Genomic DNA, 56,399 nt, shown 5'->3' on the forward strand with positions numbered 1-56,399 from the left:
CGGCCGGGAACGCCCATGCCTTTGGCCAGCGCCACGAAGTCCAAGGTCGGGCGGTCGAGGCGGAGCATGTCGTTGGCGCGCTGGCCGGGCTCGCCGGCGCCGACATTGTCGAACTCACCGCGCAGGATCTGGTAGATGCGGTTGGCGAACACGATGGTGACGATGTCGAGGTTCTCGCGTGCCTGGGTCCACAGCGACTGGATCGTGTACATCGCGCTGCCGTCGCCCACCATGGTGATCACCTTGCGGTCCGGGCAGGCGATCGCGGCACCGATCGACAGCGGCGTCGAGAAGCCGATCGAGCCGCCCATGTTCTGCAGCCAGTCGTGCGGGGCGGCCGCCGCCGTCGGCGGGAAGAAGCCGCGGCCGGTGGTGAGGGATTCGTCGACCATGATCGCGTTCTCGGGGATCGCACAGGCAATGGCCTGCGCGATGGAGGCGAAGGTGAGCGCGCCCGTCGGCTTGACCAGCTCCTGCAGCGCCTGCGGCTTGACGTCCCTGGTGCTGGCCTTCACGGCGCCAGCGAGCGCCTCGAGCGCGGCGACCGAATTCTCGCCCCAGGAGGTCATGCGATGCACCTCGCAGCCCTGCGGCTTGAGCATGCTCGGCTTGTTCGGATAGGCGAAGAACGCCACGGGGTCGTCGGACTCGACCAGCACGATGTGACGGAATTTCGCCAGCATCGGCAGGGCCTGATCGATGACGTAGTGGATGCGGTCGATCGAGAAACGGCCACGGCCGCGCGCCATCTTCGGACGGAAGGTCGGGCCCATCACCGTGCAGCCGGTCTTGCCGGCGATGCGCTCGGCCAGGGCCAGACCCTGCGCGCTCAGCGCGCTGCCGGTCATCAGGAGCAGCGTGCCTTCGCCGTCGCCATGCAGGATCTTTGCGGCCTGCTCGACCGCCTGCGGCGAATAGCTGGCGCGCTGCTGCTCGGCCGGAACCTCGGCGATGCCGTCGGCCTCGTTCCAGGCGGTATCGGCGGGCAGGATCAGGGTCGCGATCTGCGGCGGCGCGCTTTTGGCGGCGGCAATTGCCGCGGCGCCGTCGGCGGCGACCGATTTGGCATCCGGCGAGGTGCGGACCCAGGACGACATCGGCCGGGCCAGGCCTTCGATGTCCGAGGTCAGCGGGGCATTGTAGCCGATGTGGTAGACGGCGTGCTGGCCGACGATGTTGACGATGCCGGAATTGGCCTTCTTGGCATTGTGCAGATTGGCAAGGCCGTTGGCGAGGCCGGGGCCGAGATGCAGCAGGGTCGAGGCCGGCGTGCCCTTCATGCGGAAATAGCCGTCGGCCGCGCCCGTCACCACGCCTTCGAACAGGCCGAGCACGCAGCGCATGCCGGGGACACGGTCGAGCGCCGCGACGAAATGCATCTCGGAGGTGCCGGGGTTGGTGAAGCAGACGTCCACCCCGCCCTTGACCATCGTCCGCACCAGGCTTTCCGCACCGTTCATTCTGTCTGCTCCCGCAACCGGCATTTCCAGCAATCCGTTCGATCAATCATTGTTCGCGCCGCCCGTCAAAGCAATAGCGGGCATTGCGGCCCTGCCCCGCGTGGTGAGACGCGGATTTGGCTAACGCTTTCCAGCAAATTGGCGCAGTTGCGATTTGGTAACGTCAGTCGTTAACGATGCGACCCTCACGGGCCCGTGGCTTGCGAAACGCGCGCAAATATGGCCTCTGGGTCCGGTTGAATCGATTTTTTCTGGGGGAGATGATGATCCGGTTTTTTGCCGCTCCGATGGCCGCAATGGCGCTGCTGCTGGCTGGCGCAACCGACGCGTCCGCGACGGGGATGATAGACTTCACGGGCACCAGTTCCACCAGCTATATCGGCCGCGGCGGCGCGAGCCCGATCCCCCGCACCACCGTCATGTATAACGGCACCTACGCCCCGGGCACCGTCGTGGTGAACACCGCCGAGCGGCGGCTCTATTTGGTGCTCGGGAACGGGCAGGCGCTGCGCTACGGCATCGGCGTCGGCCGCGACGGCTTCCGCTGGGCCGGGGTGCACAGGATCACCGCCAAGAAGGAATGGCCGGACTGGACGCCGCCCTCGCAGATGCTGGCGCGCCGGCCGGACCTGCCGCGCCACATGAAGGGCGGCATCGACAACCCGCTCGGCGCCCGCGCCATGTATCTGGGCTCGACGCTGTATCGCATCCACGGCTCCAACGAGCCGGAGACGATCGGTCAGGCCGTCTCCTCGGGCTGCTTCCGCATGACCAACGACGACGTCACCGACCTCTATAGCCGCGTCTCGATCGGCACCCCGGTGGTGGTGCTGAACAACTGACCAGGAACCCGCGCGGCGCGTGAATTTGCGCTCTTGTGCACGCGGGGCGAATGCGGCAGCGTCACAGCACGATGAGCGCATTCGTCCCGCCCTCGCCCGGCTTTCGCTTCGCCCTGCTGGCCCTCGCGACGCTCGCCTGCGCGCCTGACATCGCACCCATGGCTGCCGCCGGCGAGCTGCCCGCGGTGTCCTCGCGCCAGCGCGCCGAGAAGAAGAGCTTCACCGACGGCGAGATCATCGAGGGCTTCCTGAAGACGGCATTCGGCGCCGAATACCATCTTGCCGGCCGCGTCGACCGCATCCGCAAGTTCGACGGGCCGGTGCGCGTCTACGCCGAGAGCGACCGCGAGGATCGCAAGACGCAGCTCGCCAAGGTCGTGGCCGACATCGGCAAGCGCGTGCAGCATCTCGACATCGCCATGATCGACACCAACGAAGCGGCGAATGTGCGCGTGAAGCTGGTGCGCGACCGCGATCTGTTCCGCACCATCTCGAGCTTCTACGGCGCCGAGAAGGCGCGCGAGATCCGCTCCTCGCTCGATCCGCAATGCCTGTCCGGCTTCCGCAAGAACGACAATTTCGAGATCGAGCATTCCGACGTCATCCTCACCGTCGACAACGGCGATTTCACCTTCCTCGATTGCGCCTATGAGGAGCTGCTGCAATCGCTCGGGCCGATCAACGACACCACGAGCGTGCCCTGGACCATGTTCAACGACAACGTCTCGATGGGCTATTTCGACGTCTACGACCAGTACATCCTCAACCTGCTGTACGATCCCCGCATCAAGGCGGGCATGACCGTGGCGGAGGTCAAGGCCGTGCTTCCCGCCGTCCTCAAGGACGTGCGCGCTTGGGTGAAGCGGGCGAATAATCTGAAGGAGTGAGGCGGTCCAAGGGAGCGATCTACTCGTCCCCGTCCTTCTTCCGCAGCAGATCCGTCGCCAGATCCGACAGCTTCGGCGGCGGCAGGGCCGCGAACGGCAGCGGCCGCGTCACATCGATCGCGGCCAATCCCAGCCGCGCCGTCAGCAGCCCGTTCAGCACGCCTTCACCCAAGCGCTGCGACAGCTTCGCCGCGATGCCGTGGCCGAGCATCTGCTGCACCAGGCTGTCGCTCGCGGCCATGCCGCCGGTGATGGCGAGATGGGCGATGACGTGGCGAAGCAGGCGGATCATGCCGAGCGCGCCGGCTCGGCCGCCATAGAGATAAGCGAGCTGGCGGATCAGGCGCAGCGCCGCCACGAACACGAACAGCACGTCGATGGCGGCGCGCGGGCTCACCGCCGTCACGATGGAGACTTTTTGCGCGGCCGAGGACACCAGCCGCCGCGCCTCGGCGTCCAGCGGCGACATCAGCTCGCGCTCGGCGAGGCGGATCATGTCGGCGCCGTCGATGATCTCGCCGGCGTGGCTCTCCAGCGTCGCGCGGGCGCGCGCCAGCTGCGGATTCTGGTGCGCGATCTTGAGCAGGTCCTGGACGATGACGCGGCTCTCCTTGCGATCGTCGCTGGCCAGCACGGAAGCTGCGCGCTGGTGCAGCTTCTCGATGGTCGCAAGGCGCGCGAGACCGAACGCCTCGCGTCCGATCACCACGGCAAGCGCCAGCGCGGTGACGGCGGCGAAGGCAAGCCCGACGAAGCCGAGTGTCTCGTTGCGCGCGAACAGATCCTCGATCAGGTGGACCACGCCGAGCCCGGTGCCGAGCAGCGTCAATCCGGCGAGCCCCGACCAGAACAGCGTGCCCCAGGGAAAGCCGCGCCGCGCCGGGACTGCGGCTTGCACCGGCACCGGCAGCATCGCCGGATCGGGCTCCGGCGTGATCTGGATGGTGACGCGACCGAGACGGCCGGTCTCATCGGCCTCGGCGACGACGACGCCGGGATCGTCGAGCCGGAACGTCGCCGGCCGCCGTGGCTTGGATCGCTCGGTCATGACAGCTTGTCTCCGATCAGGAACTGCAAGGCACGGTCGAGGCGGATGTGTGGCAGCGTCGGCTCTTCGGCACCCTCGCGTTCGAGCTTCGGCGGGCGGAAGCGCAGGAAGCGGAAATCGCTGTTCCCGGCCGCCGCCGTCGCGAGCCCGCGGAACGCATCCGTGCCGTTGAACAGCGGTTCGGGATCGAGCGGAAGATCGCCCGGAAAGGTCGCAACCTCGGTGTTGCCGTCGAAGAACTCGCCCCCGGCGCTTTCGCCCGCGGCGGGTGTTCCGAGGATCGACGGCAGCTTGTCGCGGCCGTGCGCCACCTGCGCTTCGCGCGTGGCGCGCACCGCGGCCAGCGCCACGACGTCGATCGCCGCGCCGGTGTTTTCCGCGCGCGCGACCGCGCGCGCGACCGCGCGGCGCAGCACGGCCTCGAGCCGGTCGTGGCTCGAATGATGCAGATGATCCGCCTTGGTCGCGGCGAACAGGATGCGGTCGATGCGCGGCCGGAACAGGCTGGAGAGAATCGTGCTGCGGCCGGTGTTGAAGCAGTCGAGAATGCCTGATAGCGCGGCTTCGAGATCGTGCAGCGCCTCGGGGCCTGAGTTGAAAGCGGAGAGCGCGTCGGCCAGCACGATCTGACGGTCGAGCCGCGCGAAATGATCTCGGAAGAACGGCCGCACGACGACGTCCTTGTAGGCTTCGAAGCGCCGCACCATCATCGCCCACAGCGATCCCTCGCCCGCCTGCCCGACAGCAGGCACGTCCAGCGGCGCAAAGGTCAGCGCCGGCGTATCGGCGAGATTGCCAGGCATCAGGAAGCGGCCGGGCGGCAACAGGCTCATCGCAAAGCGCTCGTCGCGGCAGGCGCGCAAATAATCGGTGAAGAGCTTTGCGGCCGTCAGCGTCGCCTGCTCGTCCTCGCGCGATTCGGGCTTGAGCGTTGCGAGATGACTGTGCCACTCGGCCGCGAGATGCGCGCGCGGCGCCTCGCGCGACAGCGCCAGGCTCTCCGCCGACCATTGCTCGTAGCTCTTGTGAAGCAGCGGCAGGTCCAGCAGCCATTCGCCGGGATAGTCGACGATGTCGAGCGTCAGCGTTCGGTCGGCGCCGTTCGGGCGCTGGTAGTCGATCACGAGCCTGAGCTCGCTGATGTCCACGGTCGAGCTCGGCCAGCGCCGTTCCTCGATCAGCGCGCGCAGATGGGTCTCATAGGCAAAGCGCGGCACGGCATCGTCCGGCTGCGGCGCCAGGTGCGCCCGCGCGATCCGGCCCGAGGCATAGGCCTCGAACACCGGAAACCTGCCGCCGCGCGTCAGTCCATGGATCAGCGCGGTGATGAATACGGTCTTACCGGCGCGCGACAGACCGGTGACACCAAGCCGCACCGTCGGGTTGAAGAAATGCTCGCCATAGTCGATCAGCGCCCGCGCCGACAGCCGCGCTTCCTCGACCATATCCTGGAAACTGAATGCCATATGAACGTGAGGGGATCTCGGGCGAGGGATACGCAAAACGGATTAGTCACAAAAGTGGCAATTGCCTGAAGAAATTCAAGCTTTCATACTTCCACCGCCTTTCTCGGCAAATCAGCCGTTTGAACGACCCGCCGGTCCCGAAACACCCATCGAGAGGGCATTGCCTCGAGCCTTTGCGGATTGCCATGACCGTCTTCCAGTTGAAGCAGCTTGCATCCTCTTCCGTCCACGCCGCAGCCGACGCGATCGGCTGGGACTACGATCGTGCCGAGCTGATCGCCGACGGCATCGTCCACGGGATCGGCGTGCTCGCGGGCATCATTGCCGCGACGGTGCTGGTGGTGCTGACGGCGGTCTATGCCGACGCCACCGACATCGTCGGCGTCTCCGTCTATGTCGCCGGCCTGCTCTCGATGCTGGTGCTGTCGGCGACCTATAATCTCTGGCCGGTCTCGCCGGCTAAATGGCTGCTGCGCCGCTTCGACCATTCCGCGATCTATCTTTTGATCGCCGCGACCTACACGCCGTTCATCCTGGAGCTGAAGGACAGCGTGTTCGCGTTGGTGCTGCTGGCCGGCGTCTGGTGCGTGGCAATCCTCGGCATCGTGCTGAAGCTGCTCTATCCCGGCCGGTTCGACCGCGTCTCGGTCGGCATCTATCTCGCGATGGGCTGGAGCGGCATGATGCTCTACGATGCCGTGGTCAGGGCGTTGCCCACGCTGGTGCTGGGCTTCATCCTTGCCGGCGGCCTGCTCTACAGCTTCGGCGTGATCTTCCACGCCTGGCGACGGCTGCGCTTTCAGAATGCGATCTGGCACGGCTTTGTCTTGGCCGGCGCGGCATGTCATTATACCGCGGTGCTCGACCTCGTGTTGAGCTGAGAAGTTTCCGCGAAGCGGTATAAGACGAGAGGAGACGTCGCATGCAGGTGACCGGCAAGGTCGTGGTCGTCACGGGCGGCGCAAACGGCATCGGCAAGGCGCTGTGCGAGGCCTTTCACAATGCGGGTGCGGCCAAGGTCGTGGTCGCGGACATGGACGCCGCCAATGCGCGAGCGGTCGCGGCCATGGTCGATGGCGCCGCGTTCAAATGCGACGTCGCGCAGGAAAAGGACATCGTCCACGTCATCGAGGAGACCGAGCGGCAGTTCGGCCCGATCGCGCTGTTCTGCTCCAACGCCGGCATCGGTGGCGGCTTCGATCCGATGTCGGAGAATGCCGGCGGCGCTTCGGACGAGCCGTGGCAGCGCAGCTGGGCGATCCACGTCATGGCGCATGTCTATGCGGCACGGCATCTCGTCCCCCGCATGAGGGCGCGCGGCGGCGGCTATTTCCTCAACACCATCTCGGCCGCGGGCCTGTTGTCGCAGGTCGGCAGCCCGGCCTATTCGACGACGAAGCACGCGGCGGTCGGTTTTGCCGAGAATCTCGCGATCTCGCACAAGGCCCACAACATCAAGGTCTCGATCCTCTGCCCGCAGGGTGTCGACACCAACATGCTGCGCTCGATTCCCAAGGGCCCGCAATCCGGCGACGGCGACCTGACGCCCGAGCAAGTGGCGAAAGACGTGCTCGCCGGCCTCGAGCAGGAGACGTTCCTGATCCTGCCGCACCCGCAAGTGCTCGGCTACATGCGCAAGAAGACCGAGAATTACGACCGCTGGATCGGCGGCATGGCCAAGATCCAGGCGCGGATGCGGGAAGAATTCGGGAAGTGACCGTTAGGTGCTCCCACGCTAGACGCTGTCATGCCCCGCGGAGGCGGGGCATCCAGTATGCCGCCCCCGTCGGCTCAACCACAACCGTCTCAGAGTACTGGATCGCCCGCCTTCGCGGGCGATGACACCGAGCGTGTAGGAGCAGCTTCAGCAACCTCGCGCATCACACCACCGCCACCGTCTCCCCCACCCGGCTCGCCCGCAGCGCGCGCGCATAGAGCATCATGCCCTCGCACACCGTGCGCTGCTCGGCCGGCGTCAGCGCCGCTAGCGCGCCGCGCACCTGCTGCCGGCCGAACGCATGGAGGGCCTCCAGCGTGCGCCGGCCCTTCGCCGTCAGCGATAGCAGCTTGCTGCGCGCATCCGCCTCGTCCGGCGTCTCCTTGAGCTCGCCGCAATCGATCAGCTTGCGCACCAGGCGGCTGACGCTGGATTTCTCCAGCCGCAGGAAATCGCCGAGCTCGCCCGAATTCATCGGGCCGCGGATGCCGATCTCCAGGATGGTGTGGACCGCCGAGGGCGGATAGCCCGAGGCCGCCACCGTGGCGTCCATGAAGCCGAGTTCGCGCACCATCAGACGCGAGGCGGCGCGGATGTCGTCAATCAGCGAAAGCTCGGCCATGGCTTGACTCAACCCATATAGTTGTATCATACAACTATATGGGCGCAACGGCGCGCGCAAGTGACTTGGAGTCCAAGTGTCTTGGAGTCCAAGTGTCTTGGAGTCCAAGTGTCTTGGAGTTCAAGTGTCTTGGAGCGGACCATGAGCGGAGCTTTGCCGGCAGGTCAGCGGATGAGCGGCAAGGTCTGCCTGGTCACGGGCGGCGGCAGCGGCATCGGGCGCGCGACGGCGCTGCGGATGGCTGCCGAAGGGGCGGAAGCGGTCGTCGTCGCCGGCCGGCGCGAGGCCGAGATCGAGGCCACCGCCGCCGCGTGCCGCGAGCTCGGCACGGAGGCGATCGCGCTCAAGACCGACATCACTGAGGATGACGAGGTCGCGCGCCTCGTAGCCACAGCCGTCGGGCGCTGCGGCCGGCTCGACGTCGCTTTCAATAATGCCGGCTTCCAGGAGCGCCGCGCGCCGCTGGAGGAGCAGGGCACGGAGATCTACGACAGCGTGTTCGACACCAATGTCCGCGCGCTGTTCCTCTGCCTGCGCCATCAGTTGCCGGCGATGCTGGCGCAGGGGCGCGGCAGCATCGTCGTCAACACCTCCGTCAGCGGGGTGCGCAATCCCGATCCAGGCTTTTCGCTCTACTCGGCCTCAAAGGCCGCCGCAATCTCGCTGACACGCTCGGCGGCGATGGAGAACGCGCCGCGTGGCATTCGCATCAATGCGATCGCGCCCGGCCGCGTCGTCACAGACATGATGCTGCGCGCCGGCGTCGGCGATGTGGCAACGGTCGGTGCGGGATTGCCGCTGCGGCGGATGGGCAGCCCGGAGGAGGTCGCCGAGGCGGTGGTGTGGTTGTCGTCGGATGCGTCGTCGTATGTCGTCGGGCATGTGCTCGCGGCGGACGGAGGTTTTTTGGCGTCGTGATGACGCCGTCAATGCTTCTGCCCGTACAGCACCGGCACTGCGGAATCCACGACGACCTCGACGAGACTAGTGCCCGCATACGCCATGCCGCGCTTCAGCGCTTCGCCCAGCTCCGCAGCCTTCGTCACCCGCACCGCATGGCACCCCATGCCCTCGGCAAGCCGGACGAAATCGATCCCCGGCAACTCCAGCCCCGGCACGTTGCGCACCTGCATCACCTGGCTGAACGAGCGCATCGCGCCGTAACCGGAATTGTTGATCACGACGACGGTAAGCGGCAGCTTGCGCTGCACGGCGGTCCAGAGCGCCTGGATCGAATACATCGCCGAGCCGTCGCCGATCAGGCACACCGTTCGCTGCTTCGGCTTGCCGAGCGCCATGCCGACAGCAGCCGGCAGCGAGTAGCCGAGACCGCCGCTCGACATGGTGTAGAAACTGTCCTGGCCGCGCATCGGCAGGAATTTTTGCATCGCCGGCCGGTGCGAGGGCACTTCCTCGACAAGTGATGCGTCATCCGGCATCGCCTGCGACAGCGAATGCAGCAGGAATTCGACCGGCAGCGGATCGGCAGGCTGCGGCGCCGGCGGCAGCGTGCGGCCCTTCGGCGCGGCGCGCTTGCTCTCCGGCAGCAGGTCGAGCAGCAGGCTCAGCGCCGGCTTCATCGTCGCGATGATGCTGGTGCCTGATGGCGTCACCGCGGCGGCATCCGCATCATCCGTGATCTGGAAGATGGTCGCGCCGCCGTCGAAGATCGCCGCATGGCCCTCGACATGGAAGGTGAACACCGGCGCGCCGATGACGACGACGACATCGTGCTCGCGCAGCGCGTCGGACAGTTGCGCCGGCGAGGCATGCAGAAAGCCCGCGAATTGCGGATGCCTCTCGGGGAACGAGCAGCGTGCAGAGAACGGACTAACCCAGACGCTCGCCCTGGTCTTCTCGGCGACGCGCACCATCAGATCAACCGCGCCGGCGCGATCGATTCCAGGGCCGACGACGAGCGCAGGGTGTTTGCTTGAGGCGAGCGCCGCAACCAGCGCCTTCATCGGCTCCAGCTCAGGGCCGATCTCGCGGCTCACTTTGCGCGCCTCGACCGGCGCGCAGGCATGGGCCCAATCGTCGATCGGGATCGACACGAAGGTCGGCCCGCACGGCGGCTGCATCGCGGTGTAATAGGCCCGCGCGATCGCGGCGGGCACGTCCTCCGGCCTTGCCGGCTCGACGCTGTATTTCACATAAGGCCGCGGAAACTCGGAGGCGCGCTCGGCATAGAGGAAGGCCTGCAAGGGCAGGATCGAGCGCGCCTGCTGGCCTGCGGTGATCACAAGCGGGGTCTGGTTGCGATGGGCTGTGTAGATGTTGCCGAGCGCGTTGCCGACGCCGGCGGCCGAATGCAGGTTGACGAAGCCGGCATTGCGCGTCGCCTGCGCATAGCCATCGGCCATGCCGACGGCGGAAGCTTCCTGCAGCGCCAGCACGTAGTCGATATCGTCGGGCCAGTCGCTGAGGAACGGCAGCTCGGTCGAACCAGGATTGCCGAACACCCTGTCGATGCCGAAGGCGCGCAGCAGGTCGAGCGTCGCCTGCTTCACGGTGACGGGCTTGGTGCCGGTCTTGCCGTTCTTGGCCATGGTTTCCGTCCCTGCGTTTATTGACGCCCTACCAGCCCCGCTCGTCATTGCGAGCGAAGCGAAGCAATCCAGAATCTCTCCGCGGAGGCAGTCTGGATTGCTTCGTCGCTTCGCTCCTCGCAATGACGAGGAGAGAGTATCACCACACCGCCGTGCCCTTCATCGTCGGCTGCCCCTCCGCGTTCGCGGTCCACAGCTCCATGCTCTCACCGCTGTCATTGGCGTTGACGGAGAACTCCGTGCCCTCGAACAGCGGCTGCACGCCGCGATACGAAAACCTCTTCGGCGCCTTGCCGCCACGAAGCTTGGCCGCCATCTCGACGATCAGCGCTGCCTGTAGTGGACCGTGGAAGATCAGGCCCGGATAGCCCTCGACCTCAGTGACGTAGTCGCGGTCGTAATGGATGCGGTGGCCGTTGAAGGTCAGCGCGGAGTAGCGGAACAGCAGCACGGGATCGGACACATGCGTTTCGCGATGCTGCGCCTGCGGCGGCGGAGGCGACGCCTTGCCGCCAGCCGGCGCGCCGCCGCTCATCTCGCGATAGACGATGTCCTGCCGCTCGCGGATCGCCGTGCCCCTTGGCGAGGAGATGCTGTGCTCGACCGAGACGAAGCACAGCGTGCCGGTCGATCCCGATTTCACCTGCACGTCGGCAATGCGCGAAGTCCGCGTCGATTCATCGCCGACGCGCAAGGGCTGCAAGAACTCGATCTCGCCGCCGGCCCACATCCGGCGCGGCAGCGGCACCGGCGGCAGGAAGCCGCCGCGAGTCGGATGGCCGTCGGGCCCCAACATCGACATCGGGAACACCGGCTGCGCCAGGCACCAGTGCACCGTGAACGGCGCAGCGTCGCCCGCCTTGGGCTCGCCGACCTCCTGGAACAGCGTCGCGCGCAGGCCCTTCACGAGCTGCGCGGTGACGATGTCGGTGGCCTCCTGGCTGCGCCCGATCCATTGCCTGAGATGATCGATGTCGAGCTTCTCGGTCATGACGCCTCGCTCTCGCTATTTGGACTGGGGACGCTCGCCGATGGCGGGCACGGCGCCGTAGCTGCGCGTCTCGCCAACGATGATCGGCGCCGGCGCGGGATAGCTGACGCGGCCGTTCGGCGTGTCGACCTCGATGCGGCGCAGATGCGGATGGTTGGCGAGGTCGGCCATGGTGTTGACCTCGGCGAATGCAATGTCGGCGTCCGACAGCCGCTTCAGGAGCTCGTCGCGCGTCATCTTGCCGAAGATGTCGGCCACCGTCGTGTCGGTGAAGTCGCGGTTGCGCACGCGCTCGACCATGTTGGCGACGCGGGGATCGGCCGGCAGGTCCGGCTGATCCAGCACCTTCGCGCACAGCGTCTTCCACTCGCGTTCGCTCTGGATCGAGATCAGGATGTCCTTGCCGTCCTTGGAGGTGAACACACCATAGGGCGCGATCGATGGATGGCGCAGGCCCATGCGCTTGGGCGGATTGCCGGCTTCGGCATTGAGCAGCGGCACGGTGCACCAGTCCGCCATCACGTCGAACATGGAGATGCGGATGTCGGCCCCTTTGCCGGTGCGCCCGCGCGCGATCAGTGCCTCCAGGATCGCGGCATGCGCGGTGGCGCCGGTCGCAACATCCACGATCGACATGCCGACGCGCGAGGCGCCATCGGGATTGCCGGTGATCGAGGCGAGCCCGCTCTCGGCCTGGATCAGGAGATCATAGGCCTTGCGGTGGGCGTAGGGACCCTCGTCACCATAGCCGGTGATGGTGCAGGAAATCAGCTTGGGATAGTCCTTCAAGAGCCGCTCGCGCGCGAAGCCGAGCTTGTCCATCGAGCCGGGTTTCAGGTTCTGGATCAGCACGTCTGCACTCGCGATCAGCTTCTCCAGCTCGGCTCGGCCGTCCTTCGTCGTGAGATCGACCACCGCCGATTGCTTGCCGCGATTGAGCCAGACGAAATAGCTGCTCTGGCCCTTGGCCGCCGCGTCATAGCCGCGGGCGAAATCGCCTTCGGGCCGCTCGACCTTGATCACCTCCGCGCCGGCATCCGCCAGGCGGGAGGAGCAGAACGGCGCCGCCACCGCCTGCTCGACCGCAATCACCCTGATCCCGTCCAATGCTCCCATGGCCGCAACCTCAGTACGAGCGCGGCATGCCGAGCACGTGCTCGGCGACGAAGGACAGCACGAGGTTGGTCGAGATCGGCGCCACCTGATAGAGCCGCGTCTCGCGGAACTTGCGCTCGACGTCGTATTCCTCGGCGAAGCCGAACCCGCCATGGGTCTGGATGCAGGCATTCGCCGCTTCCCAGGACGCATCCGCCGCCAGCATCTTGGCCATGTTGGCCTCCGCGCCGCAATCGAGCCCGGCCTCGTATTTGCGCGTGGCTTCCTTCACCATCAGCTCGGCCGCGCGCATCGAGGCGTAGGCCTTGGCGATCGGAAACTGGATGCCTTGATTCTGGCCGATCGGCCGGCCGAACACGGCGCGCTCCTTGGCGTAGTTCGTCGCCTTCGCGATGAACCACTTTGCGTCGCCGACACATTCGGCGGCGATCAGGATGCGCTCGGCATTCATGCCGGAGAGGATGTAGCGAAAACCCTTGCCTTCCTCGCCGATCAGATTCTCCGCCGGCACCCTCATGTCGGTGAAGAACACTTCGGTGGTGGCGTGGTTCATCATGGTGCGGATCGGGCGGATCTCGAGGCCGTTGTTCTTGGCCTCGCGCATGTCGACGATGAACACCGACAGGCCATCGGTGCGCTTCTTGACCTGGTCCTTCGGCGTGGTGCGCGCCAGCAGCACCATCAGATCGGAATGCTCGGCGCGGCTGGTCCAGATCTTCTGGCCGTTGACGATGTAGCTGTCGTTGCCGTCCTTGCGCGCGAACGTCTTCAGCGAGGAGGTGTCGGTGCCGCTGGTCGGCTCGGTAACCCCGAACGCCTGCAGGCGCAGTTCGCCGCTCGCGATCTTCGGCAGGTATTTTGCCTTCTGCTCGGCATTGCCGTGCCTGAGCACCGTGCCCATGGTGTACATCTGCGCATGGCAGCCGCCGCCGTTGCAGCCCGCGCGCTGGATCTCTTCCAGGATCGCCGCGGCCGCCGACAGCTTCAGGCCCGCGCCGCCATATTCCTCGGGGATCAGCACCGAGAGATAGCCGGCCTCGGTCAGCGCATCGACGAACGCCTTGGGGTAGGCCATCTCGCGATCGAGCTTGCGCCAATATTCGCCGGGGAACTGGGCGCAGAGCTTGGCTACGGCCTCGCGGATGTCGGCGTAATCTTCGGTGTGGTGTTCTTGACTCATGGCGTTTCCAATTCTCAGCGGCAGTTAAGATAACGCCGGCCAACCCACGGGCGTTGTGAAAACAATGCCCGCCCCCTATGCTCATTTGTTATAGCGTATGGAGTAGCCTTCCAGGATTGGCAAGCATGGATTTCCGGCAGCTCAGGACCTTCAGTTGCGTGGCGGAGCTCGGCAGCCTGTCCAAGGCCTCCGACACGTTGCGCGTGGCGCAGCCGGCGCTCTCCAGGCAGATCAAGCTGCTGGAACACGAGCTGCGCACAGAACTCTTCACGCGCAACGGCCGTGGCATGGTGCTGACCGAGGCCGGCCGCCTGCTGCTGGCGCGCACCTCCGGCATCGTGCGGCAGATCGACCAGATCCGCGACGACATCCAGTCGGCCAAGGGCCCGCCCTCGGGTCAGGTCGTGCTCGGTCTCGTTCCGACCGTGAGCTGCGTGCTGTCGGCGCGCTTTGCACGGCGCTGCGTCGAAAAATTTCCCGGCATCTCGCTGCGCATCGTCGAGAGCTATAGCGGCCACCTGGTCGAATGGCTGCATCGCGGCGAGATGGATCTCGCCATCCTCTACGGCCGTTCCGCCGATCTGCATCTGAACGTGCAGAGCCTGGGGCGCGACAATATCGTCGCGGTCGGTCCGCGCGGCTGCGGCCTTGCCCGCAAGAAGAGCGTGGACATCGGTTGGCTGCTGCGGCAGCGGCTGGTGCTGCCCTCTCATTCCCACGGCCTCCGGGCGCTGATCGAGCACGCCGCGGCCCAGCGCAAGATCAAGCTCGACGTCCAGCTGGAGGCGGATTCGTTTCGCGTCCTGACGAGCCTGGTCGAGGAGGGCCTGGGCTTCGCGTTGCTGCCGCCGTCCTCGGTCCATGGCGAGGTCGCGGACGGGCGGCTGGAAACCGCCCCCGTATCGAAGCCGATGACCCGCGAGCTCATCTTTGCCTCTCCAATCGACCGCCCGGCCTCGACGGCCTCGCTCGCCATCACCTCGCTGTTGCGCGAGGAAGTCGCCGCCTGCCGCAAGGAAGGCGTGTGGGACATCCGGCTGAGTTAGATGGCGTGTGGTAGAACAGCCGCGCGCGGTCGTGCCTTCGCATCTGGCGCGAGCTGTCATGCCGAAATTTTATAGCTGGGCTGCCGCCGAGCTTTCTGCGACCAGTGTTATACGCGGAAGTCGCCCCGTCATTGCGAGCGTAGCGAAGCAATCCAGGAATCTTTCCGCAGTGGCAGTCTGGATTGCTCCGTCGCTTCGCTCCTCGCAATGACGGTAGGAGAGAGCTCAGCCCGGAATCCGCACCGGCAGCGTCTCATATCCCTTGATGAAGCTCGAATAGATCCGCTTGGGCTCGCCGACCACCTCGATGCGGTCGAAGCGCTTCAGCATCTCCTCCCAGACGATCTTGAGCTGCAGCTCGGCGAGGCGCATGCCGACGCAGCGGTGGATGCCGAAGCCGAAGGACAGGTGCGTGCGCGGGCGGGGGCGGTCGATGATGAACTCGTTCGGCTTGTCGAACATCTCCTCGTCGCGATTGCCGGAGACGTACCACATCACGACCCGGTCGCCCTTCCTGATGTGCTTGCCGCCGATCTCGGTGTCCTGCAATGCGGTGCGACGCATATGCGCCAGCGGCGTCTGCCAGCGGATCACCTCCGGCACCATGGAATCGATCAGCTCCGGATTGGCGCGCAGCTTGTCGTATTGCTCCGGGTTCTCGTTCAGCGCCAGCACCGAGCCGGTCATGGTGTTGCGCGTGGTGTCGTTGCCGCCGACGATGAGCAGGATGATGTTGCCCATGAGGTTGTCGGGGTCCATGTGGCGCGTGGCCTCGTTGTGCGCCATCAGCGACAACAGATCGTTGCGCGGCGCGGAGTTGACACGCTCGTTCCAGAGCTTGGACATGTAGGCATAGCACTCGTCCATCTCGCGGCGGCGCTCTTCGGCGCTGGCGACGATGCCGCTCTTGGGCAGCGCGGTGGAGACGTCGGACCAGCGCGTCAACTTGCGCCGCTCCTCCCAGGGGAAGTCGAACAGGGTCGCCAGCATCTGCGTGGTCAGCTCGATCGAGACGCGCTCGACGAAGTTGAACGTCTCGTTGCGCGGCAGATTGTCCAGCACGGTCTGCGAGCGCTGGCGGATCAGCTTTGCCAGCTCGTCCAGGTGTGTCGGCGTGAACATCGGCGACACCGTCTTGCGCTGCGCCGAATGCCGGGGCTGGTCCATCGCGATGAAGCTCGGATAGTCGTAGCCTTCCGGCACGTCGCGGATCGAGATGCCGCCGAGCTTGGAATCCGAGGAGAAGATGCCGTGATTGGTGTCGACATGCATGATGTCGTTGTACTTCACCACCGACCAGTACGGCTCGATCGGCGCATTGGTGCAGTAATGCACCGGCTCTTCCTTGCGCAGCCGCTCGAACCAGGGCCACAGCGTGTCGTCCTGGAATAGCCGGGGCGCGCCGGGGTGGAATTGCGACAACGGCGTGGCATAGGCCTCCTCGCGCGCCTTCCGCATGCGTTCGGCCTTGTCCACTTTAACCGGCGCTTGGATGTTCATGATCGTGGCTCCGTTGCGTTCGACTCACGCAGCAATCTTCACCGGCAGCGTTTCGATACCCTTTACAAAACTCGAATAGACCCGGGTGGGTTCGCCGACCACATCAATATGGTCGAACCGCTTGAGAATTTCCTCCCAAATAATCTTGAGCTGGAGCTCGGCGAGCCGCAGGCCGACGCAGCGATGGATGCCGAAGCCGAAGGACAGGTGCGTACGCGGGCGGGCACGGTCGATGATGAACTCGTAGGGCCTGTCGATCACGTCCTCGTCGCGGTTGCCCGAGACGTACCACATCACGACCTTGTCACCCTTCTTGATCTGCTTGCCGCGGAACTCGAAATCGGACAGCGCCGTGCGGCGCATATGCGCGAGCGGCGTCTGCCAGCGGATCACCTCCGGCACGAAGCTGTCGAGCAGATCGGGGTTCTGGCGCAGCTTGCGATATTGCTCCGGATGCTGGCTCAGCGCGAGAAGCGAGCCCGACATGGTGTTGCGCGTAGTATCGTTGCCGCCGACGATCAGGAGGATGAGATTGCCGAGGAAGTTCTTCGCATCCATGTCGCGCGTAGCAGTGCCATGCGCCATCATCGACAACAGGTCGCTCTTCGGCGGCTGCTCGATGCGCTCCTTCCACAGCCTCGAGAAATAGACCGCGCATTCCGTCAGTTCGGCCTGCCGCTCGTCCTCGGTGGCGACGAGGCCGTCGGGACCGGGAATGGTGGTCGCGATATCGGACCAGCGCGTCAGCTTGCGGCGATCCTCCCAGGGGAAGTCGAACAGCACCGCCAGCATCTGCGTCGTGAGCTCGATCGAGACGCGGTCGACCCAGTCGAACACCTTGCCGCGGGGAAGATTGTCCAGGCACTCGGCCGAGCGCTTGCGGATGTTGATGGCGAGATTGTCGAGGTGTGTCGGCGTGAACATCGGCGCCACGGTCTTGCGCTGGGCGGCATGGCGCGGCGGGTCCATCGAGATGAAACTCTCACGGCGCAGATCCGGATCGATGTCGCGGATGGTGATGCCGCCGAGCGCGGAGGCCGAGGAGAACACCGCATGGTTGGTCTCGATCTCCATGATGTCGTTGTAGCGCGTCACCGACCAATACGGCCCGAACATCGAGTCCTTGCAGTAATGCACGGGATCCTCGCGGCGCAGCCGGTCGAAATAGGGCCAGAACGTATCGGTCCTGAACAATTCGGGGTCGCCGGGATCGAACTGCTCCAGCGGCAGCGACATCGCGCGCTCGCGCAAGGCGTCGAGCTTGCCCGCGCTTTCGATGGTCCCATGCATGACCGTTCTCCCTGGATATGAACCGCGCGTCGTTGAATTCTGCGCTGCGGTATTTGATTTGCAATTACAGCCGGTTGTCTGCGCCGGGGCAAGGGAGAGTTTTGCCTCATCCAGCCTTCACGAGCGCGTTGCACGATCGTCACGACGCCACGAGAACGTGACCTCCCGCACGCCGGACGACAGAGTATCGCGCGAGAAATCCGCTGGAATCGAGCTAAATCGAACCCGCTCATCTTGGGGATCGACTAACCTCTGATCTATAGTTTGGCCGGAACAGATCCGCATCCCGAGGTTGCCGCCGTGAACGACATGCAATGGACCCCGATCGGGTCCGAACCCTTGCCCCCGCCGCTGCCGGCGACGCGGGTCGATTTCTCCGGCAGCCGCTCCGAGTTCCGCAAAATGGTCACCAAGGGTGCCATGCTCGAGCTCGTCACCTTCGGCTTCTACCGGTTCTGGCTCGTCACCGACATCCGCCGTCACCTGTGGACGCACACCGCGATCGACGGCGACGCGGCCGAATACACCGGGCGGGCCAAGGAGCTCCTGGTCGGCTTCCTGTTCGCGCTCGCGATCCTGGTGCCGATCTATCTCGCCTATTTTCTCATTGGCATTGAGTTCGAGCGCTGGCAGGCCTTTGCCTCGACGCCGCTCTTCATCGCCTTCTACGCCTTCGGCCAGTTCGCGATTTTTCGCGCGCGGCGCTACCGCCTGACGCGCACGGTCTGGCGCGGCGTCCGTTTCTGGATGGACGGCTCGGGCTGGGCTTACGCGTTTCGCGCCATGCTGTGGGGCTTGCTGGTGCTCCTGACGCTCGGTCTTGCGCTGCCCTGGCGCGCGGCGGCGCTCGAACGCTACAAGATGCGGCACACCCATTACGGTGATCTCCGCGGCGATTTCGAAGCCGACGGCTGGACCTTCTTCAAGCGCGGCTGGTGGCTGTGGCTGCTCAGCCCGATCGCGTTCGTCGTCTTCCCGCTCGCACCGTTCTTCTATGCCGAGTTCAAGGCGCGCGAATGGCGCTGGTGGCTCGACGGCATCCGCATCGGTGGCGTCAGCCTGTCCTCAAAGCTGCCGCATGACGCATTCTACGGCCTGTACTGGAAGGTGATCGGCTGGTGGATGCTGCTCACGGTCGCGTTTACGGCCTATATGGCCGGCGGCGCCTTCCTGGTCGTCTCGCTCACCGGCGTTTCCGCCGAGGAGATCTTCGCCGGCGACAATGCGACGAAGAGCATCCCGATGGTGGTGATGATGGTGATCGGCTATTTCGCACTCGCCCTTGCCATCAACATCGTCATGCGGGTCTATCTTCAGCGCGATCTTTGGGCCAAGGTGCTGGAGACCGTCGAGGTACACAACATCTGGGCCGCGGCGGACGTGCGCGGCAGCGGTCAGCTTGCCGGCGCGCTCGGCGAAGGCTTTGCCGACGGACTCGATGTCGCGGGATTCTGAGCTGTGAGTGACGTGTTTGCCGAGCCCCCGGCGCAGTCGGAGAGGCCGACCATCTTCTTCGACGGCGTGTCGAGCCGCAGACGGCAGGTGACGCTGACGCTCAGTGATGCGCTCGAGATCGCCGAGGACGGCGCAACGCCAGTTCGCTGGGCCTATGCCGACCTTCGCCGCGCCGACAGTCCCCCCGGAATCCTGCGCCTGGCTGCGACGTCTGCACCGCCTCTGGCTCGGCTGGAGATCCGCGATGCGGCGCTCGCCGCGGACGTGGCGGCCCGCTGCACGCGTCTCGACGAGCACCGGACGACGCGCAGCGGCGTCGCGAAGATCGTGGGCTGGTCGGTTGCCGCCGCCGTCTCCATCGTCTGCGTCGTCCTGTTCGGCGTGCCGCTCGCCGCCGACCGGCTCGCGCCGCTGGTGCCTAAGCCCGTGGAACGGCGCATCGGCGACGCGGCCGAGGTCCAGATGAAGACCATCTTCGGCCGCAGCGTGTGCGAAGACCCCGCGGGCAAGGCCGCGTTCACGAAGCTCGTCAACCGGCTGCGCGATGCGGCCGGCCTCGACGACACCATGACGGCCGGCGTGCTGCCGACCGCGGTGCCGAATGCCTTCGCGCTGCCCGGCGGCAAGGTGTTCGTGCTGAAGGGCCTGCTCGACAAGGCCCAGAGTCCCGACGAGCTTGCCGGCATCCTCGCCCACGAGCTCGGCCATCTCAAGCATTACGACAACATGCGCGGCCTGATCTACAACGGCGGCACCTCGTTCCTGATCGGCCTCTTGTTCGGCGACATTACCGGCTCCTCGGCCGTGATCTTCGCCTCGCGCAGTCTGGTCGAAGCGTCCTATTCGCGCGAAGCCGAGACCGGCGCCGACACTTTCGCGATCGAGATCATGCATGCGCTCGGCCGTTCGCCGAAGCCCGCGGCCGAACTGATGTTCCGCATCACCGGCAAGGAGGGCGGCTCCGGCCTGACAAATATCCTCGCCAGCCATCCGCTGACCGAGGATCGCCTCGCGCGCATGACGAAGGAGGACCGGCCCGCCAGCGGCCCGCCGCTGCTGACCGACAAGGAATGGCAGGCACTGAAGGGCATCTGCGGCAGCGGGAAGGTGTGACGACCCGCTCCTAGCGCATCACTTCGCCGGCGCAGCCGGTGGATTCGATCCGGTGGTGACGTTCGGCGCCGTGTTCGGGTTCGAGGTCGTGGTCTGGGGACCGAACTCGCGACCATTGTAGAAGAAGACGGCCGCGACCACGGCGATCACGAAGATCGCGCCGACTGCCCAGCCGACCGGGCTGTTGCGGCGTGCACGGTCAGTCCTGGGGTCATCATTCTGATAGGTCATCGTGCTCTCCCTGTTGGTGCAGGAGAACCTCGCGCGGCGGAAGCTGTTCCTAAAACGCGCCCAGCGCTTACCGCGTTCCGTAGGCGCGGTCGCCGGCATCGCCGAGGCCCGGCAGGATGAACCCGTTGTCGTCGAGCCCTTCATCCACCGCCGCGGTCCAGATCGGCACGTCCGGATGCAATCCGCGCAGCCGCTCGAGCCCTTCCGGTGCCGCGATCAGGCAAGCCAGGCGGATGTCCCTGGCGCCGCGCTCCTTCAGCCGGTCGATGGCGGCGACGGCGGTGTTGGCGGTGGCGACCACCGGCGTCACCACGATGGCGAGGCGCTCGCTGAGGTCGGACGGCGATTTGAAGAAGTACTCCACGGCGGCAAAGCTGTGCGGCTCGCGGTAGAGCCCGATATGGGCGACGCGCGCGGTCGGCACCAGATCCATCATGCCGTCGACGAAGGTGGTGCCGGCGCGCAGCATCGGCACGAACACCAGCTTCTTGCCGGCGATCTTGGCCGAGTGCATCGTCGCCAGCGGCGTCTCGATCACGGTATCGGTAAGCGGCAGGTCGCGCGTCACCTCGTAGCACAGCAGCATGCCGATCTCCTTGATCAGCTCGCGGAACGACTTGGTCGAGATGGACTTGTCCCGCACCAGCGTCAGCTTGTGCTGCACCAGCGGATGATCGACGATCGTGACGCCTTCCATGATGGGATGCTCCTGAAATTCACCGAGACGTCATTGCGAGCGCAGCGAAGCAATCCAGAATCTGCCCGCGGTGGGACTCTGGATTGCTTCGCTGCGCTCGCAATGACGCGCTTGGCCGAAAATCTCTATCCATTCTCTAAAAAACCGTGCCGTCGCTGATCACCTTGAGCGGCGGCGATCCATCGGGACGGCGTGCAAGTGCGATGGCGCGGCCCGCCGCCCAGCTGCCACCTTCGAGGATGCTCGCAAGCGGCAAGGTCTCAGGGGTGCGGCCGAGCTTGGCGCGAATGCGCTCCGCCAACCTGTCGAGCAATGCAATTGTGAGCGCGCGCCACTCCACGACGAGCAGCGAATCCACCGCATGCGCGCGCTCGGCGTCGGCGGCCTCGCGCAGGCGCAGCACGTCATGATCGACGAACAGGCCGCCATTGCGATATTCGGCAAGGCCCGTGAGGCCGTCGATGTCGGTCACCTCAAAGCCGGCGCGCTGCAGCGGCTCGATCAGCGAATAGCTCAGCCATTGCGACAGCTTGTGCAGCGGCACGAGGCCTGCCGTGCCGTCGTCCGCTTTGATCGCCGGATGCCGCCAGCAATCGCCGAGCGGCACGCCCGCAAGCTCAAGTCGCGACGGCCAGATCGGCCCGAGCTGGTTCAGCACCGCGGACAGGATCGCGGGCGCAGCGACGGCGCCGCCGACCGCACGCGCTGCGATATGATCGAACAGCCCGCCCGGCCGCGGCATATCGTGCAGGCCGAACACGTCCGCACGCTCCGAGACCTGCCTGCCCAGACGCTGCAGCAGGTCGGTGCGTCCCTCCAGGCCGAGCAGCGGATTGGCCTCGGTCACCTGAAAGGCGGAGGTGAGTGAGCCAAGGGGCAGCTTTGCGAGCACCTCCGCATCCGCCCTGAACGGCGCGCGCGCATCGTGTGAAAACAGCCCGCTCGCGAACATGTCGAGGCTCGCGATCGCAAGCCCTTCCGATCGCCCTACGTCTGCTCCCGTCACGCTGTCGCGATAGCGCCATGCTGCGCCGGCACCTGCATCGAGCAGCACGCTGACGATGGCGAGGTCGAACTCGGCGCGCGCCCGCGCCGCGCGATCCGGCCAGGACGCAGCATCGGCGAGCCGGGCCCAGCGGTCGACGCCGCCGAGCACGAAGTGCCGCCAGCGCGCATGGAACGGAATGTCGAGCGTCGGATAGGCTTTACGGGTCACCGCGAGCACGGCATCGGCAACGCCATCGATGCGGCCGAGATCGACAGTGAAATGGGTGAGCCCGCCGGCAAGGCCGAGCTCGAGCATCTGCCCGGCGCGCGCGCGCACCGCCCTTGCGGTGAGCAACGCGCGCGCCTGCGAGTCCAAAGCGTCCGCCATCGCGATCAGTATTTCTCCAGCGAGCGCCCGACGACGCCGTTCACGGACTGCTCCGGCGCGATGTCGGTGGAGTAATAGCCGGCGGCCTTCTTGGCGGCGATCTCGACATGGGCATCAGCCGGAATCAGCTCCAGCGGGATCGGCACGCGCTCGACGATGTCGATGCCTTGCGAAGTCAGCGCGTCGTATTTCATGTCGCTCATCGACAGGAAGCGATCGATGCGCTTGAGGCCGAGCCAGTGGATCGTATCCGGCATCAATTGCTGGAAGCGCGCGTCCTGGACGCCAGCCACGCACTCGGTGCGCTCGAAATAAGCGGCGGCCGCATCGCCGTCCTCCTGCCGCTTGCGCGCATTGTAGACCAGGAATTTGGTGACCTCGCCGAGCGCGCGGCCTTCTTTGCGGTTGTAGACGACGAGCCCGAGCCCGCCCTCCTGCGCGCCGCGCGCGGATTCCTCGATGCCGTGGATCAGATAGGGCCGGCAGGTGCAGATGTCGGAGCCGAACACGTCGGACCCGTTGCACTCGTCATGCACGCGGCAGGTGATCCTGGTGCGATGGTCCGGCAGTTTTGTCACGTCGCCGAACAGATACACCGTGGTGCCGCCGATCGGCGGCAGGAACACCTTCATGTCCGGGCGCGTCACCAGCTCCGGGAACATGCCGGCGGTCTGCTCGAACAGCGTGCGCCGCAACTCGGTCTCTCCGGTGCCGAAGCGCGCCGCAAGGCCAGGCAGGTGCCACACCGGATCGATCGCGATCTTCACCACCGAGACGCTGCCATTGGCGTGCACGACCTCGCCATCGGCGCGCAGCCGCTTTGCGGCGAGCGCGTCGCGGATCTCCGGCAGATCGAGCCGCGCCCGCGTCACCGCGATGCTCGGGCGGATGTCCGCGCCCTCAGCGATCTCCTGGCGAAAATTCTCGGCGACCAGATGCCCCCAGGGATCGAGCGCGACGATTTTTGTGGGATCGGTCCATTGCTCGAACGGACCGATGGTCGCGGCCGGAAAGGTGTTCGTGAGGTCAGGCCTGCGAATCGGATCAAGCGCGCCGGCGGAGACCGCGAGCGCGCGGTACATCGCGTAGGACCCGCCATGGCTGCCAATCACGTTGCGATCCCCTGCGCGCGACACCGTGCCGATGATCGGCCCACGCGCGCGCGCATCAGCGGCGCCCCAATGGATGGGAAAGGCGGCCTTCCTGCCCGGCTCCGGATGGGAGGTCAGGCGGATGTGGTCGGTACGGTTGGCACGGCTCATGTCCAGGCTCCCAAAAAGCCAACGGCCCGCCGCTCGGACGGGCCTGGCTCACTTGCGACGCCGAACCGGCGGCGCAAGCTCAATCCAACATATTGTAGCGGCCGGCGACGACAGACAAGTTAATCGTGGCAGGGCGCAGGGGCCGTTCGGGGCCAAATTCCCGTCATCGAGAGGGCCGTCAGGCCTGTCGCATCCGATGCCAGCGCGCGCATCGCGCTTGCCGCTCGGCCTGCGAGGCCAGTTTAAGGAATTGAAATAGTTCCATTTTTCGTGTTTTCAAGGTGTTGCTTCGTTTCGTGCGGTGGGCTTCAAGTTCGGCGCACCGCGCTGCCCTGCCTTGGAGACTGCCATGCCTGCCGCCAGCTACATCGATCCCCGCAACGGAAAGCTCTATCCCTTGGACCAGCCGCGCTGGTGCTCGGACGAGCGCACGCCGCTGCTGGTGACGCCGGGGGCGGGCATCTCACGCGAGGACATCGATGGCCGGACGCGCTCGCTGTGGCGCTACCGGGCGGCGCTGCCGGTCGAGATCAAGGACCCGATCACGCTCGGCGAGGGCTGCACGCCGCTGGTCCAGCAGGACTGGGGCGCGCTGCGCCCGCTGTTCAAGCTCGAATGGTTCAACCCGACCGGCAGCTTCAAGGACCGCGGCTCGGCGGTGATGCTGTCGTTCCTGCGACAGATCGGCGTCGACGCCATTCTGGAGGATTCCTCCGGCAACGGCGGCTCGTCGATGGCGGGGCTGGGTGCGGCCGGCGGCATGCGCGTCAAGATTCTGGCGCCGGCCTCGACCTCGCCGGCCAAGATCGCGCAGGTGCGCGCCTACGGCGCGACCGTGCAGCTCGTGGAGGGCCCGCGCGAGGAATCCGAAGCCGAGGCCATCCGCCAGTCGAGCCAGACCTTCTACGCCAGCCACAATTGGCAGCCGTTCTTCCTCGAAGGCACCAAGTCGCTGGCCTACGAGATCTGGGAAGATCTGGGATTCCGCGCGCCCGACAACGTCATCATTCCCGTCGGCGCCGGCAGCAGTCTGCTGGGTTGCGCCTTCGGCTTCCGCGAGCTGTTGAAGGCCGGGCAGATCTCGAAGCTGCCGCGCCTGTTCGCGGCGCAGCCGCTCAATTGCTCGCCGATCGATGCAAGCTTCAAGGCCGGTGTCGATACGCCGGTCGCGCGCGAGGTGAGCAAGACCGTTGCCGAGGGCACCGCGATCAAGACTCCCCTCCGCCTGCGTGAGATCATCGCCGCCCTGCGCGAGAGCGGCGGCGGCACCATCGCGCTCACCGAGGACGAGATCGTCGCCGCCCTGCGCCGCCTCGCGCGCCAGGGCCTGTTTGCCGAGCCGACCAGCGCCAGCGCGGCTGCGGCGCTCGACAAGCTCGCCGCAACCGGCGCCATCAATGCAAACGACACCACGGTCGCCGTTCTCACCGGCACCGGCCTCAAGGCCGCAACCACCGTCGCCGATCTCGTGCAGTAGGCTCGCGCTTACCCTCCCGCTCCAGGCTCCTGGAGGGGATTGGAGAGAGAACGCGAGCGCCCGCCGGCGTCCGCCAGCACCTTCCACTGGAACAGCGGCGAGTCCTTTGGCGGCGAGAGCTGCGGGGTCCAGCCGGTGAGCTTTTCGATCACATAGGTGTTGGTCACGACGCCGCGCCAGCGGCGTTCGACCGTGGCGAGTTGCTCGCGCTGCGCCGGAATGTGCTCCCACAGCGATGCGCGGTTGTCCGGCTCGCGCCCGACATAGATGCCGGCATGACCCTTGATCCTGTCCATGCCGGGGTCGCGGAAATCCTGGAAGCGGCCGCGCTCGTTGATCTCGATAACGGGCACGCGGCCCCGAAACAGCCAGCGCATCATGGCGTAGGTGCGGTAGTCCGTGGTTGCGATCCAGGTCGCGCCTGTTGCGTCGAGGGCGGCTTGCGCCCGCGCGGCGACCTGCTCGTAGCCGGCCTCGGCGCCGATCGGGTCGATCTTGCCGAGCAGATTCCAGGGCGCGGCAACGTAGTAGAGGAACACGATGATGACGAAGGGGATGCCTGAGACGATCGCCGTCCTGGCCCAGAACAGCGAGGACTCCAGCATCCTGGCGGACCATCCCTCTTTCCTCATCGTGACGAGGTTGACCGCGGTGGCGGCAAAACCGACTGGCCACATGAACATCGGCCAGGTGTCGCCGACGCGCAGCGTCAGCGACTTGAAGAAGAAGTAGGCGAACGACACCAGCACCGCCGTCGACAAAAGGATCGCGACCGGCTCGCGCGTGCGATAGCCGCGCCACGCCGTCAGCACCAGGCCCGTCAGCACCACTGGCAGCAAGACGAAGCCGACCAGACCGAATTGCAGGCCGACGTAATCGCCGATCGTACGCAGCGAGATGCCGTAATTGGCGGTGGCGCGCACGCCCTGGAAACGGAATGAGGCCCAGTCGTGCTGCGCGTTCCAGATCAGCACCGGCGAGAACACCGCTAGCGCGACCAGCACGGCGAGATAGGGGTAAGGACTGCGCAGCCAGCGCCAGCGCCAATCCGGCACCAGGAGAAAGGCGGCAACGGCCGGCGCGAACATGACCACGGTGAATTTCGACAGCATCGCGAGGCCCGCGAACAGGCCGGCCGCCAGCCACCAGCGGCCGTCGCCGCTTTGCGCCAGCCGCACCAGCGACCACATCATCGCGACCGCGAACGGGATCATCGCGACGTCGGGCGCGACCTTGGCCATCAACAGGCCGTAATAAAGCGCGGCCTCCGGCATCAGCACCGCGAACACGATCGCGTGCGCATCATGGGTGAGGCGGCGGACGATGTCGGCGAGCAGCAGCTGCGTCACCAGCATCGCGACGATGCCGCCGAAGCGGACGCCGAGATTGGTGTCGCCGAAGATCGCGGTTCCGAAGCGGATCAGCCAGGCGATGCCGGGCGGATGATCGAGGAAGCTGAGCGCAGCCTCCTTGGACCATGTCCAGTAATAGGCTTCGTCGGTGCGCAGCTCGATGGCCGAGGCGTAGACGATGCGGAGCAGCGTCATCGCGGCGATGATCGCTGCGGCCATGAGGATCAGACGCCGTTCGGCGCCGGCCGGCTTCGCAGAGATGTCGGGAGCGATCGTCACGGCGGCGCTTTTCCCCGACTTGGAAGGGGGAGTCAATGTGGGGCAAACTCTCTTCCCGGGGGTGGTCCCGGACAAGCGCAGACGTCGTAGGGCGGGCAAAGCGAAGCGTGCCCACCGTGAGCATATCGGGATAAAAATGGTGGGCACGGCGCGCAAGTGCGCGCCTTTGCCCACCCTACGGTTCTCGTCCGGGAACGACAGCGGTGCCTTGCGACGCATATCGGACAGGCTGTCCGCCGCCGGAATTAAAGGTTACGCTGGCTGGTCTCCTCCATGACCTGACACAACCGAATCATGGCCACCGCTCCCACACAGATGTCAGTCGTCCGCGCCGCCGGGGTGCGGCAGGTGCGGCTCGTCTGCGGCATCATCCTGTTCGCCTTTGTCGTCAGCCATTTCCTCAACCATGCGCTCGGCAACATCTCGGTCGACGCCATGGAGGCCGGGGTCTACTACCACACGCTGTTCTGGCAGTTCCTCCCGGTCGCGATCGTGTTCTACACGGCCGCCCTCACCCATATGGGCCTCGGCCTCTACGCGCTGTATCAGCGCCGCCAGTTCCGCTGGCGAACGATCGAGCCGCTCCAGCTCGTGCTCGGCTTGAGCATCCCCGTCCTCGTCATGGGCCACATCATCGGCGTGCGGCTCGCACAGACGTTGTACGGACACCAGAAGCTGTATCCGCAGGAGCTCTATTTGTTCTTCGTCGCGGCGCCGGGTCTGCTCTGGCAGATGACGATCCTGCTTCTCATTGCCTGGGTGCACGGCTGCATCGGCGTCTATTTCTGGCTTCGGCTGAAGCCGTTCTTCACGCGCGCGGCGCCCTATCTGCTCGCGGCCGCCGTGCTGATCCCGACGCTATCGCTGCTCGGCGTCTACCAGGGCGGCCGCAGCGTCGCCGCCGACAGTGACGACGGCGAATGGCGTAAGCAGCATCTCACCCGCCGCCAGGTCGGCACGGTTGCGGAAGGCAACACGCTCGAGCGCATCGCGGGCGGTCTCACCATGGGCTATTTCGGTCTGTTGGGACTGGTGCTGGCGGCGCGCGGCGTGCGCGCCCTGCGCGAACGGCGCGGCGGCATGATCGCGCTGTCCTACGGCAACGGCAAGACGGTGCGGGTCCCCAAGGGGCTGTCGGTGCTGGAGGCGAGCCTGCGCCACAACGTGCCGCACGCCAGCGTCTGCGGCGGCCGCGCTCGCTGCTCGACCTGCCGCATCCGTATCATCGGCGATCATGATGCCCTGCCCACTCCGTCGCAGCGCGAGGCTTTCGTGCTCACCCGCGTCGGCACCGCCGATCCCTCGATCAGATTGGCCTGTCAGCTGCGTCCGACCTCCGATCTCTCCTTCTTCCAGCTCTTCGCAGCTCACACGCATGCAACGGACGGAGCCTCGACATCGGCCAGTATCGGCCAGGAACGGTATCTCGTCAGCCTGTTCGTGGACATGCGCGGCTCGACGCAGCTGGCCGAGAAGCGCCTGCCGTTCGACACCGTCTTCATCGTCAACCGCTTCCTCGGCGCGGTGTCGCAAGCGGTGATCGAGAACGGCGGCCAGCCGAACCAGTTCGTCGGCGACGGCATGCTGGCGCTGTTCGGACTCGCGGCCGACCCGCAAACCGCCTGCCGGCAGGCGATGAAGGCAGCCGCGGGAATCGCTGCGCATATCGACGAGCTCAACGATCTCCTGAGCCACGATCTGCGCCAGCCGATCCGCTTCGGCATCGGCATCCACGGCGGCGAGGTCATCATCGGCGACATCGGCTATCGCGATCACATCGTCTTCACAGCGCTCGGCGATGCCGTCAACGTCGCCGCCCGCCTGCAGGACATGACCAAGACGCTGGCCTGCGAGGCCGTCGTCTCGGATGAAGTGCGCCGTACCGCTGATATTGCAGAGGACGCGCTGCCGCAGCAGGAGGTCGCCATCCGCGGCCGCGACCAGCCGCTCGCGGTGCGGGTGGTGGCGAATGCGAGGGAGCTGGCGGCGCTGGTCGATCGCAGCGAGCGCGTGGCGGCGTGATTGTTCACCTCTCCCCGCTTGCGGGGAGAGGTCGGAATGCGCGCGTTGCGCGGATTCCGGGTGAGGGGGTACAGGTCTCGCGGCAGTCGAAGGTGTGGAGAGAGGCCCCTCACCCCAACCCTCTCCCCGTAAGAACGGGGCGAGGGAGCGCACCGCCGTCGCAGCCACAGCTCGGCACAATCTCCTACATGCGTAACACCGGCCTGCTGCAACGCAGCGGCACGGGCTTGCCGCGAAAGCGCGAATTGACTTCACGCAAATGGTTGCGACAGATGAGCGCAGGATCGTGGTGATGACCGCCGATCCAACGAGAAGCTCCGGGAGGAGAAGGAATGTTCGATCGACGCGACCTGCTCAAGGGAGCAGGCCTTGCCGCCATGGCGGCCACACTGAATTCCACCAAGGCGCTGGCCCTCGACACGGTGACCCTGCCCTTCGCCAACGGCGAACGGCCGCTGGTGAAGTATCCGCAGAAGCGGCCGATGATCGGCCTGACCAGCCGGCCGCCGCAGCTCGAGACGCCGTTTGCGGTGTTCAATGACGGCCCGATCACGCCGAACAACGCGTTCTTCGTGCGCTACCACCTCTCCGACCTGCCCTACGATCTCGACCCCGACAAGTTCACGCTGGAGGTCAAGGGCAAGGTCGACAAGCCGCTGAAATTGTCGCTGAAGGACATCCGCAAGATGAAGGCGACGGAGATCGTCGCCGTCAACCAGTGCTCCGGCAACAGCCGCGGCTTCTTCGAGCCGCGCGTCGCCGGCGGCCAGCTCGCCAACGGTGCGATGGGTTGCGCGCGCTGGCGCGGCGTGCCGCTGAAGAACGTGCTGGAGATGGCCGGCGTGCAAAGCGGCGCCAGGCAGGTCACCTTCAACGGCATGGACGGACCGGTCAACGACAAGACGCCGGATTTCATCAAGGCACTCGACATCGATCACGCCACTGACGGCGAGGTGATGCTGGCTTATGGCATGAACGGCGAGGACCTGCCGTTCCTCAACGGCTTTCCGCTGCGCCTGGTCGTGCCCGGCTATTACGGCACCTACTGGGTCAAGCACCTCAACGAGATCATCGTCATCGACAACGTCTATGACGGCTTCTGGATGAAGTCGGCCTACCGCATCCCCGACACGCCGAACAATGCGGTCGAGCCGGGCACCGCGCCGAAGGCGACGATTCCGATCAACCGCTTCACCATCCGCTCCTTCATCACCAGCGTCCCCGATGGCGCCAAGCTGAAGGCGGGAGCCGTGACCCTGCGCGGCATCGCGTTCGATGGCGGCAAGGGCATCAAGCAGGTCGAGGTCTCCACCGACGGCGGCAGGACCTGGGCCCGTGCCAAGCTCGGCAAGGACCTCGGCAAGTACGCCTTCCGCGAATGGAAGCTGCCGGTGAAGCTCGCGGCCGGCAGCCACGAGCTCAAGGTCCGCGCCACCGGCAATGGCGGTGAGACCCAGCCGGACATGCCGCGCTGGAACCCGGCGGGCTATTTGCGCAACGCCGTCGAAGCCGTCCGCGTCAGAGTGGCCTGAAGGAGACTGACCATGCAGCGCATCGTTCGCCTCGCCATCACGCTCGCCGTCGCCGCATTAATGGGCTCGTCACTTGCAGCGCCCGTCAATTACAAGACCCCCGACGAAGTCGCCGCCTTCAAGCCCGGTCCCAATCTCGAGGTCGTGCAGGGCAATTGCAGCGCCTGCCACTCGTCCGACTACGTCGCCACGCAGCCGCCGATGAAGGACAAAAGGGCGTTCTGGCAGGCCGAGGTGACCAAGATGATCAAGGTCTATGGCGCACCGATCGACGATGCCGATGTCGGCAAGATCGTCGATTATCTGGCTGCGACCTACTGACCGACGCCGTCGCGCGTGCCGGCCATTTGACCGCGAAACGGGCAAAACCGGCAAAAACGCCGCGAAGTTGAGCGGAATTCGGCGAAATGGCGATGTGGTTTGAGCTACCAAGCCTGCCACATTCCGCGTATCCTGTTAGGACCGAACCGGCCGGTTGGCGGGGACTGGCGGTTCGAGATCTCGGAGGAAGACCCGCGGAGAAGTCGTGATGGCTAAAGGTACGGTCAAGTGGTTCAACCCGACGAAGGGTTATGGATTTATCCAGCCTGCGTCGGGTGGCAAGGATGTGTTCGTGCATATCTCGGCAGTGCAGAAGGCCGGTCTGTCGACCCTCAACGAGGGACAGACGGTGGAATATGAAGAGATCGCAAACCGGGGCAAGACCTCCGCGGAAAACCTCAAAGTATAAGCCCGCGCCAGCCTTTGCTGCCTCCCGGATTTGTCCGGGAGCGGGCCAAGAAAATTTAAGAAGACGGCCGGTGCATTCGACGACAGGCGTTGCGATTGCACAAGGATAGCTATTTTTTCCTTGCGAAGACCGCTCATCGAACCACAGCAATGACAATCGCGACTGCACTTCGCTAACCCACCGGCAGCGGTGCGTCGCGCTTGATCTCCTCCATCACCGCATAAGTTCGCGTCTCGCGCACGCCCGGCATCGACAGCAGGGTCTCGCCGAGAAAGCGTCGATAGGCGGTCATGTCTGCAAGCCGCGCCTTCACAAGATAGTCGAAGCCCCCGGCAACCATGTGACACTCCAGCACTTCAGGGGCGAGCCTCACGGCTCGGGCGAACCGCTCGAAATTCTCGGGCGTCGTCTTGTCGAGCAGCACCTCGACGAACACCAGGAGCCCAAGGCCCAGCCGGTGCGGGTTGAGCCGCGCGCCATAGCCTTCGACGAAGCCCTCGCGCTGCAGGCGCTTCAACCGCTCGCCGATCGAGGTCGGCGACAGCCCGATGCGCTCGGCGAGCTCGACATTGGCAATGCGCCCATCCTCCTGCAGGATTGAGAGGATTTTCCGGTCTGTTCGATCCAGTTCCATAGCTTATGTGGCCAAGTGGCTAATGCTCTTCATTTTCTAAGGCAAACTGGCTAAATTGTCTATCGAACTACGGTCACGCGGGCCTTATCCTGGATTTCAGCCACAGGACACGCCATGCCGAACATCCCGCCCCCCTTCTCCGCGCCTTACGCTCCCGATGATTCCGAGATCGCCGCAAAGCTTCTGCCGGCCTCGCATCTCGTCCCGGCCCAGGAGGCCCGGATCGACCGCACGGCGACGCGGCTGATCGAGGCGATCCGCAAGCGCGACGACCGGCTCGGCGGGGTCGAGGACATGCTGCGGGAGTTCGCGCTCTCGACCAAGGAGGGGCTGGCGCTGATGGTGCTGGCGGAAGCGCTGCTGCGCGTGCCCGATGCACGCACCGCCGACCAATTCATCGAGGACAAGCTCGGCGAGGGCGATTTCATCCATCACGAGACCAAGTCCACCGCGTTCCTGGTCAACGCTTCGGCCTGGGCGCTCGGCCTGTCGGCGCGGGTGATCCAGCCGGGCGAGACGCCCGACGGCACCATCGGCCGGCTGGTGAAGCGGCTCGGCGCACCGGCGGTGCGCACCGCGACGCGCCAGGCGATGCGGTTGATGGGCAACCATTTCGTGTTAGGGGAGACCATCGGGCAGGCGCTGGAGCGGGCTCGGCCGCGCTCCGGCCAGAAGCCGCGCTATTCCTTCGACATGCTCGGCGAAGGCGCACGAACGGCCGCCGATGCCAAGCGCTATTTCGACGCCTATGCCAGCGCGATTGACACGATCGGCAAGGCTTCGGGCAACCATCCCCTGCCCGACCGCCCCGGCATCTCGGTCAAGCTTTCGGCGCTGCATCCGCGTTTCGAGGCGATCAGCCGCGGCCGCGTGATGGCCGAGCTGGTGCCGCTATTGCTGGACCTTGCGCGGCGCGCCAAGGCGCATGACCTCAACTTCACCGTCGATGCCGAGGAGGCTGACCGGCTGGAGCTGTCGCTCGACGTGATCGCAGCGACGCTCGCCGATCCCTCGCTTTCCGGCTGGGACGGATTTGGCCTCGCGATCCAGGCCTATCAGAAGCGTGCCAGCGCGGTGATTGACTATGTCGATGAACTCGCCCGCGCGCATGACCGCAAGCTGATGGTGCGCCTCGTCAAGGGCGCCTATTGGGACACCGAGATCAAGCGCGCGCAGGAGCGCGGGCTCGACGGCTATCCCGTGTTCACGCGCAAGGCGATGACCGATCTGAACTTCGTCGCCTGCGCGACGAAGCTTCTCGCCTTGCGGCCGCGCATCTTCCCGCAATTCGCCACCCACAACGCGCTGACGGTCGCGACCGTGCTGGAGCTCGCAACTGATGGCGGCGGCTTCGAGTTCCAGCGCCTGCACGGCATGGGCGAAGCGCTCTACGAGCAACTCGCAAAGGATCATCCTGACATCGCCTACCGCACCTATGCGCCGGTCGGCAGCCATCGCGACCTGCTCGCTTATCTGGTGCGGCGGCTTTTGGAGAACGGCGCCAATTCCTCGTTCGTGGCGCAGGCGGCCGATTATCGCGTGCCTGTCACGGCGCTGCTGCAGCGGCCGGCGGATGCCATTGGCCGGGCGCAACAGGCACCTCATGCCAAGATTCCGTTGCCGGCAGATCTGTTCGCGCCGGAGCGGCGCAATTCGCGCGGCGTCGAATTCGGTGAGCGTGCCGCACTCGACCGGCTGCTGACGGAGGTGAAGGCCGCGGCGGCCGAGCTTAAGCCTGTCGCTGACGCAACACCGGATCAGGCCAACGCGGGAGTGACGGCTGCGCGCGCCGGCTTTACTGCCTGGAGCCGGACACCTGCAGGCACACGCGCAGCGGCGCTGGAGCAGGCCGCGCATCTGCTGGAGAGCCGGGGCGCCCGTTTCATCGCGCTGCTGCAAGCCGAGGGCGGCAAGACGCTCGACGACGCTCTGTCCGAGCTGCGCGAAGCCGCCGATTTCTGCCGCTACTATGCCGCGCAGGGCCGCAAGCTGTTCGGAAACGATGCCGCCATGCCCGGCCCGACCGGCGAGAGCAATGTGCTTAGCCTGCGCGGCCGCGGCGTGTTCGTCGCGATCTCGCCGTGGAATTTTCCGCTCGCGATCTTCCTTGGCCAGGTCTCGGCGGCGCTGATGGCCGGCAACAGCGTGGTGGCGAAACCCGCCGAGCAGACGCCGCGGATCGCGCGTGAGGCCGTTGCCCTGCTGCACGAGGCCGGCATCCCCAGAAGCGCGCTGCATCTCGTCACCGGCGACGGCCGCGTCGGCGGCGTCCTCACCGCGCATCCTGATGTCGCCGGAGTAGTCTTCACCGGCTCCACTGAGGTCGCGCGCCAGATCAACCGGACGCTGGCGGCCAAGGACGGGCCGATCGTGCCGCTGATCGCGGAGACCGGCGGCATCAATGCCATGATCGCGGATGCGACCGCACTGCCCGAGCAGGTCGCCGACGATGTCGTGACCTCTGCGTTCCGCTCCGCAGGCCAGCGCTGCTCGGCCTTGCGGCTCCTGTTCGCGCAGGAGGATGTCGCCGACCGCATGATCGAGATGATCGCGGGCGCCGCGCGCGAACTGAAGATCGGCGATCCCGCGGATGTCGCGACTCATGTCGGTCCAGTGATCGATGACGAGGCCAAGCAGCGCCTCGATGCGCATATCGCGCGGATGAAGCGCGAGGCGCGGCTGCATTTTGCAGGCGCCGCGCCGGATGGCTGTTTCGTCGCCCCGCATATCTTCGAGCTCAAGGAGGCCGGTCAGCTCACCGAAGAGGTGTTCGGCCCGATCCTGCATGTCGTGCGCTATCGCGCGGAAAACCTCGCTCGTGTGCTGGAATCCATCGCGCGCACCGGCTATGGGTTGACTCTCGGCATCCATTCGCGCATCGACGACACCATCGAGGCCATCGTCGACCGCGTCCAGGTCGGCAACATCTACGTCAACCGCAACATGATCGGCGCCGTGGTCGGCGTGCAGCCGTTCGGCGGCAGCGGCCTGTCCGGAACCGGCCCCAAGGCCGGCGGCCCGCACTACCTCGCGCGCTTTGCCACCGAGCAGACCGTGACGATCAACACGGCTGCGGCCGGCGGCAATGCCGCATTGCTTGCGGGGGAGGAGTGAGGCCCTGCGCCAGGCGCCGTTGCATCCCGGCAAAACATCGGTCTAATGCTCTCACTACCTGCCCGCGCCAATTCCAGCGTGCGGGAAACGACGGAAGCGAGGGAGCGACGCCGCGATGGAGAAGGGCATTTTTGCAGGCCTGAAGGTGCTGGACTGCGCGAGCTTCATCGCAGCGCCCGCGGCCGCGACCGTGCTGTCGGATTTCGGCGCCGACGTCATCAAGATCGAGCCGCCCGGCACTGGCGACCCCTATCGCAACCTGCCGAACCTGCCGGGCTATCCCTCAGGCGAGCACAATTTCGCCTGGCTCTTGGAGGCGCGCAACAAGAAGAGCATCGCGCTCGACCTGTCGAAGCCGGAAGCGCAGGCCGTGCTCTATAGACTGGTGGCGGAGGCCGACGTCTTCATCACCAACATGCCGCCGCCGGTGCGCACCAAGCTCGGCATCACCTACGACCATCTCGCCCATCTCAACGACCGGCTGATCTACGCCTCCTTCACCGGCTATGGCGAGAAGGGCGAGGAAGCGAACAAGCCGGGCTTCGACAGCAACGCCTATTGGGCACGCTCCGGCCTGATGGACCTCGTCCGCGCCGACACCGACACCACGCCGGCCCGCTCGGTCGCGGGCATGGGCGACCACCCTTGCGCCATGGCGTTCTACGGCGCGATCGTCACCGCGCTGTATCAGCGCGAGAAGACCGGCAAGGGCTCGCATGTCGCTTCCAACCTGATGGCGAACGGGGTGTGGGCCGCGAGCGTGCTGGCGCAAGCAAAACTCTGCGGCGCCAAGTTCGGCGAGCGGCGCCCGCGCGAGCGCGCGCTCAACGCGGTCGCCAATCATTACCAATGCAAGGACGGCCGCTGGCTGATCCTGTCGCTGCTCAACGAGGAGAAGCAATTTCCGACGCTGGCCAAGTGCCTCGGACGCGAAGACCTGATCGCCGATCCGCGCTTCGCCACCAAGGCCGACCGCCACGCCCGCTCGGTCGAGCTGATCAGGATTTTGGACGAGACCTTCGTCACGAAAGATCTCGCCGAATGGCGGAGAATCCTCGACGGTAACGGCCTCGTGTTCGGCGTCGTCGCCATCCTGGACGACATCCCCAACGACAAGCAGATGCTCGACAACGAGGTGCTGGTGCCGTTCGAGAACGACACCATGCTCACCATCAACAGTCCGATCTGGATCGACGGCGCCAAGAAGGTGCAGCCGCGCAAGCCGCCCGCGGTGGGCGAGCACAGTGACGAGATTTTGCGCGGGGCGGGATTTGACGAGGCGGCGATCAAGCAGCTGCGGGGGTCGGGGGCGGTGGGGTAGGCAGGTGCGCCCGCGGCGTTACTTCCGCGCAATCAAGCCGCCCACCAGCTCCAACAGCTCCGCCTTCGCCTCACGGCGGAAGCCGGGTCTGGGCGTGGCGAGTTGACGAAAGAGCAAGCCAATCAGCGCCGAGACGAACACCTCGGCGTGGCGGCGCGGGTTTGGTGACTTCGCAGCTTTCAGCGCAAGCTCTGCACTCTGCCGCCACGTGTCAAACCACTCGGCGACCACGGACCGATAGTGCTCTTGCCTCGCGGCGGCCAGGAAGGCCTCATAGCATGCGATATGTGTCTCTGCTTCCCTGCTGAGCTCGCGGACGTAAAAATCGACCAGCGCGTCGATCCAGGCCTCCACCTCGAACGCCTTGTCCTGAAGGCTGAGCGCGAACGCACGCAGCCTTCCGACTTCGCGCGCCAGAGCGAACTGCAGAGCTGCCTCAACCAGCGCATCACGGGTTCCGAAATGATGCGTGACCGCACCGAGCGAGACCCTGGCCTCGGCCGCGACCGCGCGGTGGGTCACGCCGTCGAGCCCATGTCGCCCGATGATGCGCAGTGTTGCCTGCATCAGGGGCCGCTCGCGCTCGCCCGCCTCTGTTTTTGAATTCTTGCTCATCGGCCCAGCATCCAGCTCTTGACCCGCGATAGAACAAATGTTCTGTTATGCGGATCATATGTAATATGGTTGTCCGCCCCCCGCAAGCAAGGAGTGTTCGATGCCCAGTTACCGCCTGCACTACTTCCCCGAATCCGGCAACAGCTACAAGCTGGCGCTGATGCTGACGCTCTGCGGCGAGACGTTCGAGCCGGTCTGGACCGATTTTGCCGGCGGCGTCACGCGCACGGCCGAGTGGCGCAAGGCCGTCAACGAGATGGGCGAGATTCCCGTGCTCGAGATCGACGGCGTGAAGATGACGCAGACCGCGCCGCTGCTGCTGAAACTGGCCGAGCAATACGGCCGTTTCGGCGCCGAGACGGAGGACGAGAAATTCGAGCTGCTGCGTTGGCTGTTCTGGGACAACCACAAGCTCACCGGCTACATGGCGACCTACCGCTTCATGCGTGCCTTCACCGAGAAGAACGACCCGCAGGTGTTGAAGCATTTCCGCCGGCGGCTCGAGGACTTTCTCGGCATCCTCGACGGCCATCTCCAGCACAATGCTTTCGCGATCGGCGCAAGGCCGACGGTCGCGGACATCTCGATGATGGCCTATCTGCACTATCCCAGCGACGAGCACGGTTTCGATTTTGCGGCGAGCTATCCCGCCATCCACGCCTGGCTCGGCCGCATGGCCGCGCTGCCCGGCTGGAAGCCGGCCTACGAGCTGCTGCCGGGAAAACGGATGACGAATTACGCGACTTGAAGGCGCCAGCGCTTAGCTCTCAGCGCCGTCATGGCCGGGCTTGTCCCGGCCATCCACGATCTTGAGCGCGGAGAGGAGAACGTGGATGCCCGGGACAAGCCCGGGCATGACGAAGGAGGACGTGGCTATCGAAGCGACAGCCAGCCGAGCGTGAACAGAATGCCGCCGACGATGACGGCCACCGCAACCGCCCAGATACTGACGCGGGCGCTGCCGATAACCTGCTTGGCTTCCTCGTTCCGCGCGATCTCACGATTGCGCGCCTTGTTGGCTTCGCCGGTATCCGTCATGGGTCATCCAAATCGCTTGAGACTTTATCTTGCGCGTGATCCTTCGGAGAACCGCTCCACACTTTTCCTGGATCACGAGCTAACGTGTCTTGATGAAGCACATGCCGATGCGGCGCGAGGCCGCGGCAGCCTGACAGGTCAGACCGTTAGCACAGCTCCATGACGTAAAACTCCTGTCCGGCGCTCCCGATCCCGCATCTTGCAGGGAACAATGCGCGCCCCAGCCGTCCTGATATTCGCTGCCGGCCAGCTCGCTGCTGCCGCGGGTCTGTGGCCGACTGGCAAATCCGCGTGAGAAATCAGGGGTTTTTCCGGCCGCGAACGCGGTCAGGATGTCGCGGCGGCGGAGCTGGTCGCCGAAGAAGTGCGGCGAGGCCGCCACGATGGCGGCATTCGACGGTCTGTCCGCAAGCCAATCGACGCCCGGGAAATGGAAGCCGCCGATGCCACGGGTCTGGTGACAGCCGGCGCAGGTGACGTCGTTGAGACGACGCTGGAAGCCTGCGACCGAACGGACGTTTTGCATGTCGAGGCCGCGTGCCGCCGCCTGCTTCAGCGCGCCGACCACGTCATTGTCGGTGAAGACGGGATCGCCTTTGCCCTCCCCCTGCATCAAGCCGAACTCCGGCTGCAAGGCTGAAGCGTCGAGGCCGGCGGGGGTCGGCACAATTGCGACCTTGGCCAGGAATTTCTCCGGGATCAGCACGGTGCCGCGATCGAACTCGCGCAAATTCTCCGGCGCGAGCAGCCAAGCCTTGAAGTCGCGCCGCAGCGCATCGTCGGCAAGAATGCGGTCGCGGTCGATCTGGTTCTCCAGCGTCGATTCCTCGAACGTCCTGGTGGCGGCGTCGTACTTGAACACCTTGAGAAGATAGTCGGAGCGGAAATCGTGCAGCGCCGATTTCGGCGCGACCGAGACCTGGATGTTGGTCTCGATGCTGTCGAGCATGGCGTCGTCAGGCGGGAAGCGACTGCCGATCAAGCCCTGCCAGTCGCCGTTGTCGAGCCAGCGCCGCGCGATCTCGGCGCAGTTGATCGGCTTGCCGCTCGCATCCGTCTGGCGCGCGTCGCGCGCCTTCAGCACGAGGTTGAACGTCATCGGCAGGCGCGTTGCGGTTTTGCCGCCATCCGGCCCGCCATCGAACCGCGCGAGACGATAGATCAGCCGGATCTCGCCACAGGACTCTTCCGAGACATAGGCACGGTCCATGCGATTGACGATGCCGGCCAGCACGAAGCGCGCCTCGCGCGATTTCAGATTGGCCCGATCGAACAATTGCGCGTCGAAGCCCTCGCCGACGCCGATGGTCTCACCCGGATAGGTCGTCTTGTACCAGGCGATGTAGCGTTCGAGTTCCGCATCGATCGCGGGCAGAATCGCTTTCAGCTGCGGCAGCGCGCCGAACATCCGCTCGGTCGTGAGCGGGACGTCCGAATTCTGCTGCGGCGACAAAAGGCGCGAGATCGTCAGCGTGTTGTTCTGGTCGAGCTTGCGCAGGAGAGCGGGATCGGTGATCGCGGTACCGCGCGTCAGCGCAGTGCTCTCCGCTGCTAGGAGCGAAACGACACCGCCCAGCAATGCGGCGGCAGCAACGAGAATTCGCAAGGCGCGGCCCATGCCTGAGGTAACACCGCGCAAGCATGCCTATTCAAGCGAAAAGGCGCTTCACATCGCGGTGAAGCGCCTCTTCGAAAGTCGGATATCCGGAGGCTCAGCGTCCGACGATCAGCCCCCTTGAGGTGACGACCACCCAGCGGCCATCCTGGCGGCGGATCGCATCGACACGGCCGACGCCGGGGATGGGATCGCCGGGATAGACCTCGTACAGGCCGTCGCGGCCCTCGATCAGCGCGCCGCCGTTGCTGGCGTTGCGCAGCCGCCAGCCTTCGATCGTCGGCAGACGTCCGACTTCGGTCTTGGGCGCTGCGCCGACCGGGGCCGGTGCGGCCGCCGCGGTCGCGACCTGAGTCTGGGGCTGGGTCGGCGCGATCGAGCCGGTGGTCTCCTTGGGCACCGCTGCTGCGGCCTGCGCGGGCGCGGCGGGCGGTGTGGCGCGGAGCTTGTCGACGGTCTCGGACAGCTTTGCGATCTTCGCCAACGGCTCGGCCTGCGCCTTCTCGAGCTTGTCCAGGCGGTCGTTGGCCCGGTTGAACTGGGTGAGGCCGGTCTTCGAGCTCTGCTCGACAGAGGCCTTGAGAGCGACGAGGTCGGCATCGATCCGCGCGACGGACGCATCCAGCGCGCTGGTGTCGGCGACCTGGACAGGAGCCGGGGCGGGTGCGGCGAAACGCATCATGCCGGCGGTCGCAAGCGCACCGCTGATCGCGCCGACGCTGGCGGCAATCGCCACCACCGCGGCCATCGCCGACAGCCGGCGCTTGCTGCCGGCTTCGCGCGGCTCGTCCGCCTTCCCATGCGGGGCGAACTCCTCGCGCTCCCAGGCGCGGTCGGCGGGGGGCATGACGATGAGCTTGCCGTGCTTCGGCTCAGCCTTTGCCTCGGTCCTGGCCTCAGTGGCTTCGAACTTCGACGCTTCGATCCGCGGCGGCTCAATCTTCGGGGCGTCCGCCTTGACAGGATCGGGCTTGGGCGGCGCTTCGTGATCGGGGGCGATCGAGGGGGCCTCGATACCCGCGGCAGCCTCGATGGCCTGCGGCGCTGCCGCGTCGACGGCAGCGGAATCCTGGGCAGCCTGCTCGGGCATTGGTTCGCTCACGGCTCAAATACTCCAGTCTCGGTTGACCTTTTGGTAACTTTCATTGCTTGCGAAATCCTTACCTCGGGACCCGCTTACCGAAATTTTAGGAATTCATCCGGGGCCGAATTGGGCCGGGAAAGTGGAACCGGTGTGGCGGGCGTGAAACAGTTCGTAATCGGGGGAAGATGAACGGGGGCGGAATGGCCCCCCATGGCGTCTTGCGAGCGCAGCTCCGCGGAGGCAGTCTGGATTGCTTCGTCGCAAGGGCTCCTCGCAATGACGGAGCGCGCCGCACGCGCTCCGACCACATCACTATCCGTCACATCACGACGGGAGCATCCGGCAGCTCGTTCGCATGTGGCCCTTGCTTGGGAAAATGCTTTGCCATTTCGCGCGAGACGGCCTCGATGCCATGGATCACGCCGCGTTCGAACCGGCCCGATCTGAACTCGGCCTCCATCGCGCGGCAGATCGTCTCCCAACCCTCCGCGCCGACCTTCGCGTCGATGCCGCGATCGGCGATGATCTCGACGTCGCGGTCGGCGAGCAGGAGATAGATCAGAACGCCATTGTTGTGGGCGGTGTCCCAGACGCGCAGATGCGAGAACACGTCGAGCGCGCGCTCGCGGGCCGGCTGGTTGCGGAACAGCGGACGGCCGTCGAGCGCCCCTTCGACGACGAAGCGGACCTGGCCGGAATGGGTGGCTTCGCCGCGCTTGATCGCCTGCTCGATGCGGTCGAGCACCGCTTGCGGAAAGATCTGCTTCGCGCGCCAATGATGCTGCACGAGATGTCTGGCAATGCGCTTGATGCTCATGACCGCTACCAGCTCCCCGAGGCGCCGCCGCCTCCGAAACTACCCCCGCCGCCGCTGAAGCCGCCGCTGTCGCTGCTTGACGATCCGCTGCTCCATCCGCCGGAGGAGCCGCTCGACCACGAACCGCCGCGCGAACGGCCCGTGCCCGGCGTGATCGCCGAAAACAGATCGGCGACAAAACCGACGATAAAGCCGAGGATGCCGACAGCCGCCGCGAGCGCGGCGGAGCCGAGGATGAGCCAGGTCACGGCTGCGATGATGCCGCCCGTAACAAATGAGCCGAGCAGCCGCCCCAGGACCGCGCGGAAGAACCCGCCAACGCCGATCGAGGCGAACAGCGCCACTGCAAACACCGGCACCAGATCATCCAGATTATTGTGGGCGAAGTTGACGCTGCGCGAGGGTGCCGGCAACGGCTCGCCGTCGATCACCCGCATCATGCGGTCGACGCCTGCGCCGATGCCCGCGGCGAAATCGCCGCTCCTGAATTTCGGGGTGATAGCCTCGTCGATGATGCGCCGGGAGGTGACGTCGGTGAGCACGCCTTCGAGACCGTAGCCGACCTCGATGCGCAAATGCCGGTCGTTCTTGGCGACGACGAGAATCGCGCCGTCGTCGACCTTCTTGCGGCCGATCTTCCAGGCCTCAGCGACCCGAATCGAGAATTGCTCGATCGTCTCCGGCTGCGTTGTCGCGACGATCAGGACAGCGATCTGGCTGCCCTTGCGGTTCTCGAAGTCGCGCAGCTTTTGCGTCAGCGTGGCGATGTCGCTGCTGGAGAGCGTGCCGGTCTGATCGACGACACGGCCGCTGAGCTGGGGGACGGCGACGTCGGCGCGGGCGGGGAAGGCAAAGGTGAGGAGGAGGGCTGCAACGATCACCGCGCACCACACCCTCGCTGTCATCCCCCGGCTTGCCGCCTTCGCTGAAGCTTCGGCGCGCCGAGCACCCGTGCGAGCCTCGGCGTAGCCTTGGCGAAGCCGGGACCGGGCGATCCAGTATTCCAGAGACGCCGGCGGGATACGGAGAGGCCGCGGCGTATTGGATTCCCCGCTTTCGCGGGGAATGACCGTGGTGGGTGGGACGCGCATCGGGGCCGAACGCGACTACTTCGATGGCGACGGTGCCGGATTGAAGTCCACCTTCGGCGCGGTCGAGATCGCCTTCTCGTTCTCGACCGTGAAGTTCGGCTTCTCCTTGTAACCGAACGCCATTGCGGTGAGGTTGGTCGGAAAGGAGCGGACGGTGACGTTATAATCCTGCACCGCCTTGATGTAGCGGTTGCGCGCCACCGTGATCCGGTTCTCGGTGCCCTCGAGCTGCGACATCAGGTCCTTGAACAAGGCATCGGACTTCAGCTGCGGATAGTTCTCGGTGACGACCAGCAGGCGCGACAGCGCGCTGGAGAGCTCGCCCTGGGCGGCCTGGAATTTCTGGAACGCGGCGGGATCGTTCAGCACCTCCGGCGTTGCCTGGATGCTGCCGACCTTGGCGCGGGCATTGGTGACGCCGAGCAGCACGTCCTTCTCCTGCTGGGCAAAACCTTTCACCGAGTTGACGAGATTGGGCACGAGATCGGCGCGGCGCTGATACTGGTTCACGACCTCGGACCAATTGCCCTTGATCTGCTCGTCCTCGCTCTGGATCGCGTTGTAGCCGCAATTGGTCAGGCTCAGCGAGGCCAGGGCGGCCAGCACGGTCAGGATCTTGCGCATTAAATTTCTCCCGGTGGAATCCGGCGCAAACTATCAGATTGCGCGCCTGAGAAAAGCAGCCGGCTGACGCAAGCCTCTTGCCTCGCACCGGCCGACATAGTCAACTCCGGCAAAACAAGAGCGGAAACACCAGGGGGAACGCGATGTCCTCGTTCGAGACCATCCTCGTGGAACGGCCTGAGCCGGCGATCGTCCGTGTCGTGATGAACCGGCCCGAGGCGCGCAACGCGCAGAACCTGCAAATGACCTACGACCTCAACGCCGCCTTCGACGCGGCGGTGCAGGACGATGCGGTCAAGGTGATCATTCTCGCCGGGAACGGGCCGCACTTCTCCTCCGGCCACGATCTGCGCCCCGGAGACAAGAATACCGCTGGGGTCGATTTCCCGCCGATCGGAAATTGGGGCGGTTTCGCCGAGCCGAACGCCCACGGACGCTTCGCGCGCGAGCAGGAAATTTATCTCCAGATCACCCGGCGCTGGCGCAATCTGGCAAAACCCACCATTGCCGAGGTCCACGGCAAGTGCATCGCCGGCGGGCTGATGCTGGCCTGGGCCTGTGACCTCATCGTCGCCAGCGACGATGCGCAGTTCTGCGATCCCGTCGTCACCATGGGCGTGTGCGGCGTCGAATGGTTCGTGCATCCCTGGGAGCTGGGGCCACGCAAGGCCAAGGAGTTCCTGTTCACCGCCGACAGCTGGAGCGCGCAGGAGGCGCACCAGCTCGGCATGGTCAACCAAATCGTGCCGCGCGCCGAGCTCTCGTCGCGCGTGCTGGAGCTGGCGCGAAGGATCGCGACAAAACCGTCCTTCGCGCTGAAGCTGACCAAGGAGGCGGTCAACCGCTCGGTCGACGTCATGGGCCAGCCGGCCGCGATCGACCAGGCCTTCGCGCTGCATCAGCTCTGCCACGCGCACAATCTCCAGGAGTTCGGCATGATCGTCGATCCATCCGGCCTGCATCCCTCCGTACGCAAGCCGCCGGCCGCCGCGGAGTAGACGCGATGGATCTCAATCTCAGTGACGAGCAAAAGTTGCTGCGCGAGAGCGCGGAACGATTCGTGGCCGAGAGCTATGATGCCGAGCACCGCCGCAAGATGGCGAACGATCCGCTCGGCTTCAGCCCGGCCGTTTGGAAGCAATTCGCCGAGCTCGGCTGGCTGGCGCTGCCGCTTCCGGAAGAGTTCGGCGGGCTCGGCGGCGGCGCGGTTGATATCGGCATCTTGATGGAGGCCTTCGGCCGGGGCCTGGTTTCTGAGCCTTATGTCGCAACCGTCGTGCTCGGGGCCGCGCTGATCGCCAGATGCGGCACCAGCGAGCAGAAGCAGGCGAGCCTGCCCAAGGTGGCGGACGGATCACTGAAGCTTGCGCTGGCGCATTCGGAGCGCGCGGCCCGGTTCGATCTTGCCAAGGTCACGACCAGCGCCAACAAGATAGGACAAGGCTGGCGCCTGTCCGGCAGCAAGATCGCCGTGCTCGACGGACATGCCGCCGACGAGATCATCATCTCCGCCCATATCCACGACCATCGGGGACCCTCGGGCCGGATCGGCCTGTTCCTCGTGCAGGCGACGACGTCAGGACTCGTCATCAGCGATTATCCGCGCCTCGGCGGCGGACGCGCCTGCAATATCGAGCTGTTCGACGCGCATCTGCCGGAAGACGCCCTGCTCGGCGACGGCAGCGATGCCCTGCCCGCGATTGAATGGGCGATTGATCGCGCCATGGCCGCGCTAGGGGCGGAAGCTGTCGGCATCATGCAGACGCTGCTCGACACCACGCTCGACTATACCAAGATCCGAAAACAATTCGGCCGGCCGCTCTCCGCCAACCAGGTGATCCGCCACCGCCTCGCCGACATGGCAATGCAGGTGGATGAGGCGCGCTCGATGGCGCTGCGCGCGGCGTTGAAGGCCGATAGCGCGCCGATCGAGCGTGCCCGGGCAGCCTCGGGCGCGAAGGCGAAGATCGGCAAATGCGCGCGCTTCGTCGGCGAGCAGTCGATCCAGCTCCATGGCGCCATGGGTGTCACCGAGGAGCTCGAGGTCGGCGCCTATTTCAAGCGGCTCGTCGCGTTCGACACGCTGTTCGGCGGCAGCGCGCATCACTATGCCCGCCACGCCGAGCTGGGCCGCAGGGCCATCTCTGCTTAACAAGGAGCGCCTCATGGACCTGTCGTTCAATGCCGAGGAGCGCGCCTTCCAGAGCGAGGTGCGCGGCTTCATCGCCAAGAATCTCACCGAGGAGATGAAGCGCGCGACCGCGCTGACGCCATCGGTGTTCTCCGATCCTGATATCGGGATGGCCTGGCAGCGCGCGCTGCACCGCCAAGGCTGGGGTGCGCCGGGCTGGCCGGTCGAATATGGCGGCCCCGACTGGACGCCGGCGCAGCGCTGGATCTTCGAGACTGAATGCGCCCGCGCCGGCGTGCCCAACGTCAACGTGATGGGCGTGAAGATGGTCGGACCCGTTATCATCGGCTTCGGCAGCCCCGAGCAGAAGAATTTCTACCTGCCGCGGATTCTCTCCGGCGAGGATTATTGGTGCCAGGGCTATTCCGAGCCGGGGTCCGGCTCCGATCTGTCGTCCCTCAAGACGCGCGCGGTGCGTGACGGCGACGACTACGTCATCAACGGCACCAAGATCTGGACCACGCACGCCCATCACGCCAACCGCATGTTCGCGCTGGTGCGCACCAGCGACGGGCCGCGGCAGCAGGACGGCATCAGCTTCATCCTGATCGACATGAAGACGCCGGGCATTACCATCCGTCCGATCCTCACCATCGGCGGCGATCACGAGGTCAACCAGGTGTTCTTCGACGACGTCCGCGTGCCCGTCGCCAATCGCGTCGGCGAGGAAGGCAAGGGCTGGACCTACGGCAAATATCTGCTGGAGTTCGAGCGCGGCGCGGGCATCGCCTCGGCCAAGCTGCGCGAAGGGCTGAAGGCGATCGCGGACCTCGCGGAGTCCGATTTGACGGGCCGCGCGATCGACAGTCCCGATATCGCGACGCGGATTGCCGAAGTCGAGGTCGACATCGACGCGCTGGAGATGACGGAGCTGCGCGTGCTCTCGGCGCTGCAGACAGGGCAAAACCCCGGCGCGGTGTCGTCGATCCTGAAGCTGCGCAACAGCGAGATCCGCCAAGCCGTGACGCGGCTAGGAGCCGACGTGATCGGCCACGACGCCCTCGCCATCGAGCCGATGCGCCCGCTCTACAAGCTCAACCACGGGCCGGCGACGCCGGAGGAGATGCTGACGGTGATGCCGGAATATCTCAACGGCCGCGCCTACACCATTTTCGGCGGCACCTCGGAGATCCAGCGCGATATTATCGCGAAGATGATGCTGGGGATTTAGGGCGAACCGGCGCGACACCTCCGCTGTCGTCCGGACAAGCGCAGCAAAGCGGAGCGCAGATCCGGGACCCATAACCACAGGCCGAGGTGGTTACGGGGACTCGGAGCTGCCAGCTTCGCGCGACAACCACTCCCTGTGGTTATGGGTCCCGGGCTCGCTCTTTGCGCGCCCCGGGACGACGAGCTGAGTTTGGTGCAATAGCCTGCGCAACAGCTAGCGCACTTACCCCGCCGCCTTCGCGTCCCGGATCGCCTGCCAGATCTTCTGCGGCGTCAGGGGCGTGTTGAGCTGGGTGATGCCGAGCTCGGCGAGCGCGTCCATCACGCCGTTGGTGACGCAGGGCGGGCCGCCGATGGCGCCGGATTCGCCGCAGCCCTTGGCGCCGAGCGGATTGGTGCGGCAGGGTGCGGAATCGTCCAGCGTCACCACGATCGGCGGCACGTCGTCGGCGCGCGGGATGCAGTAATCCTGATAGCTCGCGGTCAGCAGCTGGCCGTCGGCATCATACGACACGCCTTCATACAGCGCCTGGCCGATGCCTTGAGCGACGCCGCCATGGATCTGCCCCGTGACCAGCATCGGGTTCACGGCGACGCCGACGTCGTCGACCGTGGTGTAGCGCACGACCTTGGAGACGCCGGTCTCCGGGTCGATCTCGACCTCGCAGATATGCGTGCCGTTCGGCCAGCTGGGACCATCGACCTCGCCTTCGGAATCGACGCTGAGCTTGGCGCCGCTCTCCTTCTCGGCGAGATCGAACAGGCTGATGCGGCGGTCGGTGCCGACCACGGTGAGCATGCCGCCCTGATATTCGATGTCCTCGACCGAGGTCTCCAGCACGTTCGCCGCCTTCTCGCGCGCCTTCTGGATCAGATCGTTGGAGGAGACCGCGACCGCCGTGCCACCGACGAACAGCGAGCGCGAACCAACGCTGCCGAAGCCCATGGCGAGATCAGTGTCGCCCTGCACCACGTCGATCTTGTCCATGGGAATGCCGAGCGTGTCGGAGATCATCTGGGTGTAGGTAGTCTGCAAGCCCTGCCCCATCGCCATGGTGCCGGAATGCAGCACGACGCGCCCTTGCGAGGTCGCTTGAAGCGTGACCTTTTCGGTGTGGGCGCGGCCGCCGGTCCACTCAATGTAGGAGGTGAGGCCACGGCCGTAGAGCAGGCCCTTCTTCTTCGCCGCCTTCTTGCGCGCGGCGAAGCCGTCCCAGTCGGCAAGCTTCACGGCCCGGTCGAGCATGTGCGCGAAGGCACCGGAATCGTAGACCTGCCCGGCCGCATTGGTGTAGGGCAGCTGCGCCGGCTTGATGTAATTGGCCTTGCGGATCGCGCGCGGGTCCATGCCGATTTTTCGCGCAGCGGCGTCGAACAGGCGCTCGACGATGAACACGGCTTCGGGGCGGCCGGCGCCACGATAGGCTCCGACCGGCGCGGTGTGGGTCATCACCGACTTCACCTCGAAATGCACCAGCGGCAGGTCGTAGACACCGGTCTGTACGAACGGCCCGAGCACCAGCGGGATGATGTTGGCCGCGCCCGAGGAATAGGCCCCGGTGCAGCCGATCGACTTGACGCGATAGGCCAACACCTTGCCCTTCTCGTCCAGCGCGAAGGACGCCGTGGACGTGAGATCGCGGCCGTGGGTGCCGCCGACGAACTCGTCGGTGCGGTCGCCGCGCCAGCGGATCTTCTTGTTCAGCTTGGTCGCGGCATAGGCGACGATCCCGTCCTCGGGATAGAGGTTGGTCTTCTGGCCGAAGCCGCCGCCGATGTCGCCGACCAGCACGCGGACGCTGTCCTTCGGGCGCTTGAGCACGGCTTCCGCCAGCACGTCGCGGGTCGAGGCCGGCGTCTGCGATTGCACGTGCAGCAGGAGACGGCCGGACTTCTTGTCGATCTCGGCAATGGTCGAGCGCGGCTCCATCGCGGACGGAACGAGACGCTGGCTGACGATATCGAGTTCGACCGTATGCGCGGCCTTGGCAAAGGCCTCGTCCACCTTCGCGGCGTCGCCGTAAGACATCGCGCCGACGATGTTGTCGGGCGCCTCCGGCCACACCACGGGCGCACCTGATTTCACCGCCTCGACGGGATCGACCACCGCGGGCTGCACATCGTATTCGACCGCGATCGCCTCCGCCGCGCTCTGCGCCTCCACGCGCGAGGAGGCCACCACTGCGGCCACGGCCTCGCCGGCGTAGCGGACGACCTCGTGGGCGAGCAGCCGGCGCGGCGGCACCGTCATCGGCTTGCCGTCCGGGCGCTTGAAGATGTTCAGCGTCGGGATGGTGCCGATGTCGTCCTTGACGAGGTCCGCGCCGGTGTAGATCGCTGCAACGCCCGGCATCGAAGCCGCGGCGCTGGTGTCGATCGAGACGATCTTGGCGTGGGCGTGCGGCGAGCGCAGCACGTGCAACCACAGCGCGCCGTCTGCAGGGCTGTCGTCGATGAACTGTCCCTTCCCGGTGAGCAGCCTCTGGTCTTCCAAACGCTTGACGGGCTGCCCCGCCCCGAAACGCAAATTGCTGGGAAGAATGTTCATTCCGCTGTATCCTCGAGATCGGGAAAAACGACGGCGGCGGTTTTAACCGATTTTGCGCGCCAGACAACCGAGCCCCGGCGCATCTGCAATGCGCGTCGGAGCCCCTTGCACGCGCGGATCGAGCGGCTAGGACCGGTCGATATCGACGATGCCTACATTCACGTCACGGGTGTCCGATCCGCGCTTGACCGTGAGCCGAACGGTCTTTCCGGCCCCGGCCTGCTCCAGCGCATCGGTCAGGTCGGCAAGGCGCCGCACCGGCTTGCCTTCCACCGCGGTGATGATGTCTCCGACCGCTCCCGTGGAAAAGTTGACACCGCGAATCCCTGCCCGCTCGGCAGGACTGCCGGGGGCCGTCCGCACCACGATCACCCCTTCGACAGCTAGCCGGGTCGACACATCCTCGCCGGCGGCCACGATGCCGATGCCTGGTGTCGGCACCCGGCCATTGCGGATCAGCTCGGGCACGATCCGGTTCACGACGTCGACCGGCACCGCGAAGCCGATGCCGGCGTTCGAGCCGGACGGCGAGATGATCGCCGTGGTGACGCCGATCAGCCGGCCGGCGGAATCCAGCAGCGGCCCGCCCGAATTGCCGGGATTGATCGCGGCATCGGTCTGGATGACGTTGGCGATCTCGCGGCCGGCATGGGTGGGGAGCCGGCGCTTGAGAGCGCTGATGATGCCAGAGGTCATCGACTGATCCAGCCCGAAGGGATTGCCGATCGCGAAGGCGAATTGCCCGACCTTCAGGTCACTCGAACTGCCCAGCGCGATCGGAGCCGGAAGCTGGCGCACGCTGCGGATTCGCAGCACGGCGAGATCGTAATTGGGAGCCGTGCCGACGAGGTCGACCTGGGCCACTTCTCCCGATGCAAACCGCACCGCGATCTCGCCGCCATTGGCGACGACATGATTGTTCGTCACGAGATGACCGTCGCGGTCCCAGACGAAGCCCGTGCCGGAGGCGCCGCCACCGCCCTGGCTCTCCTCGCCCATGAGGGGACTTGCCAGGGGACTTGCCGCCGACCTGGCCGCAACCTGAACGACCGACGGCGATACGCGCTCGAAGATGTCGATGGTCGCCTTCTCGCCGTCCGACAGAGGGCCGCGCGGCTCTACGGCACGTGCGGAGGGCGCCGCCCATGGGACATACGAGACGGGTACATGCAGGATCTTCGCGGCCGTGACGGCGAGCAGCAGGGCGGCGAAGGCTGCAGCGGCAATCGCATAGCGACGATTCATTGGGTGATCACCGTGTCTTGTGCTGAATGCGGGCTGTGAGATGCACATGCATGAAGTGGCAGGATCTCGCTTACGCAGCAACGTCGCAAACGAGCGGAAGTTTCTCGCTCAGGTAAGGACCATTCTCCGCCTGGCACGGGTGCCGGGGCATATTGCCGCGTGGCGAGCTATTCCAGCTCGCGCAGCGCCGTTTCCACGATTTTGCGCGCATCGGCCGTCAGTGGCGCCTGCGGCGGGATGGGGCCGCCGACGTCATAGCCCTGGATCGCAAGGCCGGCCTTGATGCACGCCGCGAGATTGAAACGGGCGAAGGCTTCGTTGATCCGCCACAGCCGCCGCTGCAGCGCCATGGCCTCGTCCCAGCGGCCGGCGGTGCAGAGGTCGTAGAGCATCACGCTCTGGCGCGGGATGATGCAGGCGGGTCCCGCCATCCAGCCGCGGCCGCCGATCAGCATCACCGCGGCCGGAATGTGGGCGGAGGCGGAGAACACGCGCAAGGCGTCGCCGCAGCGGTTCATGATCGAGAGCAGCCGGCCCGTGTTGGTCGAGGCATCCTTGATGTAGCCGATGCGCGGATGCTCGGCGAGGCGCGCGATGACGTCGAGGGTGAGATCGGAGCGCTGGAATTGCGGATTGGTGTAGATGACGACGGGAATGTCCACGGCATCGGCGATGGCGCGGAAGTAGGATTCGACCTGCGCATCGGCCAGCGGAAAATACGCCTCCAAAATCGCAAGGATGCCGTCGGCCCCACACTTCTGGCAGGCTTTCGCCTGCGCCACCGCATCCGCCGTCGCGGTCGAAGCGACGCCGGCGATAACAGGCACGCGCCCCTGCGCGGCCTCAATCGTGGTCTGCACGACCGCTGTGCGTTGCGCGGCGTTGAGGTAAGCGAATTCGCCGGTCGAGCCCAGCGGCGTCAGCCCGTGCACGCCGGCGCCGATCAGGTCGTCGCAGAGTTTTGCCAGCACGTTGGTTCGCACCGTGCCGTCGGCATCGATGGGCGAGACGAGATACGGAAAGACACCGTGGAATTCGGACATGCGGCGCTGATCCCGGTCGATTGGTTTGCGGCTGACCGCTATTACCAATGCCAGCGCCGGCGATCAAACCCTGAGCAGACGCACCCGCGTGCCCCAGGGATCGATCGCCTCCACCCCATCCGCAAGCGCCGTGACCTTCACACCGCCTTTGCGCAGCCGTTCTTCCTGCGCGGCGAGCAGCTCCGGCTTCGCCATCACCAGCGAGAACCAGGCAAGACCGGTCGTGGAATCGTCGCGCTGGCCGGCGCCCTGGCTCTGCCAGACGTTCATGCCGAGGTGATGGTGATAGCGGCCCGATGCCAGGAACGCGGCGCCGCTGCGGCGGCGGGTCGGGTCGAGGCCGACCGTGCCGTGATAGAAGCTCTCGGCCTGGGCGAGATCGCCGACGCGCAGATGCATGTGGCCGATGCGCATTCCATCCGGCGCCTTGGCATAATCGGGAACGCGCGTATTGGTGAGCGACAGCAGGTCGGGGATGTTGAGCTCGTCGGTCGCCATCTTCACGCTGCCCTCGCTCCATTGCCATTGCGAGGGGTCGCGGTCGGCATAGACCTCGATGCCGTTGCCTTCGGGGTCGTCGAGATAGACGGATTCGGAGACGAGGTGATCGGCGAAACCCGACAACGGCACGCGGTGCGAGGCGGCATGAACCAGCCAGCGCGCCAGATCCTTGCGCGTCGGCATCAGGAAGGCGGTGTGGTAGAGGCCGGCGGCGTTGCGCGGCTCGATTGCGGCATCGGGCCGGGCCTCCAGCACCAGCAGCGTGATGCCACCTGTGCCGAGCTTTGCGGCTACCGCCGAGCGCTCCATCACGGTGAGCCCGATCACGTCGCGGTAATAGTCTGCGACCTTGTCGAGATTCTTCACCCGCAGCGTCACCATGCCGACCCGCATCGGCGTACGGCTGGCAAAGGTCGGGCCGCCGCCCTGCGCTGTGCCCTCGGCACGGGCCGCGGCTGCGGCGGCCATGGCGAGCGAGGTGGCGCCGGCGAGCTGCAGCAGGGTACGGCGGGTCAAGTCGATGGTCATCAGTCAGGGCTCGCTGGAAATCTTGAGGCCATATGGCCCAATTTTGGGATTGCTACACGTTCCCGTGAGGCGCTCCCAATCACATGTTCGTCGGCCGTGGTCTTGCGGAGGCCGTACTGGTCCTGGCCACCCGGCCAGTTTCGCAATCGCCCGCGGCATCCCAGATTGAGGACAACTTACGGGAGCCCGCCATGACTGATCTTAGTCCCCTGTCCTCACTGTCGTCCGCGCTCGCGGACATTGTGGCGCGCACCGCGCCGTCCGTCGTCTCCGTGCATTCGCATCGCGCTCGCGCGACCGGCTTTGCCTGGAAGAGCGGCCTGATCATCACCGCCGATGAGGCCCTCGCCGACGAGGGCGAGGTCGAGATCGGCCTCGCCGACGGTAGTCGGGTCACTGCCACGATCGCCGGCCGCGACCACACCACCGACATCGCGCTGCTGCGCACTGAGGCCGCGGTCGCGCCGGTCAAGCTCGCCGCAACCGTCCCGCCGCTGGGCGTATTGTCGGTCGTGGTCGCGACCAACCGGGAGACACCGAGTGCGGCGCTCGGGATGGTGTCGGCATCCGGAAAGAGCTGGCGTTCCTTGCGGGGCGGCGACATCGACGCGCGGATCGAGCTCGACGTCCGCCTGCGCGGCAGCCAGCAGGGCGGGCTCGCGCTCGATGCATCGGGCGAAGCCTTCGGCATGGCCGTGCTCGGGCCGCGGCGCGTGCTGGTGATCCCGACGGCGACGATCGAGCGTGTCGCGCCCCAGCTGGAGGCGCGCGGCCGCATCGCGCGCGGTTATCTCGGCCTCGGGCTGCAGCCGGTGCGGCTCGACGACGGCATCGGCGCCATGGTGATGAATGTCGACAAGACCGGGCCTTCGGCCGCGGCCGGCATCCGCCAGGGCGACGTGATCGTGGCGGTCAACGGCCAGAAGCTCTCGGGCGTGCGCGCACTGTCGCGAACGCTGGGACCGGCGAGCGTCGGCGCGGTGGTCGACGTCGCCGTGCACCGTGGCGGCGAGCCGGTCAGCTTCAAGGTCACGGTCGGCGAAAGGCCGGAGGCGTGAGCGAGGACAGGACGGCCGAGATCGTACTGTCGCTCGAGATCGACGATCCCACCCTCGCCGATCGCCTGGCGGCCCTGCTCGGCAATGTCGCCGGGCTTCGCCTTGCCGCGCCCGGCGAGCAGGCCGCCGCGACAATCATCGCCCGCGATCCGCGCATCAGCCCTGCGGACATCGCGCTGACCCAGCGGGAGCTAGATGTGCTGGCGCTGATGGCCGAAGGCGCCTCCAACAAGATGATCGCGCGTCAGCTCGGCATCTCCGTGCACACAGTGAAATTCCATGTCGGCTCGCTGCTCGACAAGCTCGACGCCACCGGGCGAACCGATGCAGTCGCGCATGCGGCACGCCGCGGCGTGATCGAGCTTTGAGCGCTCTCCAAGCTATACAACCCGCGGCGTAAAAGGAGCGCGGCGGCATCAGGAATCGCGCTTTAATGTCAAAAGAATCAGCTTCACGCTACTGCGTCGACGACGGCTTTCACTGCCGATTCATACTATTCAAGACTACCACTGTATCAGGTCCCAAAAGACGCTTTACTCGGAACTGCGTAGCGCGTTCGGGCGGCGATTCACTACGGCGATGAGCCGAGCGAGCAACGAGATCAGCTCCCACTGTTGCATTGCACGAAAGACCTGAAGGGCTAGATCATTCCGGTCGTTTCTCAAGTCAAAGGTCCTAACTAACGATGCAAGATTCCTAATCCGTGTAACCAGCTCAGCATAAAGATCAGGGATATTAATGCTCCCTCCTAGATAAGGATAGTCATACCCATCGTAGTATCGTCGAGGAATCGAGGCCAAATCAAGCTCCGCGGGAGTCAAGCCATCGACCAAGAGCGGACTTATACCATCGAGGCTTTTCGAGTATGCGTCGGCCGCTTTTCCCAAGGCATTCACACAACGATGCTTGATCTCGTCTTCGTCGTTTACGGTATCAACTCGATCGAACTCCCAACTCTCAATTCTAGAAAACAATTGCCAAAGTTCCGCACCTCCAGACAGAGCATTTGTGCCGGCTTGACGAAGCTGAGACTCAACTGACGGCCACTTGACCCCGGCGTTCGCGAAGAATGTCATGACACCCCCCGAAGGCGATCAACATATTCACCGAACTCGCGACTATGCAGATTCCTGAGCTCCTCAAATCTCTGCCTAAATGGGGGTTCGCGCATCGACTCCCGGACATCATTGTCCAGCAGCTTCACGGCAGATTCAGGCAAGTGGAGGACCCTTCTAAGCTCGAAGCAACTCGCATAGTATGCAATAATAACACCCATAAAAAATTTGGTCTTTTGATCTTCCGGAACCAAATCATCCATGAACTTGCGCTGCAAATCTCGCCCCTGAACCAACATATTATTGTAGAGCTGGGCTTGAGCGTTCTGAAGCCCCAGAGCCAGTGTCCTCCAGGAAAAATAGAAACCAGCGACAACTGCAAACAGTTGAACGATGCTTATAATGTTAGTCGTCGATATAGGCTCAAGGTGAAACATTTCTGCCTCCAAATGAGCTAGGCAAAGAGCCGCAATTCAGCGCGACACACAAAACAAAATCTACTTTTAGTTGCTTTTCCTGACTTAGACAAGAGCATCTTATTCCGCAGCAACGAACCTTCTCGCGAGCGCCACCTGGCCGTTGGTAGGCGGAAACCGGAGCTCGACCTTCAGGCCCGGGGAATTGTCGCGCAACGCGATCTCGGCGCCATGAAGCCGCGCGACCGCGGCGACGAGGCTGAGGCCGAGACCATTGCCCGGCGTGTAGCGGCTCTGCTCGAGCCGGTAGAAGCGCTTGAAGACATGCTCGCGCTGCTCGGCGGGAATGCCAGGACCGTCGTCGATAATCGAGATCACCCCACCGCCGTCGGCCCTGCGGCAGCTCACAATCACCTGCCCGCCCTTCCGGCCATGCTTGATCGCGTTGTCGACGAGATTGGCGATGGCGTCGAACAAGAGGTCGCGGTCGCCGGTGATCGCGACCTCGTGGTCACCATCGAGGCTGAGGTGCGTGGCAACTTGCTCGGCAGCGGCATCGTAGAGCTCGACCACCTCGGCGGCGATCTCGGAAAGATCAAGCACGCGGAAGGCGCCGGTGCGGGCGCGGGTCTCGATCTCCGAGATCCGGGTGATGGAGGCGAACATGCCGAGCACGGCATCGAGATCGGCGATGGTGTCGCCGATCAGCGCGGCATCCGTCTCGCTGTTGCGCGGCGCGTGATAGGCCTTCTCCAGCCGGCCGCGCATGCGCGTCAGCGGCGTGCGCAAATCGTGCGCGACATTGTCGCTGACCTGCTTGACCTCGCCCATCAGCGTCTCGATGCGGTCGAGCATCTGGTTGAGGTTTTCGGCGACGCGATCCCACTCGTCATTGCTGCCGCGCAAGGGAATCCGCTGGTCGAGGCCTGCGAGCATGATGGCGCGGCTCGTGGCGTTGATCTGCTCGATCCGCCCCACAGTGCGACGCGTCACCAGCACAGCCGCGAGCCCGGCGAGCACCAGCAGCAGCGCGGCGACGGCGGCCATCGCGAGCTCGATCATGCCGGTGAAGCCGTCATGATCGCCGACCGTACCGAGCCGGCTCTCCACATAGGCCAAGGTACCGAAATAGACGTAAGCCATGATCGCTGCGACGATCAGCCCGAACGCTGCGATCGCGATCAGCGCCAGGCGGAAGGTCGAGGACCGGAGCGTCTTAACCAGGAGCACGGAGGCAATATCCGATGCCGCGAATGGTGTGGATCAGCGGATAGGCCTGGGCATCGTCGACCTTGCGGCGGACCCGGCCGACATAGACATCGATGATGTTGGTGGAGGGATCGAAATGCAGGTCCCAGACGTGCTGCAGCAGCATCGCGCGGGAGACGACCCGGCCCTCGTTGCGGACGAGATATTCGAGCAGCTGGAACTCCCGCGGCAGCAGCGGGATCT

At 65.6% G+C, this 56,399-nt stretch carries 51 protein-coding genes (2 of these 51 cut by a window edge); 21 read left to right on the forward strand and 30 right to left on the reverse strand.

Annotation, left to right across the window (positions count from 1 at the left end; translation table 11 throughout):
* A protein-coding gene (locus ABIA40_RS25295; protein WP_157284959.1) for an acetolactate synthase large subunit crosses the window boundary here: on the reverse strand, positions 1–1,460 show its 5' portion. Its footprint begins 88 nt before the window's first position; 1,460 of the gene's 1,548 nt are visible here — the first part of the coding sequence; the start codon lies at positions 1,458–1,460; its stop codon lies beyond the left edge, outside the window.
* 341 nt (positions 1,461–1,801) lie between these two features.
* On the opposite strand from ABIA40_RS25295, the gene ABIA40_RS25300 reads away from it, so the two are divergent.
* Together ABIA40_RS25300 and ABIA40_RS25305 are read left to right on the forward strand one after the other, a co-directional pair.
* Positions 1,802–2,302: a L,D-transpeptidase gene (locus ABIA40_RS25300; RefSeq protein WP_404546346.1), complete on the forward strand. Its 501-nt coding sequence runs from the start codon at positions 1,802–1,804 to the stop codon at positions 2,300–2,302.
* Positions 2,303–2,373: 71 nt separating this feature from the next.
* Positions 2,374–3,189 carry a DUF2927 domain-containing protein gene (locus ABIA40_RS25305; RefSeq protein ID WP_036036088.1) on the forward strand — a complete coding sequence of 272 codons (816 nt, stop codon included), beginning with the start codon at positions 2,374–2,376 and terminating at the stop codon, positions 3,187–3,189.
* A gap of 19 nt (positions 3,190–3,208) precedes the next feature.
* Here ABIA40_RS25305 and ABIA40_RS25310 read toward each other — a convergent pair whose 3' ends face one another.
* Positions 3,209–4,237 (reverse strand): YcjF family protein, encoded by a 1,029-nt coding sequence (locus tag ABIA40_RS25310; protein WP_404543754.1) that lies wholly within the window; start codon positions 4,235–4,237, stop codon positions 3,209–3,211.
* Positions 4,234–5,703, reverse strand: coding sequence for a YcjX family protein (locus ABIA40_RS25315; protein WP_271541471.1), 1,470 nt, complete (start codon positions 5,701–5,703; stop codon positions 4,234–4,236). The genes ABIA40_RS25310 and ABIA40_RS25315 overlap by 4 nt, the downstream gene beginning before the upstream one ends.
* Before the next feature lie 185 nt (positions 5,704–5,888).
* On the opposite strand from ABIA40_RS25315, the gene ABIA40_RS25320 reads away from it, so the two are divergent.
* Together ABIA40_RS25320 and ABIA40_RS25325 are read left to right on the forward strand one after the other, a co-directional pair.
* On the forward strand, positions 5,889–6,584 hold the full coding sequence (locus ABIA40_RS25320) for a hemolysin III family protein (RefSeq protein WP_036009743.1): 696 nt from the start codon (positions 5,889–5,891) through the stop codon (positions 6,582–6,584).
* 41 nt (positions 6,585–6,625) lie between these two features.
* Positions 6,626–7,420 carry an SDR family oxidoreductase gene (locus tag ABIA40_RS25325; protein ID WP_128266575.1) on the forward strand — a complete coding sequence of 265 codons (795 nt, stop codon included), beginning with the start codon at positions 6,626–6,628 and terminating at the stop codon, positions 7,418–7,420.
* A gap of 163 nt (positions 7,421–7,583) precedes the next feature.
* Here the strand turns inward: ABIA40_RS25325 and ABIA40_RS25330 are convergent, their stop codons facing one another.
* The gene (locus ABIA40_RS25330) at positions 7,584–8,042 is read right to left on the reverse strand and encodes a MarR family winged helix-turn-helix transcriptional regulator (RefSeq protein ID WP_404543756.1); all 459 of its coding nucleotides are present in this window, start codon (positions 8,040–8,042) and stop codon (positions 7,584–7,586) included.
* 141 nt (positions 8,043–8,183) lie between these two features.
* Between ABIA40_RS25330 and ABIA40_RS25335 the strand changes: the two genes are divergently transcribed.
* Positions 8,184–8,960, forward strand: coding sequence for an SDR family NAD(P)-dependent oxidoreductase (locus ABIA40_RS25335; RefSeq protein WP_404543759.1), 777 nt, complete (start codon positions 8,184–8,186; stop codon positions 8,958–8,960).
* A gap of 8 nt (positions 8,961–8,968) precedes the next feature.
* Here ABIA40_RS25335 and mdlC read toward each other — a convergent pair whose 3' ends face one another.
* The 4 genes from mdlC to ABIA40_RS25355 form a co-directional block, all read right to left on the reverse strand.
* Positions 8,969–10,591 (reverse strand): benzoylformate decarboxylase, encoded by a 1,623-nt coding sequence (gene mdlC / locus ABIA40_RS25340; RefSeq protein WP_404543761.1) that lies wholly within the window; start codon positions 10,589–10,591, stop codon positions 8,969–8,971.
* A gap of 139 nt (positions 10,592–10,730) precedes the next feature.
* Positions 10,731–11,582 (reverse strand): MaoC family dehydratase N-terminal domain-containing protein, encoded by an 852-nt coding sequence (locus ABIA40_RS25345; protein WP_271541461.1) that lies wholly within the window; start codon positions 11,580–11,582, stop codon positions 10,731–10,733.
* A gap of 15 nt (positions 11,583–11,597) precedes the next feature.
* Positions 11,598–12,698, reverse strand: a complete 1,101-nt coding sequence (locus ABIA40_RS25350; RefSeq protein WP_404543763.1) for a CaiB/BaiF CoA transferase family protein — start codon at positions 12,696–12,698, stop codon at positions 11,598–11,600.
* 10 nt (positions 12,699–12,708) lie between these two features.
* Complete coding sequence (locus ABIA40_RS25355) at positions 12,709–13,878, reverse strand: acyl-CoA dehydrogenase family protein (protein ID WP_057027777.1); 1,170 nt, start codon at positions 13,876–13,878, stop codon at positions 12,709–12,711.
* A gap of 125 nt (positions 13,879–14,003) precedes the next feature.
* Here ABIA40_RS25355 and ABIA40_RS25360 point away from each other — a divergent pair, with 125 nt between their 5' ends.
* Positions 14,004–14,924 (forward strand): LysR substrate-binding domain-containing protein, encoded by a 921-nt coding sequence (locus tag ABIA40_RS25360; protein ID WP_404543767.1) that lies wholly within the window; start codon positions 14,004–14,006, stop codon positions 14,922–14,924.
* A gap of 225 nt (positions 14,925–15,149) precedes the next feature.
* Here the strand turns inward: ABIA40_RS25360 and ABIA40_RS25365 are convergent, their stop codons facing one another.
* Complete coding sequence (locus ABIA40_RS25365) at positions 15,150–16,424, reverse strand: cytochrome P450 (RefSeq protein WP_271541453.1); 1,275 nt, start codon at positions 16,422–16,424, stop codon at positions 15,150–15,152.
* A gap of 24 nt (positions 16,425–16,448) precedes the next feature.
* Positions 16,449–17,714 carry a cytochrome P450 gene (locus tag ABIA40_RS25370; RefSeq protein ID WP_271541451.1) on the reverse strand — a complete coding sequence of 422 codons (1,266 nt, stop codon included), beginning with the start codon at positions 17,712–17,714 and terminating at the stop codon, positions 16,449–16,451.
* Between the two features lie 300 nt (positions 17,715–18,014).
* Here ABIA40_RS25370 and ABIA40_RS25375 point away from each other — a divergent pair, with 300 nt between their 5' ends.
* Positions 18,015–19,169: a DUF898 family protein gene (locus tag ABIA40_RS25375; RefSeq protein WP_271541449.1), complete on the forward strand. Its 1,155-nt coding sequence runs from the start codon at positions 18,015–18,017 to the stop codon at positions 19,167–19,169.
* A 3-nt stretch (positions 19,170–19,172) separates the two neighbouring features.
* Complete coding sequence (locus ABIA40_RS25380; protein ID WP_271541447.1) at positions 19,173–20,282, forward strand: M48 family metallopeptidase; 1,110 nt, start codon at positions 19,173–19,175, stop codon at positions 20,280–20,282.
* Between the two features lie 18 nt (positions 20,283–20,300).
* Here the strand turns inward: ABIA40_RS25380 and ABIA40_RS25385 are convergent, their stop codons facing one another.
* The 4 genes from ABIA40_RS25385 to ABIA40_RS25400 form a co-directional block, all read right to left on the reverse strand.
* On the reverse strand, positions 20,301–20,513 hold the full coding sequence (locus ABIA40_RS25385) for a hypothetical protein (protein ID WP_036009716.1): 213 nt from the start codon (positions 20,511–20,513) through the stop codon (positions 20,301–20,303).
* Between the two features lie 67 nt (positions 20,514–20,580).
* Positions 20,581–21,210 (reverse strand): uracil phosphoribosyltransferase, encoded by a 630-nt coding sequence (gene upp / locus ABIA40_RS25390; protein ID WP_036009715.1) that lies wholly within the window; start codon positions 21,208–21,210, stop codon positions 20,581–20,583.
* 136 nt (positions 21,211–21,346) lie between these two features.
* Positions 21,347–22,585 (reverse strand): URC4/urg3 family protein, encoded by a 1,239-nt coding sequence (locus ABIA40_RS25395; protein WP_404543771.1) that lies wholly within the window; start codon positions 22,583–22,585, stop codon positions 21,347–21,349.
* 5 nt (positions 22,586–22,590) lie between these two features.
* The gene (locus ABIA40_RS25400; protein WP_404543773.1) at positions 22,591–23,847 is read right to left on the reverse strand and encodes a GTP cyclohydrolase II; all 1,257 of its coding nucleotides are present in this window, start codon (positions 23,845–23,847) and stop codon (positions 22,591–22,593) included.
* A 349-nt stretch (positions 23,848–24,196) separates the two neighbouring features.
* Between ABIA40_RS25400 and ABIA40_RS25405 the strand changes: the two genes are divergently transcribed.
* A complete protein-coding gene (locus ABIA40_RS25405) occupies positions 24,197–25,324 on the forward strand; it encodes a threonine synthase (RefSeq protein ID WP_275508126.1) in 1,128 nt (375 codons plus the stop codon).
* A gap of 8 nt (positions 25,325–25,332) precedes the next feature.
* On the opposite strand, the gene ABIA40_RS25410 is transcribed toward ABIA40_RS25405, so the two are convergent.
* Complete coding sequence (locus tag ABIA40_RS25410) at positions 25,333–26,895, reverse strand: glycosyltransferase family 39 protein (protein ID WP_404546348.1); 1,563 nt, start codon at positions 26,893–26,895, stop codon at positions 25,333–25,335.
* 354 nt (positions 26,896–27,249) lie between these two features.
* Between ABIA40_RS25410 and ABIA40_RS25415 the strand changes: the two genes are divergently transcribed.
* The 4 genes from ABIA40_RS25415 (at position 27,250) to ABIA40_RS25430 (ending at position 31,239) form a co-directional block, all read left to right on the forward strand.
* Entirely contained in the window at positions 27,250–28,977 is a 1,728-nt protein-coding gene (locus tag ABIA40_RS25415) for an adenylate/guanylate cyclase domain-containing protein (RefSeq protein WP_404543776.1), read from the forward strand.
* Positions 28,978–29,309: 332 nt separating this feature from the next.
* Positions 29,310–30,509, forward strand: a complete 1,200-nt coding sequence (locus ABIA40_RS25420; RefSeq protein WP_271541435.1) for a molybdopterin-dependent oxidoreductase — start codon at positions 29,310–29,312, stop codon at positions 30,507–30,509.
* 12 nt (positions 30,510–30,521) lie between these two features.
* Positions 30,522–30,830, forward strand: coding sequence for a cytochrome c (locus tag ABIA40_RS25425; RefSeq protein WP_271541433.1), 309 nt, complete (start codon positions 30,522–30,524; stop codon positions 30,828–30,830).
* 208 nt (positions 30,831–31,038) lie between these two features.
* Complete coding sequence (locus ABIA40_RS25430) at positions 31,039–31,239, forward strand: cold-shock protein (protein WP_008563500.1); 201 nt, start codon at positions 31,039–31,041, stop codon at positions 31,237–31,239.
* Positions 31,240–31,411: 172 nt separating this feature from the next.
* Here the strand turns inward: ABIA40_RS25430 and ABIA40_RS25435 are convergent, their stop codons facing one another.
* Positions 31,412–31,873, reverse strand: coding sequence for an Lrp/AsnC ligand binding domain-containing protein (locus tag ABIA40_RS25435; RefSeq protein ID WP_057027770.1), 462 nt, complete (start codon positions 31,871–31,873; stop codon positions 31,412–31,414).
* A gap of 114 nt (positions 31,874–31,987) precedes the next feature.
* Between ABIA40_RS25435 and putA the strand changes: the two genes are divergently transcribed.
* Positions 31,988–34,987, forward strand: a complete 3,000-nt coding sequence (putA, locus tag ABIA40_RS25440) for a bifunctional proline dehydrogenase/L-glutamate gamma-semialdehyde dehydrogenase PutA (RefSeq protein WP_404543780.1) — start codon at positions 31,988–31,990, stop codon at positions 34,985–34,987.
* A gap of 115 nt (positions 34,988–35,102) precedes the next feature.
* Positions 35,103–36,308 (forward strand): CaiB/BaiF CoA transferase family protein, encoded by a 1,206-nt coding sequence (locus ABIA40_RS25445; protein ID WP_404543782.1) that lies wholly within the window; start codon positions 35,103–35,105, stop codon positions 36,306–36,308.
* A gap of 18 nt (positions 36,309–36,326) precedes the next feature.
* On the opposite strand, the gene ABIA40_RS25450 is transcribed toward ABIA40_RS25445, so the two are convergent.
* Positions 36,327–36,923 carry a TetR/AcrR family transcriptional regulator gene (locus ABIA40_RS25450; protein WP_404543785.1) on the reverse strand — a complete coding sequence of 199 codons (597 nt, stop codon included), beginning with the start codon at positions 36,921–36,923 and terminating at the stop codon, positions 36,327–36,329.
* Positions 36,924–37,023: 100 nt separating this feature from the next.
* Between ABIA40_RS25450 and ABIA40_RS25455 the strand changes: the two genes are divergently transcribed.
* Positions 37,024–37,671 carry a glutathione S-transferase family protein gene (locus ABIA40_RS25455; RefSeq protein WP_157284979.1) on the forward strand — a complete coding sequence of 216 codons (648 nt, stop codon included), beginning with the start codon at positions 37,024–37,026 and terminating at the stop codon, positions 37,669–37,671.
* A gap of 125 nt (positions 37,672–37,796) precedes the next feature.
* On the opposite strand, the gene ABIA40_RS25460 is transcribed toward ABIA40_RS25455, so the two are convergent.
* From ABIA40_RS25460 to ABIA40_RS25485, 6 genes are all read right to left on the reverse strand, one after another.
* Positions 37,797–37,961: a hypothetical protein gene (locus tag ABIA40_RS25460; protein ID WP_198399824.1), complete on the reverse strand. Its 165-nt coding sequence runs from the start codon at positions 37,959–37,961 to the stop codon at positions 37,797–37,799.
* Between the two features lie 79 nt (positions 37,962–38,040).
* Complete coding sequence (locus ABIA40_RS25465; protein WP_404546350.1) at positions 38,041–39,579, reverse strand: hypothetical protein; 1,539 nt, start codon at positions 39,577–39,579, stop codon at positions 38,041–38,043.
* 94 nt (positions 39,580–39,673) lie between these two features.
* Entirely contained in the window at positions 39,674–40,666 is a 993-nt protein-coding gene (locus tag ABIA40_RS25470) for a hypothetical protein (RefSeq protein WP_404546352.1), read from the reverse strand.
* Between the two features lie 313 nt (positions 40,667–40,979).
* Complete coding sequence (locus ABIA40_RS25475) at positions 40,980–41,477, reverse strand: TPM domain-containing protein (RefSeq protein ID WP_157284980.1); 498 nt, start codon at positions 41,475–41,477, stop codon at positions 40,980–40,982.
* Between the two features lie 5 nt (positions 41,478–41,482).
* Complete coding sequence (locus ABIA40_RS25480) at positions 41,483–42,382, reverse strand: YgcG family protein (RefSeq protein ID WP_198399825.1); 900 nt, start codon at positions 42,380–42,382, stop codon at positions 41,483–41,485.
* 201 nt (positions 42,383–42,583) lie between these two features.
* The gene (locus tag ABIA40_RS25485) at positions 42,584–43,192 is read right to left on the reverse strand and encodes a LemA family protein (protein WP_128264016.1); all 609 of its coding nucleotides are present in this window, start codon (positions 43,190–43,192) and stop codon (positions 42,584–42,586) included.
* Positions 43,193–43,335: 143 nt separating this feature from the next.
* Between ABIA40_RS25485 and ABIA40_RS25490 the strand changes: the two genes are divergently transcribed.
* From ABIA40_RS25490 to ABIA40_RS25500, 3 genes are read left to right on the forward strand one after another with little or no spacing between them, the layout of a single operon-like run.
* Positions 43,336–44,190 (forward strand): enoyl-CoA hydratase, encoded by an 855-nt coding sequence (locus tag ABIA40_RS25490; RefSeq protein ID WP_036028670.1) that lies wholly within the window; start codon positions 43,336–43,338, stop codon positions 44,188–44,190.
* A 5-nt stretch (positions 44,191–44,195) separates the two neighbouring features.
* Entirely contained in the window at positions 44,196–45,344 is a 1,149-nt protein-coding gene (locus tag ABIA40_RS25495; protein WP_404543788.1) for an acyl-CoA dehydrogenase family protein, read from the forward strand.
* A gap of 13 nt (positions 45,345–45,357) precedes the next feature.
* On the forward strand, positions 45,358–46,554 hold the full coding sequence (locus ABIA40_RS25500) for an acyl-CoA dehydrogenase family protein (RefSeq protein WP_404543790.1): 1,197 nt from the start codon (positions 45,358–45,360) through the stop codon (positions 46,552–46,554).
* A gap of 222 nt (positions 46,555–46,776) precedes the next feature.
* Here the strand turns inward: ABIA40_RS25500 and ABIA40_RS25505 are convergent, their stop codons facing one another.
* From ABIA40_RS25505 to ABIA40_RS25520, 4 genes are all read right to left on the reverse strand, one after another.
* The gene (locus tag ABIA40_RS25505) at positions 46,777–49,101 is read right to left on the reverse strand and encodes a xanthine dehydrogenase family protein molybdopterin-binding subunit (protein ID WP_404543792.1); all 2,325 of its coding nucleotides are present in this window, start codon (positions 49,099–49,101) and stop codon (positions 46,777–46,779) included.
* Positions 49,102–49,227: 126 nt separating this feature from the next.
* The gene (locus tag ABIA40_RS25510) at positions 49,228–50,346 is read right to left on the reverse strand and encodes a S1C family serine protease (RefSeq protein ID WP_271541413.1); all 1,119 of its coding nucleotides are present in this window, start codon (positions 50,344–50,346) and stop codon (positions 49,228–49,230) included.
* A gap of 167 nt (positions 50,347–50,513) precedes the next feature.
* Complete coding sequence (locus tag ABIA40_RS25515) at positions 50,514–51,389, reverse strand: dihydrodipicolinate synthase family protein (protein ID WP_157284987.1); 876 nt, start codon at positions 51,387–51,389, stop codon at positions 50,514–50,516.
* Between the two features lie 63 nt (positions 51,390–51,452).
* A complete protein-coding gene (locus ABIA40_RS25520) occupies positions 51,453–52,418 on the reverse strand; it encodes a VOC family protein (RefSeq protein WP_271541411.1) in 966 nt (321 codons plus the stop codon).
* A gap of 191 nt (positions 52,419–52,609) precedes the next feature.
* Here ABIA40_RS25520 and ABIA40_RS25525 point away from each other — a divergent pair, with 191 nt between their 5' ends.
* Positions 52,610–53,476 (forward strand): S1C family serine protease, encoded by an 867-nt coding sequence (locus tag ABIA40_RS25525; protein WP_271541409.1) that lies wholly within the window; start codon positions 52,610–52,612, stop codon positions 53,474–53,476.
* Complete coding sequence (locus tag ABIA40_RS25530; RefSeq protein ID WP_271541407.1) at positions 53,473–53,844, forward strand: response regulator transcription factor; 372 nt, start codon at positions 53,473–53,475, stop codon at positions 53,842–53,844. The genes ABIA40_RS25525 and ABIA40_RS25530 overlap by 4 nt, the downstream gene beginning before the upstream one ends.
* Before the next feature lie 704 nt (positions 53,845–54,548).
* Here ABIA40_RS25530 and ABIA40_RS25535 read toward each other — a convergent pair.
* The 3 genes from ABIA40_RS25535 to ABIA40_RS25545 form a co-directional block, all read right to left on the reverse strand.
* Entirely contained in the window at positions 54,549–54,968 is a 420-nt protein-coding gene (locus ABIA40_RS25535; protein ID WP_271541405.1) for a hypothetical protein, read from the reverse strand.
* Positions 54,969–55,067: 99 nt separating this feature from the next.
* Positions 55,068–56,177 (reverse strand): HAMP domain-containing sensor histidine kinase, encoded by a 1,110-nt coding sequence (locus tag ABIA40_RS25540; protein WP_271541402.1) that lies wholly within the window; start codon positions 56,175–56,177, stop codon positions 55,068–55,070.
* Positions 56,164–56,399: the 3' portion of a response regulator transcription factor gene (locus ABIA40_RS25545; RefSeq protein ID WP_404543796.1), read on the reverse strand. It continues 457 nt past the right edge of the window; the window shows 236 of its 693 coding nt (coding positions 458–693); the start codon falls outside the window, past its right edge — the gene reads right to left on this strand; its stop codon occupies positions 56,164–56,166. Before ABIA40_RS25545 ends, ABIA40_RS25540 begins: the two co-directional genes overlap by 14 nt.

The sequence above is a fragment of the Bradyrhizobium sp. USDA 223 genome (assembly GCF_044909005.1).
Classification (GTDB): Bacteria; Pseudomonadota; Alphaproteobacteria; order Rhizobiales; family Xanthobacteraceae; genus Bradyrhizobium; species Bradyrhizobium yuanmingense.

Coding starts and splice junctions, on each gene's coding strand:
- ABIA40_RS25350 (WP_404543763.1), bottom strand. CDS start 12,698: ATGGGAGCATTGGACGGGATCAGGGTGATTGCGGTCGAGCAGGCGGTG.
- ABIA40_RS25365 (WP_271541453.1), bottom strand. CDS start 16,424: ATGAACATCCAAGCGCCGGTTAAAGTGGACAAGGCCGAACGCATGCGG.
- ABIA40_RS25395 (WP_404543771.1), bottom strand. CDS start 22,585: ATGGCGGACGCTTTGGACTCGCAGGCGCGCGCGTTGCTCACCGCAAGG.
- ABIA40_RS25515 (WP_157284987.1), bottom strand. CDS start 51,389: ATGTCCGAATTCCACGGTGTCTTTCCGTATCTCGTCTCGCCCATCGAT.
- ABIA40_RS25320 (WP_036009743.1), top strand. CDS start 5,889: ATGACCGTCTTCCAGTTGAAGCAGCTTGCATCCTCTTCCGTCCACGCC.
- ABIA40_RS25415 (WP_404543776.1), top strand. CDS start 27,250: ATGGCCACCGCTCCCACACAGATGTCAGTCGTCCGCGCCGCCGGGGTG.
- ABIA40_RS25325 (WP_128266575.1), top strand. CDS start 6,626: ATGCAGGTGACCGGCAAGGTCGTGGTCGTCACGGGCGGCGCAAACGGC.
- ABIA40_RS25300 (WP_404546346.1), top strand. CDS start 1,802: ATGATAGACTTCACGGGCACCAGTTCCACCAGCTATATCGGCCGCGGC.
- ABIA40_RS25450 (WP_404543785.1), bottom strand. CDS start 36,923: ATGAGCAAGAATTCAAAAACAGAGGCGGGCGAGCGCGAGCGGCCCCTG.
- ABIA40_RS25485 (WP_128264016.1), bottom strand. CDS start 43,192: ATGCGCAAGATCCTGACCGTGCTGGCCGCCCTGGCCTCGCTGAGCCTG.
- ABIA40_RS25500 (WP_404543790.1), top strand. CDS start 45,358: ATGGACCTGTCGTTCAATGCCGAGGAGCGCGCCTTCCAGAGCGAGGTG.
- ABIA40_RS25355 (WP_057027777.1), bottom strand. CDS start 13,878: ATGAGTCAAGAACACCACACCGAAGATTACGCCGACATCCGCGAGGCC.
- ABIA40_RS25525 (WP_271541409.1), top strand. CDS start 52,610: ATGACTGATCTTAGTCCCCTGTCCTCACTGTCGTCCGCGCTCGCGGAC.
- ABIA40_RS25305 (WP_036036088.1), top strand. CDS start 2,374: ATGAGCGCATTCGTCCCGCCCTCGCCCGGCTTTCGCTTCGCCCTGCTG.
- ABIA40_RS25535 (WP_271541405.1), bottom strand. CDS start 54,968: ATGTTTCACCTTGAGCCTATATCGACGACTAACATTATAAGCATCGTT.
- ABIA40_RS25445 (WP_404543782.1), top strand. CDS start 35,103: ATGGAGAAGGGCATTTTTGCAGGCCTGAAGGTGCTGGACTGCGCGAGC.
- ABIA40_RS25490 (WP_036028670.1), top strand. CDS start 43,336: ATGTCCTCGTTCGAGACCATCCTCGTGGAACGGCCTGAGCCGGCGATC.
- ABIA40_RS25430 (WP_008563500.1), top strand. CDS start 31,039: ATGGCTAAAGGTACGGTCAAGTGGTTCAACCCGACGAAGGGTTATGGA.
- ABIA40_RS25345 (WP_271541461.1), bottom strand. CDS start 11,582: ATGACCGAGAAGCTCGACATCGATCATCTCAGGCAATGGATCGGGCGC.
- ABIA40_RS25470 (WP_404546352.1), bottom strand. CDS start 40,666: ATGCCCGAGCAGGCTGCCCAGGATTCCGCTGCCGTCGACGCGGCAGCG.
- ABIA40_RS25420 (WP_271541435.1), top strand. CDS start 29,310: ATGTTCGATCGACGCGACCTGCTCAAGGGAGCAGGCCTTGCCGCCATG.
- upp (WP_036009715.1), bottom strand. CDS start 21,210: ATGGAAGGCGTCACGATCGTCGATCATCCGCTGGTGCAGCACAAGCTG.
- ABIA40_RS25405 (WP_275508126.1), top strand. CDS start 24,197: ATGCCTGCCGCCAGCTACATCGATCCCCGCAACGGAAAGCTCTATCCC.
- ABIA40_RS25505 (WP_404543792.1), bottom strand. CDS start 49,101: ATGAACATTCTTCCCAGCAATTTGCGTTTCGGGGCGGGGCAGCCCGTC.
- ABIA40_RS25460 (WP_198399824.1), bottom strand. CDS start 37,961: ATGACGGATACCGGCGAAGCCAACAAGGCGCGCAATCGTGAGATCGCG.
- ABIA40_RS25330 (WP_404543756.1), bottom strand. CDS start 8,042: ATGGCCGAGCTTTCGCTGATTGACGACATCCGCGCCGCCTCGCGTCTG.
- ABIA40_RS25410 (WP_404546348.1), bottom strand. CDS start 26,895: ATGGCCGCAGCGATCATCGCCGCGATGACGCTGCTCCGCATCGTCTAC.
- ABIA40_RS25480 (WP_198399825.1), bottom strand. CDS start 42,382: ATGACAGCGAGGGTGTGGTGCGCGGTGATCGTTGCAGCCCTCCTCCTC.
- ABIA40_RS25455 (WP_157284979.1), top strand. CDS start 37,024: ATGCCCAGTTACCGCCTGCACTACTTCCCCGAATCCGGCAACAGCTAC.
- ABIA40_RS25465 (WP_404546350.1), bottom strand. CDS start 39,579: ATGGGCCGCGCCTTGCGAATTCTCGTTGCTGCCGCCGCATTGCTGGGC.
- ABIA40_RS25510 (WP_271541413.1), bottom strand. CDS start 50,346: ATGAATCGTCGCTATGCGATTGCCGCTGCAGCCTTCGCCGCCCTGCTG.
- ABIA40_RS25495 (WP_404543788.1), top strand. CDS start 44,196: ATGGATCTCAATCTCAGTGACGAGCAAAAGTTGCTGCGCGAGAGCGCG.
- ABIA40_RS25370 (WP_271541451.1), bottom strand. CDS start 17,714: ATGCATGGGACCATCGAAAGCGCGGGCAAGCTCGACGCCTTGCGCGAG.
- ABIA40_RS25310 (WP_404543754.1), bottom strand. CDS start 4,237: ATGACCGAGCGATCCAAGCCACGGCGGCCGGCGACGTTCCGGCTCGAC.
- ABIA40_RS25475 (WP_157284980.1), bottom strand. CDS start 41,477: ATGAGCATCAAGCGCATTGCCAGACATCTCGTGCAGCATCATTGGCGC.
- ABIA40_RS25400 (WP_404543773.1), bottom strand. CDS start 23,847: ATGAGCCGTGCCAACCGTACCGACCACATCCGCCTGACCTCCCATCCG.
- ABIA40_RS25315 (WP_271541471.1), bottom strand. CDS start 5,703: ATGGCATTCAGTTTCCAGGATATGGTCGAGGAAGCGCGGCTGTCGGCG.
- ABIA40_RS25335 (WP_404543759.1), top strand. CDS start 8,184: ATGAGCGGAGCTTTGCCGGCAGGTCAGCGGATGAGCGGCAAGGTCTGC.
- ABIA40_RS25360 (WP_404543767.1), top strand. CDS start 14,004: ATGGATTTCCGGCAGCTCAGGACCTTCAGTTGCGTGGCGGAGCTCGGC.
- mdlC (WP_404543761.1), bottom strand. CDS start 10,591: ATGGCCAAGAACGGCAAGACCGGCACCAAGCCCGTCACCGTGAAGCAG.
- ABIA40_RS25385 (WP_036009716.1), bottom strand. CDS start 20,513: ATGACCTATCAGAATGATGACCCCAGGACTGACCGTGCACGCCGCAAC.
- ABIA40_RS25425 (WP_271541433.1), top strand. CDS start 30,522: ATGCAGCGCATCGTTCGCCTCGCCATCACGCTCGCCGTCGCCGCATTA.
- ABIA40_RS25520 (WP_271541411.1), bottom strand. CDS start 52,418: ATGACCATCGACTTGACCCGCCGTACCCTGCTGCAGCTCGCCGGCGCC.
- ABIA40_RS25435 (WP_057027770.1), bottom strand. CDS start 31,873: ATGGAACTGGATCGAACAGACCGGAAAATCCTCTCAATCCTGCAGGAG.
- putA (WP_404543780.1), top strand. CDS start 31,988: ATGCCGAACATCCCGCCCCCCTTCTCCGCGCCTTACGCTCCCGATGAT.